The 57,671-nt window shown below is 54.2% G+C and carries 51 protein-coding genes and 1 pseudogene (1 of these 52 cut by a window edge); 21 read left to right on the forward strand and 31 right to left on the reverse strand.

Translation table 11 applies throughout. From position 1 onward, the window contains the following. The 4 genes and pseudogenes from IEX40_RS05775 to IEX40_RS05790 all read right to left on the reverse strand — a co-directional run. Positions 1–381 (reverse strand): annotated as a pseudogene (locus tag IEX40_RS05775) (acetaldehyde dehydrogenase (acetylating)); the annotation flags it as partial. Between the two features lie 16 nt (positions 382–397). Continuing rightward, positions 398–1,183 carry a 2-oxopent-4-enoate hydratase gene (gene dmpE, locus IEX40_RS05780; RefSeq protein WP_188746200.1) on the reverse strand — a complete coding sequence of 262 codons (786 nt, stop codon included), beginning with the start codon at positions 1,181–1,183 and terminating at the stop codon, positions 398–400. Positions 1,184–1,308: 125 nt separating this feature from the next. After that, positions 1,309–2,769, reverse strand: coding sequence for a 2-hydroxymuconic semialdehyde dehydrogenase (locus IEX40_RS05785; RefSeq protein WP_188746202.1), 1,461 nt, complete (start codon positions 2,767–2,769; stop codon positions 1,309–1,311). A gap of 171 nt (positions 2,770–2,940) precedes the next feature. Then, the gene (locus tag IEX40_RS05790; RefSeq protein WP_188746203.1) at positions 2,941–3,825 is read right to left on the reverse strand and encodes a LysR family transcriptional regulator; all 885 of its coding nucleotides are present in this window, start codon (positions 3,823–3,825) and stop codon (positions 2,941–2,943) included. A 153-nt stretch (positions 3,826–3,978) separates the two neighbouring features. Here IEX40_RS05790 and IEX40_RS05795 point away from each other — a divergent pair, with 153 nt between their 5' ends. Continuing rightward, on the forward strand, positions 3,979–4,566 hold the full coding sequence (locus IEX40_RS05795) for an antibiotic biosynthesis monooxygenase (RefSeq protein WP_188746205.1): 588 nt from the start codon (positions 3,979–3,981) through the stop codon (positions 4,564–4,566). Between the two features lie 116 nt (positions 4,567–4,682). Here IEX40_RS05795 and IEX40_RS05800 read toward each other — a convergent pair whose 3' ends face one another. Then, positions 4,683–5,525, reverse strand: a complete 843-nt coding sequence (locus tag IEX40_RS05800) for a catechol 2,3-dioxygenase (protein ID WP_444543215.1) — start codon at positions 5,523–5,525, stop codon at positions 4,683–4,685. 17 nt (positions 5,526–5,542) lie between these two features. Next, on the reverse strand, positions 5,543–5,920 hold the full coding sequence (locus IEX40_RS05805) for a 2Fe-2S iron-sulfur cluster-binding protein (protein ID WP_188746207.1): 378 nt from the start codon (positions 5,918–5,920) through the stop codon (positions 5,543–5,545). Between the two features lie 338 nt (positions 5,921–6,258). On the opposite strand from IEX40_RS05805, the gene IEX40_RS05810 reads away from it, so the two are divergent. Then, positions 6,259–7,968 (forward strand): sigma-54-dependent Fis family transcriptional regulator, encoded by a 1,710-nt coding sequence (locus IEX40_RS05810; protein WP_188746209.1) that lies wholly within the window; start codon positions 6,259–6,261, stop codon positions 7,966–7,968. Positions 7,969–8,139: 171 nt separating this feature from the next. On the opposite strand, the gene IEX40_RS05815 is transcribed toward IEX40_RS05810, so the two are convergent. From IEX40_RS05815 to IEX40_RS05840, 6 genes are read right to left on the reverse strand one after another with little or no spacing between them, the layout of a single operon-like run. Continuing rightward, positions 8,140–9,201, reverse strand: coding sequence for an NADH:ubiquinone reductase (Na(+)-transporting) subunit F (locus IEX40_RS05815; protein WP_188746211.1), 1,062 nt, complete (start codon positions 9,199–9,201; stop codon positions 8,140–8,142). An 11-nt stretch (positions 9,202–9,212) separates the two neighbouring features. Further along, on the reverse strand, positions 9,213–9,575 hold the full coding sequence (locus IEX40_RS05820; protein WP_188746213.1) for a phenol hydroxylase subunit P4: 363 nt from the start codon (positions 9,573–9,575) through the stop codon (positions 9,213–9,215). Between the two features lie 60 nt (positions 9,576–9,635). Further along, positions 9,636–11,138, reverse strand: a complete 1,503-nt coding sequence (locus IEX40_RS05825; RefSeq protein WP_188746215.1) for an aromatic/alkene/methane monooxygenase hydroxylase/oxygenase subunit alpha — start codon at positions 11,136–11,138, stop codon at positions 9,636–9,638. A 29-nt stretch (positions 11,139–11,167) separates the two neighbouring features. Continuing rightward, entirely contained in the window at positions 11,168–11,437 is a 270-nt protein-coding gene (locus tag IEX40_RS05830) for an MmoB/DmpM family protein (RefSeq protein WP_188746217.1), read from the reverse strand. Between the two features lie 11 nt (positions 11,438–11,448). Beyond that, entirely contained in the window at positions 11,449–12,432 is a 984-nt protein-coding gene (locus IEX40_RS05835) for an aromatic/alkene monooxygenase hydroxylase subunit beta (protein WP_188746219.1), read from the reverse strand. A gap of 56 nt (positions 12,433–12,488) precedes the next feature. Beyond that, positions 12,489–12,794, reverse strand: a complete 306-nt coding sequence (locus IEX40_RS05840) for a phenol hydroxylase subunit (RefSeq protein ID WP_188746221.1) — start codon at positions 12,792–12,794, stop codon at positions 12,489–12,491. Positions 12,795–13,165: 371 nt separating this feature from the next. Between IEX40_RS05840 and IEX40_RS05845 the strand changes: the two genes are divergently transcribed. The 4 genes from IEX40_RS05845 (at position 13,166) to IEX40_RS05860 (ending at position 18,572) form a co-directional block, all read left to right on the forward strand. Beyond that, complete coding sequence (locus tag IEX40_RS05845; RefSeq protein ID WP_188746223.1) at positions 13,166–14,881, forward strand: sigma-54-dependent Fis family transcriptional regulator; 1,716 nt, start codon at positions 13,166–13,168, stop codon at positions 14,879–14,881. Between the two features lie 70 nt (positions 14,882–14,951). After that, positions 14,952–15,671 carry a 16S rRNA (uracil(1498)-N(3))-methyltransferase gene (locus tag IEX40_RS05850; RefSeq protein ID WP_188746225.1) on the forward strand — a complete coding sequence of 240 codons (720 nt, stop codon included), beginning with the start codon at positions 14,952–14,954 and terminating at the stop codon, positions 15,669–15,671. A 166-nt stretch (positions 15,672–15,837) separates the two neighbouring features. Next, positions 15,838–16,863 (forward strand): Fe(3+) ABC transporter substrate-binding protein, encoded by a 1,026-nt coding sequence (locus IEX40_RS05855; RefSeq protein ID WP_188746227.1) that lies wholly within the window; start codon positions 15,838–15,840, stop codon positions 16,861–16,863. A 17-nt stretch (positions 16,864–16,880) separates the two neighbouring features. After that, positions 16,881–18,572: an ABC transporter permease gene (locus IEX40_RS05860; RefSeq protein WP_188746229.1), complete on the forward strand. Its 1,692-nt coding sequence runs from the start codon at positions 16,881–16,883 to the stop codon at positions 18,570–18,572. Positions 18,573–18,620: 48 nt separating this feature from the next. Here IEX40_RS05860 and IEX40_RS05865 read toward each other — a convergent pair whose 3' ends face one another. Both IEX40_RS05865 and ampD read right to left on the reverse strand, forming a co-directional pair. Continuing rightward, the gene (locus tag IEX40_RS05865) at positions 18,621–19,673 is read right to left on the reverse strand and encodes an ABC transporter ATP-binding protein (protein ID WP_188746231.1); all 1,053 of its coding nucleotides are present in this window, start codon (positions 19,671–19,673) and stop codon (positions 18,621–18,623) included. Between the two features lie 80 nt (positions 19,674–19,753). Continuing rightward, on the reverse strand, positions 19,754–20,314 hold the full coding sequence (gene ampD, locus IEX40_RS05870; RefSeq protein ID WP_188746232.1) for a 1,6-anhydro-N-acetylmuramyl-L-alanine amidase AmpD: 561 nt from the start codon (positions 20,312–20,314) through the stop codon (positions 19,754–19,756). Between the two features lie 88 nt (positions 20,315–20,402). Here ampD and nadC point away from each other — a divergent pair, with 88 nt between their 5' ends. After that, positions 20,403–21,242, forward strand: a complete 840-nt coding sequence (gene nadC, locus IEX40_RS05875) for a carboxylating nicotinate-nucleotide diphosphorylase (RefSeq protein ID WP_188746234.1) — start codon at positions 20,403–20,405, stop codon at positions 21,240–21,242. Positions 21,243–21,251: 9 nt separating this feature from the next. On the opposite strand, the gene IEX40_RS05880 is transcribed toward nadC, so the two are convergent. From IEX40_RS05880 to IEX40_RS05895, 4 genes are all read right to left on the reverse strand, one after another. Further along, positions 21,252–21,599: a hypothetical protein gene (locus IEX40_RS05880; protein ID WP_188746236.1), complete on the reverse strand. Its 348-nt coding sequence runs from the start codon at positions 21,597–21,599 to the stop codon at positions 21,252–21,254. Positions 21,600–21,777: 178 nt separating this feature from the next. Beyond that, positions 21,778–22,233 carry a pilin gene (locus IEX40_RS22210; protein WP_308421595.1) on the reverse strand — a complete coding sequence of 152 codons (456 nt, stop codon included), beginning with the start codon at positions 22,231–22,233 and terminating at the stop codon, positions 21,778–21,780. 202 nt (positions 22,234–22,435) lie between these two features. After that, entirely contained in the window at positions 22,436–23,809 is a 1,374-nt protein-coding gene (locus tag IEX40_RS05890) for a sigma-54-dependent transcriptional regulator (protein ID WP_188746238.1), read from the reverse strand. Beyond that, on the reverse strand, positions 23,802–25,385 hold the full coding sequence (locus IEX40_RS05895; RefSeq protein ID WP_188746240.1) for a sensor histidine kinase: 1,584 nt from the start codon (positions 25,383–25,385) through the stop codon (positions 23,802–23,804). Before IEX40_RS05895 ends, IEX40_RS05890 begins: the two co-directional genes overlap by 8 nt. Positions 25,386–25,514: 129 nt before the next feature. Between IEX40_RS05895 and pilB the strand changes: the two genes are divergently transcribed. The 8 genes from pilB to IEX40_RS05935 all read left to right on the forward strand — a co-directional run bounded on the left by pilB (position 25,515) and on the right by IEX40_RS05935 (position 37,235). After that, entirely contained in the window at positions 25,515–27,227 is a 1,713-nt protein-coding gene (gene pilB, locus IEX40_RS05900) for a type IV-A pilus assembly ATPase PilB (protein WP_188746242.1), read from the forward strand. 48 nt (positions 27,228–27,275) lie between these two features. Then, entirely contained in the window at positions 27,276–28,505 is a 1,230-nt protein-coding gene (locus IEX40_RS05905; RefSeq protein WP_188746244.1) for a type II secretion system F family protein, read from the forward strand. A gap of 223 nt (positions 28,506–28,728) precedes the next feature. Continuing rightward, positions 28,729–29,970 carry a site-specific integrase gene (locus tag IEX40_RS05910; RefSeq protein ID WP_188746246.1) on the forward strand — a complete coding sequence of 414 codons (1,242 nt, stop codon included), beginning with the start codon at positions 28,729–28,731 and terminating at the stop codon, positions 29,968–29,970. Beyond that, on the forward strand, positions 29,954–31,687 hold the full coding sequence (locus IEX40_RS05915) for a site-specific integrase (RefSeq protein ID WP_188746248.1): 1,734 nt from the start codon (positions 29,954–29,956) through the stop codon (positions 31,685–31,687). The genes IEX40_RS05910 and IEX40_RS05915 overlap by 17 nt, the downstream gene beginning before the upstream one ends. Further along, the gene (locus IEX40_RS05920; protein WP_188746250.1) at positions 31,684–34,407 is read left to right on the forward strand and encodes a hypothetical protein; all 2,724 of its coding nucleotides are present in this window, start codon (positions 31,684–31,686) and stop codon (positions 34,405–34,407) included. Before IEX40_RS05915 ends, IEX40_RS05920 begins: the two co-directional genes overlap by 4 nt. Positions 34,408–34,409: 2 nt before the next feature. After that, on the forward strand, positions 34,410–34,895 hold the full coding sequence (locus IEX40_RS05925) for a hypothetical protein (protein WP_188746252.1): 486 nt from the start codon (positions 34,410–34,412) through the stop codon (positions 34,893–34,895). Between the two features lie 103 nt (positions 34,896–34,998). Next, positions 34,999–35,385: an H-NS histone family protein gene (locus tag IEX40_RS05930; RefSeq protein ID WP_188746254.1), complete on the forward strand. Its 387-nt coding sequence runs from the start codon at positions 34,999–35,001 to the stop codon at positions 35,383–35,385. Between the two features lie 533 nt (positions 35,386–35,918). Beyond that, positions 35,919–37,235: an IS1380 family transposase gene (locus IEX40_RS05935; protein WP_188746255.1), complete on the forward strand. Its 1,317-nt coding sequence runs from the start codon at positions 35,919–35,921 to the stop codon at positions 37,233–37,235. A 659-nt stretch (positions 37,236–37,894) separates the two neighbouring features. On the opposite strand, the gene IEX40_RS05940 is transcribed toward IEX40_RS05935, so the two are convergent. The 8 genes from IEX40_RS05940 to IEX40_RS05975 all read right to left on the reverse strand — a co-directional run bounded on the left by IEX40_RS05940 (position 37,895) and on the right by IEX40_RS05975 (position 46,749). Continuing rightward, positions 37,895–38,896 (reverse strand): porin, encoded by a 1,002-nt coding sequence (locus IEX40_RS05940; protein ID WP_188746258.1) that lies wholly within the window; start codon positions 38,894–38,896, stop codon positions 37,895–37,897. A 381-nt stretch (positions 38,897–39,277) separates the two neighbouring features. Then, the gene (locus IEX40_RS05945) at positions 39,278–40,156 is read right to left on the reverse strand and encodes a PdxA family dehydrogenase (RefSeq protein ID WP_188746260.1); all 879 of its coding nucleotides are present in this window, start codon (positions 40,154–40,156) and stop codon (positions 39,278–39,280) included. A 104-nt stretch (positions 40,157–40,260) separates the two neighbouring features. After that, positions 40,261–40,737, reverse strand: a complete 477-nt coding sequence (locus tag IEX40_RS05950) for an aromatic-ring-hydroxylating dioxygenase subunit beta (protein ID WP_188746262.1) — start codon at positions 40,735–40,737, stop codon at positions 40,261–40,263. A gap of 20 nt (positions 40,738–40,757) precedes the next feature. Continuing rightward, positions 40,758–42,017 (reverse strand): aromatic ring-hydroxylating dioxygenase subunit alpha, encoded by a 1,260-nt coding sequence (locus IEX40_RS05955; protein WP_188746263.1) that lies wholly within the window; start codon positions 42,015–42,017, stop codon positions 40,758–40,760. After that, complete coding sequence (locus tag IEX40_RS05960) at positions 42,010–43,290, reverse strand: NAD(P)/FAD-dependent oxidoreductase (RefSeq protein ID WP_188746265.1); 1,281 nt, start codon at positions 43,288–43,290, stop codon at positions 42,010–42,012. Before IEX40_RS05960 ends, IEX40_RS05955 begins: the two co-directional genes overlap by 8 nt. Continuing rightward, positions 43,280–43,624 carry a non-heme iron oxygenase ferredoxin subunit gene (locus IEX40_RS05965; RefSeq protein WP_188746267.1) on the reverse strand — a complete coding sequence of 115 codons (345 nt, stop codon included), beginning with the start codon at positions 43,622–43,624 and terminating at the stop codon, positions 43,280–43,282. The genes IEX40_RS05960 and IEX40_RS05965 overlap by 11 nt, the downstream gene beginning before the upstream one ends. A gap of 180 nt (positions 43,625–43,804) precedes the next feature. Continuing rightward, entirely contained in the window at positions 43,805–44,830 is a 1,026-nt protein-coding gene (locus tag IEX40_RS05970) for a TAXI family TRAP transporter solute-binding subunit (protein WP_229680615.1), read from the reverse strand. 71 nt (positions 44,831–44,901) lie between these two features. After that, positions 44,902–46,749, reverse strand: coding sequence for a TRAP transporter permease (locus IEX40_RS05975; protein ID WP_188746271.1), 1,848 nt, complete (start codon positions 46,747–46,749; stop codon positions 44,902–44,904). A gap of 404 nt (positions 46,750–47,153) precedes the next feature. Here IEX40_RS05975 and IEX40_RS05980 point away from each other — a divergent pair, with 404 nt between their 5' ends. The 6 genes from IEX40_RS05980 to IEX40_RS06005 all read left to right on the forward strand — a co-directional run bounded on the left by IEX40_RS05980 (position 47,154) and on the right by IEX40_RS06005 (position 52,529). Then, entirely contained in the window at positions 47,154–47,924 is a 771-nt protein-coding gene (locus tag IEX40_RS05980) for an IclR family transcriptional regulator domain-containing protein (RefSeq protein ID WP_188746273.1), read from the forward strand. A 252-nt stretch (positions 47,925–48,176) separates the two neighbouring features. Continuing rightward, a complete protein-coding gene (gene istA / locus IEX40_RS05985; protein WP_373286477.1) occupies positions 48,177–49,679 on the forward strand; it encodes an IS21 family transposase in 1,503 nt (500 codons plus the stop codon). Then, positions 49,666–50,403, forward strand: coding sequence for an IS21-like element helper ATPase IstB (gene istB / locus IEX40_RS05990; protein ID WP_188746277.1), 738 nt, complete (start codon positions 49,666–49,668; stop codon positions 50,401–50,403). The genes istA and istB overlap by 14 nt, the downstream gene beginning before the upstream one ends. A gap of 274 nt (positions 50,404–50,677) precedes the next feature. Continuing rightward, positions 50,678–50,956 (forward strand): helix-turn-helix domain-containing protein, encoded by a 279-nt coding sequence (locus IEX40_RS05995; protein WP_188746279.1) that lies wholly within the window; start codon positions 50,678–50,680, stop codon positions 50,954–50,956. Between the two features lie 151 nt (positions 50,957–51,107). Beyond that, a complete protein-coding gene (locus IEX40_RS22160; protein WP_188746678.1) occupies positions 51,108–51,227 on the forward strand; it encodes a helix-turn-helix domain-containing protein in 120 nt (39 codons plus the stop codon). Between the two features lie 435 nt (positions 51,228–51,662). Continuing rightward, the gene (locus tag IEX40_RS06005; protein ID WP_229680616.1) at positions 51,663–52,529 is read left to right on the forward strand and encodes a prepilin peptidase; all 867 of its coding nucleotides are present in this window, start codon (positions 51,663–51,665) and stop codon (positions 52,527–52,529) included. A gap of 37 nt (positions 52,530–52,566) precedes the next feature. Here IEX40_RS06005 and IEX40_RS06010 read toward each other — a convergent pair whose 3' ends face one another. The 5 genes from IEX40_RS06010 to secA form a co-directional block, all read right to left on the reverse strand. Continuing rightward, positions 52,567–52,779, reverse strand: a complete 213-nt coding sequence (locus IEX40_RS06010; RefSeq protein ID WP_188746281.1) for a DNA gyrase inhibitor YacG — start codon at positions 52,777–52,779, stop codon at positions 52,567–52,569. A gap of 44 nt (positions 52,780–52,823) precedes the next feature. Further along, positions 52,824–53,426: a dephospho-CoA kinase gene (gene coaE, locus IEX40_RS06015; protein WP_188746283.1), complete on the reverse strand. Its 603-nt coding sequence runs from the start codon at positions 53,424–53,426 to the stop codon at positions 52,824–52,826. Beyond that, on the reverse strand, positions 53,423–54,400 hold the full coding sequence (locus IEX40_RS06020; RefSeq protein ID WP_188746285.1) for a Nudix family hydrolase: 978 nt from the start codon (positions 54,398–54,400) through the stop codon (positions 53,423–53,425). Before IEX40_RS06020 ends, coaE begins: the two co-directional genes overlap by 4 nt. 5 nt (positions 54,401–54,405) lie before the next feature. Further along, complete coding sequence (argJ, locus tag IEX40_RS06025) at positions 54,406–55,623, reverse strand: bifunctional glutamate N-acetyltransferase/amino-acid acetyltransferase ArgJ (protein ID WP_188746287.1); 1,218 nt, start codon at positions 55,621–55,623, stop codon at positions 54,406–54,408. Between the two features lie 74 nt (positions 55,624–55,697). Beyond that, a protein-coding gene (gene secA, locus IEX40_RS06030) for a preprotein translocase subunit SecA (protein ID WP_188746289.1) crosses the window boundary here: on the reverse strand, positions 55,698–57,671 show its 3' portion. The gene runs 783 nt beyond the window's last position; only the last 1,974 of its 2,757 coding nucleotides appear in the window; its start codon lies beyond the right edge, outside the window; its stop codon occupies positions 55,698–55,700.

A 57,671-nucleotide genomic window follows, 5' to 3' on the forward strand; every position in this document is an offset into this window, starting at 1 on the left:
GTTGACGTTCATCTCCAGGTTCTGCGCATGGGCGGCCAGGTTGACCGGCGGCACGCAGTAGGGGCCGATGGCGGCCGGGGTCAGGTCGATCATGATCACGCCCAACTCGTTCAGCTTGCGGCTGTTCTCGGCATGGACATAGGCGGAGGTGGCATCGAAGGCGATGCGGATATCATCCTCGACCACATGCTTGAGAATGCCGTCGACGCCCTCGGCGCAGGTCTTGATCCCCATCTCCCGGGCGCGCTTCAGGCCCTCGGACTCCGGGTCGATACCGACCATCCACACCGGCTCGATCCACTCGGAGCGCTTCATCTTCATCAGCAGGTCGGTGCCGATGTTACCGGGCCCGATGATCACAGCTTTCAATTTTTTGCTCATGGTTGTTTCCTCAGATTCAGACGAAGCGTACGGACGCGGTACCCATACCGCCGATGGATACGCTCATGAAATCACCCGCCTTGACCGGCTCCAGCGGCACCAGCGAACCGGACAGGATCACCTCACCCGCCTTCAGCGGAATACCGAACTGCCCCAGGGTGTTGGCCAGCCAGGCCACGCAGTTGACCGGGCTGCCCAGTGCGGCGGCACCGGCACCGGTGGAGAGCAGCGAACCGTTCTTCTCCACCACCATGCCGCAGGTGGACAGGTCCACCTTGCGCGGGTCGACTGCAGAGTCGCCAAGCACGAACAGACCGCAGGAGGCGTTGTCCGCCACGGTGTCCTGGATCTTGATCTGCCAGTTCTCGATGCGGGAATCGACGATCTCGAAACAGGGCATGACGCACTCGGTTGCGGCCAGCACATCGGCGTTGGTGATTCCGGGACCGATCAGGTCCTTTTTCAGGATGAAGGCGATCTCGCCCTCGGCCTTGGGCTGGATCAACAGCTCGCTGATCGGCATCTCCTGGCCCTGGCTGTACGCCATCTTGTCGGTCAGGTAACCAAAGTCCGGCTGGTGCACGTTGAGCATGTTCTGCACCGCCTTGGAGGTGACACCGATCTTCTTGCCGATGATCTTCTCGCCGGCCTGGACACGACGCTCAATCATACGCAGGGAGATGTGGTAGGCATCTTCGATGCTGATGTCGCTGAAGCGCTCGGTGAACGGGCGCAGAGTGGTGCGATGAGTCAGAGCGTCGTAGAGCTCGTCACCGCAGGCTTGTATCAGTTGGGTATCCATAGCGCTCTTCTTCTTTGTCTGAATTGTGTGGGTCTGAAATGATCGTTTGTTAACCAAACCCTGAATGCGGGCAAAGCCTGTCCAAGGCGCATGAAAAACATGCGCCAAATCAGGTAGTTATCGAATTACAACTTGATGCAGATGTTCTTCAGCTCGGTGTAGAACTCGAGGCCGTGAACACCGCCCTCGCGACCGATACCGGACTGCTTGGCGCCGCCGAACGCTGTACGCAGGTCACGCAGGAACCAGGAGTTGACCCACACCAGACCGGCTTCGATCTGCTCAGCGACGCGCACCGCGCGGGCGCTGTTCTCGGTCCAGATCGCCGCGGCCAGGCCGTAGTCGGTATCGTTGGCCAGCTCGATCACCTCCTCTTCGCTATCGAAGGGGCGGATATGGCAGCAGGGGCCGAAGATCTCTTCACGGATGACGCGGGCATCGTCGGACAGGCCGGTCCATATAGTTGGCTCGATCCAGGCACCGCCATTCAGCTCCGCGCCCATATCGGGGATACCGCCGCCGATCTCGACGGTTGCCCCCTCTACCACCGCCAGGTCGTAGTAGTACTTCACCTTCTCGCGGTGTTCGAGGCTGACCAGAGGACCGAAGTTGGCATTCTTATCTTCCGGACGGCCCAGCTTGAGCTTGGCGACCTCCTCCTTCATGCGGGCGAGGAACTGGTCGAAGATCGGCCGCTCGACGTAGACACGCTCGGTACCCAAGCAGACCTGGCCGCAGTTGACGAAGGCGGAGCGCATGGTGCCCTCGACCGCCTTCTCGATATCGCAGTCGGCAAACACGATGCCGGGGTTCTTGCCGCCGCACTCCAGGGAGATGTTGCGCAGACCGACTGCAGCCGCCTTCATGATCGCCTCGCCGGTACGGGTCTCACCGGTGAAGGTGATCGCATCCACCAGCGGGTGGGTGGTGAGGAATTCGCCGGCAGAGTCGGGACCGAAGCCGTGCACCACGTTGAACACACCGGCCGGTACGCCGCACTCGTTCATCACCTCGCCCAGCAAGGTGGTGGTGGCCGGCGTCTCTTCGGAGGGCTTGACCACCACGGTGTTACCGCAGGCCATTGCCGGACCCACTTTCCAGGTCATCAGCAGCAGCGGCAGGTTCCACGGCGAGATCACCGCAATAACGCCCTTGGGCGTACGGTGGCCCACGTTCAACGCCCCCTTGCCGTCCGGCGTATCCAGACGGAAGCCTTCGGTCGGATGGTTGGCCAGGGTTTCGGAGAACGCCTTGAAGTTGGCGGCGCCACGGGGGATATCGATGTGGCTGGCAATAGAGCGTGGCTTACCGGTATCGCGGCACTCGGCCTCGAGAAACTCTTCAAATCGCTCGTTGATCCGGTCAGCCACTTTATTCAGCAGCGCGGTACGTTGCGCCTGAGTCATCTTGCCCCAGGGCCCTTTCAGGGCGGCCTTGGCGGCTTTAACGGCGGCGTCCACCTCTTCGCGGCCCGCCTCATGGACCATGCCGATCAGACTGTTGTCGACCGGGCAGCGGTTCTCGAACGTCTTGCCGCTGATGGAGGCGGAGTATTCGCCGTTAATAAAATGTTTGAACTCTTTCATTATTTTGCCTCTTCACCCGAAAAGTCGTACAGCAACTGTTCTATCGAGTATAACGACGCGCTCTGGCGAAAGAAGGGACAAAAACGAGATCAGATGTTCCCATCCATGGGAGTATCTATGGGAGAAGCGGGATAAAAATGGGATCTATCGGTCAGCCAAACCGCGCACCAATCAATAGCCGCTTTCCCGCACCTTATCGATCACGAAATCGATAAAGGCGCGGGTTTTCACCGGCAGGCTCTCGCGGTGGGGGTACATGATCTGCACAGGCTTGCTCTGCAGCGACCAGTCGTCGAGCAGAGAGCGGATTTCGCCACTCTCCAGCGCATTCTGCACCACATAGCGGGGCAAACAGGCGGCGCCGATGCCACGCTTGACCGCCTCCTTGGCGAACATGATCTCATCGGTGCGCAGGTGCGCCTTGGGGGTATAGGTTACCGCGTGTCCTTCGGCGTCATGGAAACGCCAGAACGCGGTGCGTTTCAGCACGATCAGCGGCAGCCTGGCCAGATCCTCCGGTGACTGGGGTTCGCCAAACTGCTCGATCAGGCTGGGTTTGGCACACATCACCATGGCACTGTCGAACAGCGAGCGCGACACCCAGTCGTTCAGCGTCACCTCGCCAAGGCGGAAGGCGATATCGATACTGTTCTTGACCAGATCCACGTTCTCATTGCTGAGGAACATCTCCACCGAGATCTTCGGATTCTGCTCCATGAACTCGAACACCCACTCCTTGACGTAGTAGTGGCCAAAGCTGACCGGCGCCGTCACCTTGATATCGCCGGACAGCGAGGAGAGCTCGCTGTTCACGTCCTCGACCCGGGTTTCCAGTTCGGTGATCACCCCCGACAGCGAGCTGTAAAACCGCTGCCCCGATTCGGTCAGGCCGAACTTCTTCGCGCTGCGGTGGATCAGTTTATACCCCAGCTCCTGTTCGAACGCCTGCATACGGCGGCTGAGTGTCGAGGTAGGGATATCCAGATATTTGGCCGCCGCGACGAGGCTGCCCTTTTCCACCACCTTGATGAAGTAGTACAGGTCCTGATAGTTCACGCTCACCTCAAAAGGGCACTCAATAATGGAATTACAGCTTTCCGACTGCGCTGTGGATAAAACAGCTGCCGGATCTATTATTGGCCGCACACCTCCCTTTTTACCACAGTGGGCTGCGATCGGCCCCTGAGATCCGGACAGGAACCGAAATCTATGACCAGCGATGCTGCACAGCAGAACACCGATGAGGCGGTCACCGTCGTCATCTCACGCCGCGTGATCAAGGGCAAAGGGGAGGAGTTCGAGCGACTCAGCTCCGAGATGACCGAGCGCGCATCCCTGTTCCCCGGCTATCTGGGTACCAACATGTTCCGCCCGGCCAGCGCCAACGATCCTGAGTACCGCATCATCTACCGCTTTGCCAACCGCCGGGATCTCGACGGTTGGGAGCGTTCGGCCGAGCGTGCCGAGATACTGAGCCAGATCGAAGCGTTGCTGGTGCAACCCACCGAGCGCGAAGTCACCTCGGGGATCGCCACCTGGTTCACCCTGCCGGGGCAGAACCCGGTGCAGCCGCCGCCCAAATACAAGATGACCATCGTCAGTTGGTTGGCACTCTACCCCACCGTGACGCTGATCTTCTTCCTGTTCGGCGAGCAGCTGGCACAGATCCCGTTGCTGCTGCGTACGCTGATCGTCACCGCCGTGGTGATGGTGGCGATGTCCTACCTGTTGATGCCAAGGTTCACCCGCTGGTTTGCGTTCTGGCTGTTCCCGAAACGGGAGCGAGACATCCGCTGATGCTGCGGACCAAATAACAAACCCCGCCGGACCGAAATCCGGCGGGGTTTGTTTTTGCCCGTATGAACCTGCGGAATCAGGTCAGCACAGTAAGGAAGCGCTCGTTCAGCACGCGATCATGGTAGAAGATCGCCTTGCCCAGCTGCTCCGCGTCCCAAGTCACCGGTTCGTGGTCCGGGTAGTGGTAATCGCCACCTGCGAACACCTCGGAAGGTCAGACCGTGACGGGTGGGTCCGATGTCGATGGAGGTATCGGTCATCGAGATCAGGTCAGCCGCGCGCAGCACGTCCTCCCAGGTCTCCAGGTAGAAGGAGGCGTGGTGCAGTTTGCCCGGCTCCGGGTGCTCGATAAACGCTACGTCATGCGCCTTCATACTGACGGTGAGGAAGCCGGCCAGACGGGTACCTTCACCATCCAATACCTGTTCGGCCAGATCGAAGCCGAGCACCTCGCGGAACAGGTCGATGGTGCCGGCGATATTGGGGCCGTACAGCAGGCAGTGGTCGAAGCGGGTTGCTTTCATGCCGGTCAGATTGCGCGGCCAGGCTTCCGGGTTGCGGTTGCCCACCTCCCACTTACCGGTCTGCTCCTTGGTGGCGTAGATCTCGAACATATGGCCGGTGGGCGAATCGAAACGCACACGGCGACCGCAACCGTTGAGCTCGCCCTCGGGGATATCCTCGACCTTGCAGCCGTACTCGATCAGCTCCTGACGCAGCTGCTCGACCGCACCTTCGTTGACACACTTGTAGCCGACGAAGTCCATGCCGGCGGAGTCCGCTTCGCGCAACACGACGGAGAACTTGTCCACCTCGGTCCAGCCTTTCAGGTAGACCCGACCCTGATCGTCGCGATCGACCTCGATGAGGCCGAGCAGGTCGCGGTAGTGGGCTACCGCCTCCTCCATATCGAGCACACGCAGTTGAATGTGGCCGGGACGCATTACACCTTTTTTCATCTCTGCTATTCCTGTCGTTATTTTAATTCTGCCTGTTGAAGGCTTGAGGAACGGCCGGGCTGGTAGCCGTAGGCCATCGGTAGGGGTTCGGAGATAATGGTCAGATCGCTACGCGCGAAGATGCGGCACGCCAGCACTATGCCCTGGGCCTCATCCTCCTCGGTGACCCAGGCGCGGCTCATGCGCTTGGTCTCGTAGTCACCGTCGAGTACGCGGATGCGGCACTTGCCGCAGCCGCCGCCACGACAGCCGATACCGATTACGCTTTCGCGGGCCTGTTCCATCGCCACCAGCAGGTTCACCGCCGATGACGCCTTGAACTGGACCGTCTCATCATGAACGCGAACCTGATGAACGTCGGCAAGCACTGCCGGGTTTCCGATCTGACTGCTCATATCTCCGCCTGTTGTTATTGTCGACTGCACAAGATGATTTGAGGCGCATGCTCAAAGTCTTATGCATCTTCGGCTTTCTACCAAATAGAGAGCAACGCATATGCCAAAGCGAAAACTCAGAAAGGGAGAAGATAAAAAAATAGGCAAGATGCTGTTTTAAATGACTTTTTAAAAAGAAAACGAACTAGTACAGAGGGCAATATTCTGGTTATGGGATCATCAATTCCCGCATTTGATTAACGAAATCATCAACCGGGAAGACCCCATTAACGATATGCTTAATCGGTGGACAAAGGATATGCAGGCTTTTTCACTCACTTATAAAAAGACGAGCCTAGATGAATATTCGCACCCCGCTTCCCATCCCCGATAGCGACGACCTGGAACACCAGATCCAGTTCGATCCCGACTCCGGCAAGATCTGGATGCATGAGAGTCGCATGCTGATGATCCATGCCAACGTACTGGGTGGTTTACGCCGGGAGCTACTCGAAAGCCTGGGCTGGCATCGCGCCAAGGGTATTCTGATGCGCTTCGGCTACGAGTCGGGGCGCCGCGATGCCGAGCTGGCCAAACGGGTACGGCCCGACCTGAACACCAACGACTCCTTTGTCGTCGGTCCCCAGCTGCACAATCTCGAAGGGATGGTGAACTGCAAGCCGATCAAGCTGGAGTTCGATATCGAATCCGGCGCCTACTACGGCGAGTTCGACTGGCACGACTCCTGGGAGGGCGAGCACCATATCGCTGAATACGGCCACAGTGACGAGGGGGTATGCTGGACCCTGCTCGGTTACGCCAGCGGTTACACCAGCTACTACATGGGGCGGCAGATCCTGTTCAAGGAGACCCAGTGTATCGCCACCGGCCACTCCCACTGCGTCAACATCGGCAAGCCCGCCGAGGAGTGGGAGGATCGCGAGGAGCTGGAGCGCTACCTGGTGCCGGATCCGATCATCAACGAGATCGCGGTACTGAAGAGCCAGATCAGCTGCCTGCGCAAACACTACGAGCGCGAAGGCGAGGTTCAGCGCGCCCCCTTCAGCGTCGGCCGATCCCCCGGTTTTCAGCAGATCTGCGCCCTGCTCGACAAGGCCGCGGTGAGCCGGGTGACCATCCTGCTGCAGGGCGAAACCGGCGTCGGCAAAGAGGTCCTGGCGCGGCAGATCCACCGCTACAGCGAACGTGCCAACGAGCCCTTTATCGCCGTCAACTGCGCCTGTATCCCGCCGGACCTGATCGAGGCCGAGCTGTTCGGCGTCGAAAAGGGTGCCTACACCGGCGCCACCCAGAGCCGCGAGGGCAAGTTCGAGCGCGCCGATCGCGGTACCATCTTCCTCGACGAGGTGATCGAACTGTCGCCGCGGGCGCAAGCTTCGCTGCTGCGCGTGCTGCAGGAGGGCGAATTCGAGCGTGTCGGCGACAGTCGTACCCGTACGCTGAACGTGCGCGTCGTCGCCGCCACCAACGAAAATCTGCAGCAGGCGGTGCGCGACGGCCGCTTCCGTGCCGACCTGTTCTTCCGCCTCAACGTGTTTCCGGTGCAGATCCCGCCGCTGCGCGAGCGGCGCGAGGATATTGCGCCGCTGGTCGAGCACTTCCTCGAGCGCTACCAGACCCAGTACAACAAGCGCACCCTCGGCATCACCGACCGGGCACAGCAAGCGCTGATGAGCTACCACTGGCCCGGCAATATCCGTGAGCTGGAGAACATGATCGAGCGCGGCGTGATCCTGACCGACAACAACCGCGCCATCGACGTGGGCTGTTTCTTCCCCTCACTGGAGGATCAGCCGCCGCCGGTGGCCTACCTGAATGACAAAGGCCGTATTACCCGCAGCGGTAGCGAGCCCGCCGCCCGGAATCGGCTGATCGACCAACTGCTGGATGCGGGTATCGGCCTGGAGGAGGTTGAGCAACTGATGATCGACCGTGCTCTGTCGCGCAACGATCAGGTGGTATCGAAAGCGGCACGGGTGCTGGGGTTGAGCCGCCCCGCCTTCGCCTACCGGATGAAGAAGCACGACTGCGCGCAGGAAACGGTTTAGGAAGAAAGGTCAGGGATTTTGAACGTGGGTTAAAATACAGTCTCTGTGCCAAACCGGACGTGGTACAGCCTCACGGGACACGCTGTGAATACCTCCCTGTACGCTCTCCACGGCCATCCATGGCCGTGGAAGGTCCAGCGAAGCTGTACACGTCCAGTCAGCCAGTCTTCGTCAGATCCGCTTGAACAGCGCCGAACGCGGCTGGTCTTCGGCGCCATCGGCGGCGGTGAAGAAGCGCTCCATGTGGATATCACGCTCGAACAGCCGCCCCTGCATCAGCGTGGTGATCGCCGCATCGATCATCGGCGGAGGCCCGCACAGGTAAGCCTTGTGGCCGCTAAAGCGGTTATCGAAGTACGCCTTGACCGCTTCGTGCACGTAGCCGGTGAAGCCTTCCCACTTTTCCTCCGGCAGCGGGGCGTTCAGTGCCGGAATATAGTGGAAGTTGCTGTGCTCCTGCGCCAGCGCTTCGAACAGCTCCCAGTTGTACAGTTCCGCCACGTTGCGAGCGCCCTGGAACAGGTAGATCTGCCGGGGATCGCCGGTTTCCAGCATATCCAGGATCATCGATTGCGGGCTGGATAACCCGGAGCCACCGGCAATAAAGATAGCGTCCTGCTCGTCAGACTTGCGTACGAAGAACTGGCCGTAGGGACCGGACACATCCAGCGTATCGCCGACCTGCAACGCTTCGTGCAGCCAGGTGGTGCCGGCGCCACCCTCCACCTTGCGCACATGCAGCTCCAAGGTATCGCTGTCGCTGGGCTTGTTGGCGATGGAGAAGGCACGGGTGCCTTCGACATGAGGAATATGCAGGTTGATATACTGCCCGGCCTGGAACTCCATACCTCTATCCAGCTTGAACCAGATCCCCTTGATGGTCGGCGACAGGTCGCGGATCTCGGTTACCGTGCCGACGAAATCACGAACCGGGAAGCCTTGGAAATCGGGATCCACATCGATATCGGCCTCTATCACCATGTCCGACTCCGGCATGGCACAACAGGCCAGCACCTTGCCCTCGTCCCGCTCCATATCCATCAGCGCAAAGGGTGAGGCGTTGCCGATATCGGCCTCGCCCTCCACTACCTGCACCTTGCAGGTGGCGCAGGTACCATGGCCGCAGGCGAAGGGCAGCCACACGCCCTGGCGCAATGCCGCATCCAGAATGGTCTGCCCCTCCTCCACCTCGATCACATCGCCGGTGGGTTCGATGGTAACTTCATAGCTCATAACCGCCTCCTTCAGACACCGGCGTCCTGAAAGCCTTTCAGGTCGGGAGTCTGGAAACGTAACAGGGATTTATGGTCGATTCCCTGGTCAATCAATGCCACATCCAGCTGAGGCTCAAACACCTGACCATTGAGCAGCCAGGTGGCACGATCCCAGTCAATCCGTGACCACTCGGGATGGGGCTCGAACCCTTCCACCATCACCTCGTCACGTAGCAGACGGAAGGTCAGCGTCGGCGGCACCGGGAAGGCGAAGGCGGCGCAGAACATCAGGTGATGGTCCCAGCCCAGATAGACGATCTGGTTGCCGTGGAAATTCCCGACGCGGTCACGCACCTCGCCGTTATAGTCAGGGGTATACGCATGTACTGGCATGATTCTTATCCTCATATCGGGGGCGATAGCGCCCCCGTTGGCTATCGGTCGACAGGCTGCTTAAGCCACACCCTTCCACTGTTTCCAGCGTTTCTCGTCCGGCGATCCTTTGATATCCAGGTTGTCGGCGCCCAGGTTCATCTTGTAGTACTCGCCCAGCACCTGCTCGACACCGGGGCCACCGCAGTTGCCTTGGAAGATCTGGTGTACCGGCAGCCAGGACTGCACAAACTTCTCCGGTTCATCGTTGAAGATGTCGCAGCAACCGTCAGAGCAGAAGTGGTAGCGCTCGCCCTTGTAGACCGTATCGCGGTAGGAGATCTGGGTCGGATCATCCATCTCGGTGAACAGCATCGGGATCTGGCAGGTGGTGCACAGCTGAGGCAACGCCTTGGTATAGAAGCGTTTGCCCTCGGCCTCCAGCTTGCGCGCCAGCTCCCAGCGCGGGCGGTAGTACTTATCGAAGGTGTTGGGATACTTCTCGCTGAGCCAGTCCAGCTCTTCGTCGGTCGGAATCCAGGTATGGAAACCGGCGGCATGACCGTGGGTGTAGAAGGTCCACCAGGTCTGGTGGGAGACATGCTCCTTCTCCTTCTCCACCAGCTCGGCGTATTTCGGCATGGTGATGCCGTAGCGGGCCAGATCCTTGAACAGGGCCCCACCGGCCTCTTCGAAGTAGATCTCCCAGGCCTCCTGCCAGCTCATCACCTTGTTCGGCAGCATGTAGTCCATCATCATGCCGACCAGGCTGAGCAGGCGGGTGCCGCGCCAGAACCACTTATCGATCCACTTCTGCACGATCGGCACGTTATCCTCATGCTGCTCGAGCAGGAACTTGATCACCTCCAGCCCCAGGGTCATGTGCCGCGCCTCGTCCGACTGGGCCGAGAAGCCGAAGGTCACCGTGGCCATGTCGCCGTTGTAGGCAGCACCGGACATGAACGGCACAAACAGCAGGTTGGTCAGCACGTACTCGAAGCTGAAGCCGATGGCGACCAGAAACTCGAACGGACCGGCACTGCGAGCGTCGTGGAAGAAGGAGGTCGGCACGGACAGATACCAGACCCGGTCCTGCATGTGCGACCAGTTCTGGAAGCCGTCGAAGAACTTGTTGTAGTGGCTCATCGCGTGCACCTGGGTCTGCACGTGACGCAGCTCGTCCAGCGACTGCATCTGGCAGGCCACGCGGGCACCGACACCACCATACTGGCGACCGATATGGGCGAAGCCCTGGTGCGCCTGGTACTCCTGCGGCGAGATACCGGTCAGGAACAGCTTGATCGCGTTGACGTAGCGCGGATCAGAGACGTTGAGCTGACCGTTGTTCTGGGCGAAGGCGTCGAAGATGGCGTACAGCTTCTTCTCCTTCTCCGCCTGGTACTTCCAGTAAGCGTCCATGGTCAGGCGGAAGGGGTCCTCCCACTTCGACCAGTCGGTGATCTTGATCCCCTCGAACTCTTCGAACGGGAACGCCTCTTTGCGATCCTGGTAGGAGAACTCCCAGTCCAGGTCCCGCGTCAGCAGGCTGTATTTGTCTTTCAGGCTCAGTTTTTTCGCGGCCATTGTTTGTACCTTCTTATTCTTTATGTGGATCAGGAGTTCCAGGACAGGCTCAGCTGGTCGTCGTCTTCATCGACGTTGCCGCCCAGGGTGATCAGGTTCAGGTGCAGCTCCGGCACCTCCCAGTCACGGCCCAGCTTCTCCTCCACCGTTTCGCGCTTGACCACCATATGGCCCTCGGCTTCGATGCGGATCATCGCCGGGTTGTGGATAACGGTGACCTCCGGGTTGTCCTCTTCGATCGCCTCGACGATGTAGCGGGAGACGTCGTTGTCCTGCAGTGCGAGATAAACCTTTGACATGGAGCTGCTCCTTACTGGATTCCGGCTTTCGCCACACGTTTGTCGAGTTCGGCCAGGGCTTCGCTCAGCGCCTCCGCCCCCAACATCTCTTCGGCCAGCGGCGCCAGCGCCTCGGCGGCCTTGCCGCGCCAGCGCTCGATCCAGCCAGTCATCAGCACCCTGTTGGCGTCCGATTCAGCGGCGGCGGTCTTGACCACCGCATCCACCCAGCGTCCGGTATCCTTGCTCCACTCCTGCATGAACTCGGTCAGCATGGCGATATCCTGGCCGCCCTGGGCGCTCAGTTTCCGGTCCAGCTGCTGGTAGAACAGCTCGCCGACCAGGGTGTCGATCACCAGGTCCTGGGCCAGGAACAGCTCGAACCAGTCCTTGGTCACCAGGGACTCTTCGCACAGGGCGCGCATCCCCTGCCAGGCCGGATCCTGCATCCACAGCTGTTTAGCTTCGTTGAGCGCATCGCCACTGTTACCGTCGAGCAGCAGGCCGATGCGCGACAGGTATTGCGCCACGCCGAGACGGTCCATACCGTCGAACAGCAACGCCTGGGTGATCGCGGTGCCGTAACCATAGGCGGTGCCGTACATGTTGTTCAGGTTGGCGGTGTGCTCCACGTGGCGCAGCGGCACCAGATAGCGGATCACCTGCGTTTTCACCTCGTCGTTGAGCGCGTCGACCAGGTTGCGCTTGTCGAAAAAGGCGTAGCTGCTCTCTGCGCTCTCCTGCATCTTCGCGCGCTGCTGCACATAGGTGCCGTAGTAGAACTGGCGCGGATCCTTGAACGCATACCAGTCGGCCATCACCAGCGCGGTGCGGCGGGGGTCGTTCAGTTCATGGTCGGGGTCCCAGTAGGGGCGGTAGTGGAAGTTGGTTTCGGCCTGAACGTCGTAGGTCGCTTCCTGGTAGCGGGTGGCCGGCTTGTCACCGAAGCGCTTCTCGATATGCGCGAAGGTGTTGCGAACCGGTTCCAGCGTGGAGGTTTTGATCTCAATAGTCATTGAACTCTATCCCAGCTGATTTGTTGTTATTGGGGTGATCGTTATTGCAGTTGAAGTCAGGTTCGGGCGTGGTTGCTCGCCATCAGCGTCTCTTCGCCGTAGCGCCACTTCGCCATCTCGCTGTCGACGGCCGCGATCTGTTCTGCGCTCATATGCTCGACGGCGTTGATCTCACAGAACTTGTCGAACGCGGCACGGGGCAGTACCAGCTCGACAAAGAGGCTCGGATCACCGATAGCGAAATCGAATTCGATAAAGCGTGCGCCTGGCTCACTGCGCACCCGGACATACTTGATCCGGGGGTCGAAGGGGCGGTCCTGGGTTGCGGTACCACCGGCTAGACTGAGGGTAGGTTTGCTCATCGCTGTTGTTCTCATTATCGATGTGGCTGTCAGCATCACTATCGCAACAGCCGTGCCAGACAACGAAGCCAACGCCAAAAACGAGCAAAAACAATTTACAAGCTTATGTTTTTATTAACATTAACTGATCAAGACAGGCTCCAGCCCTGGTTCATCCTGAATAACTGGCAGCTCGCTGCCAGGACCTGGGTCTCAGCATTTGATCAACCGCCAGGCGGAAAAAATTGATCATTTGATGAGGTGCGATGAGTTGAGACCGATATTTTGCAGGTAGCCGAAAGCCCTCTTCCATTACGCACAGAAATCGTTCAAGAATAAAAAGTGTTCCGAATAACGCTCCGCCAGGAGCTCAGGCCGGTATAAATACAACAATGGCTATACATAACAATCTCCACCTCCCCGAGCAGGCAGATCTGCTGTCCCAGATCCGCTTCGACAGCGAACACGGCAAGATCTGGTTCAACGAGCAGCGCATGTTGATGATCCATTCCAGCGTCATGGGGTTGCTGCGCAAAGAGCTGGTTGAGTCACTCGGCGTTGAACGCGCCCGCGGCTTCCTGATCCGCTTTGGCTACCACTCCGGCTGGCGGGATGCCGAGCTGGTCCGTAAGGTACGACCCAACGCTCCACCCAACGAAGCCTTCTTCGTCGGCCCCCAACTGCACAACATCAAGGGGATGGTCCGTGTTGAACCGGTTGAACTGGACTTCGACGTGGATAGCGGCAAGTTCCACGGCATTTTTGACTGGTTCGACTCATATGAAGCCGAGGTACACCTGCAGGATTTCGGTGTATCAGACCACCCCATATGCTGGACGCTGATCGGTTACGCCAGTGGGTACACCACCTATTACATGGGCCGCCGAATCATCTTCAAGGAAACCCAGTGCGCCGGCACCGGTGCCGATCACTGCCGTATCGAGGGTCGCCCGCTGGAGGAGTGGGAGAACCATTCCGAGCTGGAGCGCTACCTGCTGCCGGATCCGATCGCGGAGGAGCTGTTTGCACTGCAGAGTGAGCTGAACCAGCTGCGCGACAGCGTAAAGAGCGGTGATCTCGACGAGGATCTGCTGTTCAATTCGGTGGGCCGTTCCGGCGCTTTCCGCAACGTCTGTCAGCTGATCCGTAAGGCCTCCACCAGCAAGGTCACAGTGCTGTTACAAGGGGAAACCGGCGTCGGCAAAGAGGTGGTTGCACGGGGTCTGCATCAGAGCTCGGACCGCGCCGACAAACCTTTTGTTGCCGTCAACTGCGCCTGCATTCCGCCGGACCTGATCGAGGCCGAGCTGTTCGGCGTCGAAAAGGGCGCCTACACCGGCGCCACCCAGTCACGGGAGGGCCGCTTCGAACGCGCCAACGGCGGCACCATCTTCCTCGACGAGGTGGTTGAACTCTCGCCCCGGGCCCAGGCCACGCTGCTGCGCGTGCTGCAGGAGGGGGAGCTGGAGCGCGTGGGCGATACCCGCACCCGAAGGATCGACGTGCGTGTCGTGGCGGCAGCCAACGAAGACCTGGAACAGGCAGTGGAGACCGGCAAGTTCCGCGCCGACCTGTTCTACCGGCTCAATGTCTATCCGGTGCATATCCCGCCGCTACGCGATCGTAGCGAGGATATACCGCTGCTGGTGGAGCACTTTCTCAACAAGTATCACCACTCCTATAACAAACGTACCTTGGGGGTATCCGACCGCGCCATGGATGCGTTGATGCACTATAAATGGCCCGGCAATATCCGCGAGCTGGAAAACATGATCGAGCGCGGGGTAATCCTGGCCGACAACAATCACACCATCGATCTGGACTCCCTGTTTCCTTCACTGCTTGAACCCAGCCATCCACTCAATATCATCAACCGCCAAGGGCGTCTGACCCATAATGAGGGCGGCAGTGAGGAGGCGGAAGGCAGTGGTGACCATGCGGGTCTTTGCGAGCGGCTGCTTACCGACAGCTTCAACCTGGATCAGCTTGAAGAGCAACTGATCCGCACCGCGATGGAGCAGACCGAGGGCAACATCTCCGCTGCCGCACGTAAGCTGGGCTTGACCCGGCCAGCGCTGGCTTACCGGTTGAAAAAACTGGAGGAGTAAACAGCGGCCGGAGATGAGAACGGCCGCGGTATCGGGTACTATCGCCGCCTCTGTTCCCGGAGCGCCCCGCATGAACCTGATTCTGCTGACACAAGCCGACTTTGTTGCCGATGATCGCGTCGTCCTGCGCGACCGGCGACTAACCCATATGCTGGAGGTCCATCAACCAACCGCGGGGGACACTCTGCGGGTCGGTATGCTCAACGGAGAGGTCGGTCAGGGCCAGCTGCTCAGTCTCGATCCGCTCAGTGCAGAACTGGCTGTTCGCTTCAATCAGGCACCGCCCTGCGCATTACCCATGAGCCTGGTCCTGGCCCTGCCGCGGCCGAAGATGCTCAAGCGTACCCTGCAGAGCATCGCCAGCATGGGGGTCAAGGATATCTGGCTGATCAACTCCTACCGCGTCGACAAGAGCTACTGGGGATCCCCTCTGTTGTCCGAGGAGGCGATCCAAGAGCAGCTAATGCTGGGTCTGGAGCAGGCCGGCGATACGGTGTTGCCGCAGGTACACCTGCGCAAGCGCTTCAAACCCTTCGTCGAAGATGAGCTTCCGGCACTGGCCGCCAACAAACGTGCGCTGCTCGCCCACCCCTACAACGCCTCCCCCTGCCCGGCACCGAGCACTGCGCCGACGCTGCTGGCAGTTGGCCCGGAGGGGGGATTCATCCAGTACGAAGTGGATAAGCTGATCGCGGCTGGGCTCTCCCCTATCCACCTGGGTCCGCGCATACTGCGAGTTGAAACAGCGGTACCGGTGCTGTTGGCGAAACTCTTCCCGGTTTTTGCGTAGAACATTGACCTGGATCAACGTTTGAGCGCTGATGGAAAATAAGAATCATACTCAACTGGATTGACACACTTCTGAAAAATGATAACAATTCGCATTAAGTTTTAGTTATTAACGTAAATTCAACTTTGCACCTCGTTGAAGTTGTATTCCATTCAGGAGAGTATGCATGACAATTCGTAAAGCCCTGCTATCAGCCGCCATTCTCAGCTCCACACTTGGCTCAGCCGCTCAAGCCGAAGAGGTCAATGTTTACTCGTTCCGACAGGAGTTCCTGCTTAAGCCCCTGCTTGAAGCCTTCACCGCGGAAACCGGTATCAAGGTCAATGTGGTTTTCGCGTCAAAAGGCCTGCTTGAGCGTATCGAACACGAAGGGCGCAACACCCCCGCCGACCTGCTGCTCACAGCCGACATCGGCCCACTGCACGATGCGGTGGAGCGGGATCTGGTAGCACCGATCAGCAGCGAAGTGATCGATCGCAACGTACCGGCTCACTTTCGTGCCGAAGATGGCAAGTGGATCGGCCTGACCAGCCGTGCCCGTATTATTTATGCCTCCACGGAGCGGGTCAAAGAGGGTGAAATCACCAGCTATGAAGAGCTCGCCGATCCGAAATGGAAAGGCCGCATCTGTACCCGCAGCGGCAAGCACACCTACAACCTCTCTCTGATCGGCTCGATGATCGCGCATCATGGCGAAGCGGAAGCCGAAAAATGGCTGGAGGGGGTAAAAGCCAACCTGGCCCGCAAACCTCAGGGTAATGATCGCGCTCAGGTCAAAGCAATTAAAGAAGGGGTCTGCGATCTGGCGCTGGGCAACAGTTACTACTACGGCAAGATGGCAACCAACGAAAAAGAGCCGGAGCAGAAAGAGTGGGCGGCATCGGCAAACCTGGTGTTCCCGAACCAGGATAGTCGCGGTACCCATATGAATATTTCCGGTGCGGCACTGACCAAATACGCCCCACATCCAGAGGCAGCTGTTAAACTGGTCGAGTTTTTGACCGAGAAGAAGGCTCAGCAGCTTTACGCCGAAGCCAACTTCGAGTTCCCGGTTCGCCCCAATACCCCCTGGTCCGACCTGCTCGAAGAGAAGATGAGCGGTTTCAAGGGCGACGAGATCAACCTCGGCAAGGTAGCCGCCCAGCGCGCCAATGCTGCCAAGTTGGTCGACAAGGTGGGTTTCGATAACTGATCCCGATGGAGTAGCCGATGAATACCGCAGTCGAGCCCGTACTGAGCGCTCCTCGCATCAGACCTCAGCTTAGAGGGTTGATGCCGGGCTGGTACGGTATCGGCTGGGGTACGGCAATCCTGGTGATGCTTCCTGTGCTGGCCATTCTCTGGCTGGCACTCTTCCCCACCGAAAATATCTGGCCCCACCTCGCCTCGACGGTTCTACCTGTCTACATCAAGTCGACACTGATTCTGATGGCGGGTACCGGCGCGCTGTCGGTCGCGATCGGCGTGGGCACGGCCTGGCTGGTCACTCTGTGCCACTTCCCCGGTCGTCGCGTTTTCGAATGGGCGCTGCTGCTGCCCTTTGCCATACCCGCCTACGTTATCGCCTATCTCTATACCGACCTGCTCGAATACGCGGGACCGATACAAGGCTTACTGCGCGAGCTGTTTGGTTGGGAAAGTGCACGGGACTACTGGTTCCCCGAGATCCGCTCCATGGGCGGTGCGATCCTGATGCTGACGCTGGTACTCTATCCCTACGTCTACCTGCTGGCGCGGGCCAGTTTCCTCGAACAATCGATGAGCATCCGCGACGCCAGCCGCATGCTGGGCTGCACTCCCTGGCAAAGCTTTATCCGGGTCTCCCTACCCATTGCCCGGCCCGCTATCGCCGTGGGGTTGTCGCTGGTATCGATGGAGACAATCAACGATTTCGGTACGGTGGACTACTTCGCGGTCAAAAGCATGACCGCGGGGATCTACGACGCCTGGCTCAACATGGGTAATGTGGGCGCAGCGGCACAGATCGCCAGCCTGATGATGATCTTCGTGGTACTGTTGATAACGCTCGAGCGCGTAGCCCGCGCCCGCTCCCGCCAATACACCAGTGCCGACCGCTACCGCACCATAGAGCGTTACCGGCTGACACCGGGCCGAGCCTGGATGTGCACCCTGGCCTGCACCCTGCCGGTTTTGTTCGGTTTCCTGATCCCCTTCGTTCGACTTGCCGACATGTCTCTGGCGCATCTGGACCAGTTCGCCGAGAACAACTTTCTCGATTACGCGCGCAACAGCTTTACCCTATCGGTCAGCTCCGCCCTGCTGGCGCTGACGATCGCCATCGTGCTGGCCTACAGCAAGCGGCTCTATGCCAATCGCCCCTCGCTGCAGATCGCGGCACGCATGAGTAATCTCGGCTACGCTCTGCCCGGCGCAGTGCTGGCCATAGGGGTTATCGTGCCCCTGGCCGCGTTCGATAATGGTGTCGATGCGTTTATGCGCAGCCATTTTGGTATCAGTACCGGGCTGCTGCTCAGCGGCACACCTTTCGCGCTGGTATTCGCGTACTGCGTGCGTTTCCTCGCGGTATCGGGCGGCTCGGTGGATTCCTCTCTGGGTAAGGTCACGCCCAATATGGATATGGCGGCGCGCTCACTCGGTGCCAACTCCCTGCGCACCCTGAGAGAGGTGCACCTGCCGTTGATCAAAGGCGGCCTGCTGACGGCTGTCCTGGTGGTGTTCGTCGACTGCATGAAGGAGCTGCCGGCCACGCTGATCCTGCGGCCGTTCAACTATGACACCCTTGCCACATTCGTTTATCAGTATGCGTCGGATGAACGCATAGAGCAGTGCTCTCCGGCTGCGCTGTTGATCGTACTGGTGGGCATCATTCCAGTCATTCTGCTCAGCCGTACTATCACCGCAACACGGGCCAGCAGCTAAGGCCGGCTAAGCCGGCGATCACGAAAAATAGTAAGATCCGCGCGCGCTTCAACGCTCGACAAAGACGATAGGCCGATGAGGCGCCACATGTACACCCAGGCGCTCGCCGATCGGATAGCGATGCATACCGCTCTCCACCGCCTCCAGCTCCAGCCCTGTTTGGAGCTTTAGCTTATACAGGGTGTGACTGCCCTGAAACTCACAACTGAGCACCTCTGCCGGGGCACCACCGTCCTGGGTCAGCTGAATATCGGCCGGGCGCAGGAAGAGTTTCAGCGGTACGTTGTCGATGCCATCCCGGCCGAAGGGCTCGGCAAACTCCAGCTCACCCAGCTCACAACGCAGCCGGTCGGGGCCCAACGCCACACCGCTGATCAGCGTACCTTTGCCGACAAATGCCGCCACCTCAGGCGTCGCCGGTGTATAGAACAGCTCCTCCGGCGTGCCCCACTGTTGCACTCGTCCTGCCGACAGCACACCAAGCCGGTCGCTGATGGTAAACGCCTCCTGCTGATCATGGGTAACCATGATCGCGGCGATCTTCTGCCGCTTCAGGATTCGGCGCATCTCGGCCGACAGCTGCCGCCGCAGATCAGCGTCGAGGTTGGAAAAGGGTTCATCCATCAACAGCAGTCGCGGCTTGGGCGCCAGCGCCCTGGCCAGGGCCACCCGCTGCTGTTGACCACCGGAGAGTTCATGCGGGTAGCGATTGCCCAGGTCGGGCAGTTCCACCAGTGCCAGCACCTCTGTGACCAGCGCCTGCTTTTCGGCCCGGCTGCGCCCCTTCAGACCAAAGGCGATGTTGTCGGCGATAGTCAGGTGAGGAAACAGTGCATAATCCTGAAACACCATGCCCATCCCACGCCGCTCCGGTGGGACGACAGAGGCTGCGCTGCTGATCACCTCTCCCCCGAGACGTATCTCACCGGCCTGGGGATCGATAAAGCCGGCGATGGCACGCAATACAGTGGTCTTCCCGCATCCGCTGGGGCCCAGCAGACAGGCTATCTCCCCCTCCTCGATCGAAAAACTGACGGAATGCAGTACTTGGTGTCCCTGGTAGGCGCATTTAAGTTGTTCAACCGAAAGCAGCTCGCGCATATGTCCTCTGATAAATCCTATACGGGGCGGGCAATCAAAAACCCTAAAGCTGGAGGGTTAATGATAATTGAAAATCATTCTTAATTACTAGCTATCGCGCCGCGATAACGCTGCCAATCAAATGCAGGCCCCGGGTCCGTTTTCCGCCCAGGTGCAATGTCGCTATGCCCGCAGATGCGCTCCGGCGTGATGCCGGGATAGTGGGTCATCAACGCCCGAGTCACCGCGACCAAAGCGGCATACTGCCGTTCGCTATATGGCACGTCATCGATACCTTCCAGTTCGATACCGATGGAGAAATCGTTACAGGCGTCTCGCCCCCGGAAACAGGAACGCCCTGCATGCCAGGCGCGTTTATCGAACGGCACGAACTGGGTGATGCCCCCCTTTCGATCTATCAACAGGTGGGCGGATACCTCCAGTTGATGGATCTCCCGGTAGTAGGGGTGCTCATCCGGGTCGAGACAGTTGGTGAACAGCTGGCAAATCCCCTGCCCGCCAAACTGCCCCGGCGGCAGGCTGATATTGTGGATAACGAGCAGCGAAATCTCGTCACCGGGGCGCTCGTTGCAGTTTGGAGAGGCGCAGTAATCGGCACCGACTACCAGATGCTCCTCTATGCGGCAGGGAATATCGGACATGGGTTACTCAATACCAGCGGAAAGGATTAGAATATCGGCCCCGAACCCGTGTCGCAACGCACAATACAGATCCATACTGGAGAGCCCGATGCTGAACCTTGCTGATCTCAACGCCATCATCGAAGAGAACGTGCGCACCGCACTGGCGGAAGATATCGGCAGCGGCGATATCACCGCCGATCTGATACCCGCATCGCAGCAGGCAAGCGGCCGCGTGATCAGCCGCGAGTCCGCGACCATCAGCGGTACCGCCTGGGTCGATGAGGTGTTCCGCCAGGTTGATCCGTCGGTTGCGATTGAATGGCAGGTGAAAGACGGCGACAGTGTCGAGCCGAACCAGGTGTTGTTTACCTTTGCAGGTCCAGCCCGCTCACTGCTGACCGGCGAGCGGGCAGCGTTGAACTTCCTGCAGACCCTCTCGGGTACCGCTACTGTCAGCCGCGCCTATGCCGACCGAGTGGCCGGCACCGGTGTCAAACTGCTCGATACCCGCAAAACCCTACCGGGACTGCGCATGGCGCAGAAATACGCCGTCAGTTGCGGCGGCTGCTACAACCACCGCATAGGCCTGTACGATGCGTTCCTGATCAAGGAGAACCATATCCTCGCCTGCGGCGGTATTTCGCAAGCGATCAGTGCCGCACGCAACATGCATCCGGGCAAGCCGGTTGAGGTGGAGGTGGAAACCCGCGCTCAACTGGAGGAGGCGTTGGACGCCGGTGCCGATATCATCATGCTGGACAATTTCAGCACCGAGCAGATGCAAGAGGCGGTGCAGTTCACCGCGGGGCGCGCCAAGCTGGAAGCCTCAGGCGGCATTACCGACGAAACCCTGGTGGAGTTTGCCAAGACCGGCGTAGATTATATCTCCATCGGCGCCCTGACCAAGCACTGCCGGGCGGTGGATCTGTCGATGCGACTGCTCTGACCGCAGTCGCTACTCGCAACGCGCCGCGCCGACCTGCACCCACTCGTCATCGTTTTGAATCTGCAGCACGTCGAAAACCTCAACCTCGGCCGGACTAATGCCATGCTTGAGCATCAGGCTGCACACACGACGCGCATCTGAATCACGGTTGCTACCGTCAGGAATCACGCCGACACCGATGCGGTGGCCTTTGTCCCACCAGACCGGGCGCGCGGGGAAGGTTGAATCCTGGGCTAGCTCGGCTTCAAGTCGACTGCGTAGATCGGCGGAAACCTCTTGCCTACCCGACTCGATATACCAGGTCACCACGACACTTAAGGCTATCAGGATAAGTATCACAAAACGCTTGTTGATCACGCACATCCCCATCTCGCAATTATACCTGGCTGGAGTCTGCCGAGATTGAGCGCCGGATACAAGCCGACCATGGGTTAATTGAGAATCAAACTAAAAGTCCGGGCTTAAAAAACGAAAAGGATCGCCGAAGCGATCCTTTTCCTGTAATCAAGCGCTTTCTAGGACGCTGGCAACAGTATTAACGCACTGGGCAGCGGTTGGCACTGATACCGCTCGGGCAAGTAACAGTCCAGACGATGTTGCCGTTGTTGCTAGAGGTAGCAGTAAAGGAGATGATATCGGCACCGGTAGTCCCCTTATCGACTTCACTAGCATCATCAGCATTGGTCGCAGTGGCGTTAAAGCCCGCCTGGGATACGGTAGCCGCACCACTAACAGCAACAGCCAAGTTGATGTGCGTACCATACAAAGTCGCAGCAAAGCCATCCGCACTATCGGAACCGATAAGCGTACCTTCTTCGTTAAAGAACTGCTCAACCGCCAGTTTATTTTGCCCGAAAATGGACGGAGCTTCAGACAGCTTGGAACGAATGGTGTAGTCCTGATAAGCCGGCAGCGCGATCGCAGCCAGAATACCGATGATCGCTACAACGATCATCAATTCGATAAGGGTAAAGCCCTGTTGTTTTTTCAAATTCATCGTCATCTCTCCAGCGAGTTAAAGTCCTTATTACTAGACGCCCAGTACCAAGCAAGAGCGGTGCCAACACGTACCACATCCTAATCCATGCGGCCTGCGGCGATCCAGTCGGCCAGAGCATAGGGCAAAGTTTGACACTTTGTCACCCCCTGCGTCACATTTTGACAAACTCCCGTTTGAATTTTTGACCCGGATACTACTCCAGGTCGTACTTCTTGATCCGGTAACGTAACTGCCTCAATGTCAGACCCAACTCGCGTGCGGCCGCGGTTCTATTCCAGTGGTGGATCTCCAGCGCCTTGACCAACTGATCCCGCTCATCCGCGCCACTACCATCACTATTACCGCTGAACTCTCGCATACTCAGCTGCTGGCGCGTGCGCGGACGCTCCTCCAGCGCCAGATCCTCGCAACAGATCAGGTTATGCTCACAAAGCGCAGCGGCCCGTTCGAGAATATTCTCCAATTCACGCACATTACCGGGAAAGGTATAGGCGATCAGTGCCGACAGCGCCTGGTCATCGATATGCAGCACCGGCTCACTACCGCCATTGCGCTGTGCTATCCGCTGCAGCAACGCCCGGCTCAATAGCGGGATATCCTGCCGTCGCTCTCGTAACGGCGGCACCTTCAGCTCGATCACATTGATGCGGTAGTAGAGGTCTTCACGAAAGCGGCCGGCCTGAACCTCCTCATGCAAACGCTTGTGACTGGCACTCAGGATCCGCACATCCACCGGCTGCTCCTCTTCCGCCCCCACGGGCCGTACCCGCCGCTCCTGAATGGCACGCAGCAACTTGACCTGCATCGCCAGCGGCATATCGGCGATCTCATCAAGGAAAAGCGTCCCCCCCTCGGCCGCCTGAAAAAAGCCACTGCGGTTGGCATGGGCACCGGTAAAGCTGCCTTTCAGATGGCCGAAGAACTCGGACTCCATCAACTCGTCAGGGATAGCACCGCAGTTAACGGCGATAAAAGGGTGATCCCGGCGATTGCTGCGGGAGTGGATCATGCGGGCAATCACCTCTTTACCCGAACCCGACTCACCGTTGATACAGACCGGCGCCTGCGTTTGGGCAAGCTTGGCAATGCGCTCCTTTAACCGCTGCATAGCGGGCGACTCGCCCACCAGACCATCACTGGTATGCTCTGCCACCGGGTCTACTACTGGACGGATGGCGTGACTGACAAGGGCGCGCAGCTGCGCTATATCCAGAGGCTTACTGACACAATCGAAGGCGCCCGCTCGCATCGCTTCGACCGCGAGCTCCATATTGCCATAAGCGGTGATCACCGCCACCGGTAGGCTTGGCACCTCTCGAGCAACCTGTTCAACAAGCTCCATCCCTCGACCATCGGGCAGGCGCATATCGGTGAGACAGAGATCGAATGTATTCTGGTCAAGCAGATGACGGGCTTCGGCCAGCGAGGCCGCGGTACGCACAGCCAACCCCATGCGCCCCAGGGTGATCTCCAACAGCGTGCGCAGGTCCTCCTCATCATCCACCACAAGAACGGTGGACTGGCGGGCGCTATTGGCATTTGCGTTGAGGTTAGGTCGGTTAGTCATCTATGGCTGAGGTTATCGGTCGTTCCATCGGGAAGGTGATACGAAAGCAGCTACCACCTGTTTGCACAGGACTATACCGCAATTCACAGTAGTTCGCTTCGCACAGCTCTCGCGCCAGATAGAGACCGAGCCCGGATCCGTCATGCCGGGTAGTGAAGAAGGGTTCGTAGATCCTTTGCTCCATCTCACTGTCTATACCTCGGCCATTATCGCTGACCTCTATACAGGGCGTTGCCGACGCTCCCGCTCTGTAAACCCTGATGGCGATACAGGCAACGCCCTGCTCAGGCGTGCCATGCTTGAGTGCATTGTCCAGCAGCAGAGTGAGCAGCTGTCGCAGATGATCGGGATCGACACGCACCTGCAGATTCTCGCCGCCGTTTTCAATCGACAGGCTCAAACGCTCCGCCAGATCAGGCCAACTCAAACGCCACTCGTCGCGCAACTTCGTCATCCATTGACCCAACTGCAGATCCAACCAAAGCGGCGTTTTCCTTCTCGACAGGGTCAAGATCTCTTCGATCAGGCGATTCAACCTTTTCGACTGTGCCAAAATAATAGCGGTCAGCTTCTGCTCCTGCGCCTGCAGATCCGGGGCCTCTGCCAACAGTTGCGCCGAATAGCTTATCGCACCCAAAGGGTTACGTATCTCGTGAGCCAGACTCGCCGTCAACCGTCCCAAAGCCGCCAGTTTTTCCCGCTGGACTCGCGTGTTTTGGCCTTGTATATCCTCCAACAGCAATACGGCCCGTTCATCTCGTCCAGGCCCTGTCGCGGTAATCTGCAACCGCAATGGTGCCAGCAACTCCGAACCCACCGGTTTCCCTTCACGCCAATGCTCAAGAGCGGTCGCCAGCGCCGGTGACAATTCGACTAGCTGTTGATGAAGCTGAGCCGAAGACGATACGCCGAACAGCTGCCCCGCCGCCGGATTGATCATGCGGATCACGTTTTCGGCATCGACGACGACGACCCCCTCCTCCATGCGTTGGACGATAAATGTGTTGAGCTCGGTGAGACTCGCCAGATCCAGCTCCCGCTTGCCGACTAAACGACGCGTATCGGCCATATTTCGACCCACCACCGTACTGACCAGTGCGATAGCGAGCTGGGTTGCCGATAATGCACCCAGCTCCGCCAGAGGATAGGGCTGAGTACCCAATAGCTGATGAACTAGCGTCGACGCCAGCATTCCGAGAATGGCGACAGCAGAAAAAAGCTGCGTTCCTGCACCGGGCTTCCAGAATCCGGCAAAGCAAACCGGCACCAGCATCAGGGTCGCGTAGATGCCGGTGGGATCACCGCTGGAAAAGCCCAGCAGTGACAGGGCTACAAGGTCCAAGATTACCTGCAGACCAAACTGCGTGCCGTTAGACTCCCAGCGACCGACACTGATACCTGAGCCGATCGCAAATACGAAATAGAGCAGCGCTACGATGCCGAACATGTCAGGCTGCCAAATAGTGGGCAACATGCCACTGCGCGGCATGATCAGCAGAGTGACCAGCAGCCCGCTCAAGATGATTCGGTAGAGGCTGAAAACCCGCAGCGCTCTCCAGTCGAGAATTTCACTCATGGCGAATTGATCGCAAACAATAGGCAAACAATAGATAGTTCATGGGATTTGCCAGAGTCCTGAGGCTACTATAGAGTATTGACTCATACCCTATCCTCGGCCTGTTTGCAAAGACTTAAGGTACGGCACTTGTCAAAAGGATTTCAACCACTTAGCGGTCTCGCCAAACGCCTTGTCAACGACGGCGCGTTCTCGGCAGAAGTGGCGATGGACGCGCTGAACCAGGCCCGCGACGCCAATAAAAGTTTCGTCAGTTTCATCATCTCCCAGCGCTTGGTCAGTGCTCATCGAGCCGCTTGTGCGGCATCCGAGGAGTTCGGCCTCCCTCTGTTGGACCTGGATGCGTTCAGTGCCGATGCGATTCCACAGGGACTGATCGCCGAGAACCTGATTACAGCGCACCGTGCGCTGCCGCTGATGCAGCGGGAAAACAGGCTATTTGTTGCGATTGCCGATCCCACCAACCTTCAGGCGTTGGACGAGATTAAGTTCCACACCGGCATCACCACTGAAGCGGTGATCGTCGAAGAGGACAAACTGGCACGGCGCATCGAGACCTTCCTCGACGGCGGTAGCGAGGTTCTGGAGGAGTTAGACGATGCCGATCTCGACAATATAGAGACGGAGGATACCAGCAAGAGGAAAGAGGAGGAGTCGGCGGAGGAAGCTGCCTCTGATGCACCGATCGTGCGCTTTATCAACAAGGTGCTGCTGGACGCGATCAAGAACGGGGCCTCCGATATCCATTTCGAACCTTACGAGAAAGCTTACCGTATACGTTGCCGTATCGACGGCATTCTGCAGGAGGTCAGCAAACCGCCAACCAACCTGGCGTCCCGCTTGTCGGCACGTTTGAAGGTTATGTCCAATATGGATATTGCCGAGCGCCGCGTCCCTCAGGATGGCCGCATCAAGCTCAAGGTGTCGGACAAACGTTCTATCGATTTTCGTGTCAACACCCTGCCGACGCTCTGGGGGGAGAAGATCGTACTGCGTATCCTAGATCCGACCAGCGCCACCATTGGTGTTGATGCGCTGGGCTTCGAGCCGGATCAGCGTGAGATCTACATGAGCACGCTGCAGCGGCCACAGGGGATGGTGCTGGTTACAGGTCCGACCGGTTCGGGTAAAACGGTCACCCTCTATACCGGCCTCAATATCCTCAACACCGAAGAGCGCAATATCTCCACCGCGGAGGATCCGGTCGAGATCAATATGGAGGGGATCAACCAGGTTCATGTAAACCCCAAGGTCGGCCTGACCTTCGCCGAAGCGCTGCGCTCCTTCCTGCGTCAGGACCCTGACGTGGTTATGGTTGGTGAGATACGTGACCTGGAAACCGCCGAGATCGCGATCAAGGCTGCGCAAACCGGCCATATGGTGCTGTCCACCCTGCATACCAACAGTGCGCCGGAAACACTGACCCGACTGCGTAACATGGGCGTTCCATCTTTCAACATCGCAACCTCGGTCAGTCTGATCATTGCGCAACGATTAGCGCGCCGTCTATGTGAATCTTGCAAAAAACCTGTCTCGATACCGGAAGCCTCTCTGATCGAAGAGGGTTTCACGCCTGAACAGATCAAGTCTCTGAACATATTTGAAGCCAATCATGAAGGTTGTAACAAGTGTAACCGCGGATATAAGGGCCGGGTGGGTATCTATGAGATGCTGGTAATGACGACCGAGATCGCCGAATGCATCATGGAAAATGGCAACTCTCTGGATATACTGCGTGTTGCACGAGAGCAGGGCTTCAGGACCCTGCGTCAATCGGGGCTACTGAAGGTCGCGAACGGCCTGACCAGTCTCGAGGAGATGAACCGGGTAATAAAGGTCTAACCCGACAGAATTGCGCAACCAAGCCAAGCACACAAAAAGGCAACCGATATGGCGACAAAAATCAAGGAAGCAAAACGCATCACCTTTGCCTGGCAGGGAAAAGACAAGAGTGGCAATAAAAGCAAGGGCAAGATAGATGCGGAAAGTATCTCTGCCGCCAAAACACTGCTGAGAAAGCAGGGCATAAATCCAAGCAGAGTTGCCAAAGATCGCGGCGGACTATTCAGCGGTGGACGTAACAAACCGATCAAGCCCCTGGATATCGCGTTTTTTACCCGCCAGATGGCAACGATGATGAAGGCGGGCGTACCTCTAATACAAGGGTTAGAAATTGTTGGAAACGGTGCAGAAAAGATAAAACTGAAAGAGCTGATAGGCAAAATTCGAAGCGATGTCAGCGGTGGTACAGACTTCTCAACTGCTCTGTCCAAGCATCCCGAATATTTCGACGACCTGTTTTGCAGTCTTGTCAGCGCCGGCGAGGCCTCGGGCCAATTGGAAACCATGTTGGATCGTGTGGCGACCTATAAAGAGAAAATTGAGTCCCTGAAGGCCAAAATCAAGAAGGCACTGACCTACCCCACCGCAGTTATTATCGTAGCGATCATTGTTACTGCAATTCTGTTGGTAAAGGTTGTTCCGGTTTTTAACGACGTTTTCAGCGGGTTTGGCGCAGAACTTCCCGCTTTTACTCTCTGGGTAATTGGCCTATCAGAGATAGCGCAAGAGTATTGGTTTTTTGTTCTATTAGGGATTATTGGAGCGATAGTTGCTTTTGTTGAAGCTAAGAAACGATCACAGAAGTTTGCTGACGCAGTTGATCGGGCATTACTGAAGATTCCAATTATCGGACCAATTATCAAAGAAGCGATTATCGCCCGTTTCGCACGGACACTGGCCACGACTTTCGCGGCCGGCGTACCGCTGGTTCAAGCGCTGGATTCTACCGCCGGCGCCGCCGGTAACGTGGTCTATCGGAATGCCACCTTGCAGATCCGTAACGGTGTCTCTACCGGCCAGTCACTGACCAATGCCATCAATATGACTGGCGTATTCCCGGTGATGGTAGTCCAGATGGTATCAATCGGTGAGGAAGCCGGTTCACTGGATATGATGCTGGACAAGGTTGCCAGCTTCTATGAGGAGGCGGTCGATAATGCGGTCGACAACCTCTCCAGCCTGCTCGAACCTTTGATCATGGCAATACTGGGTATTTTGGTGGGTGGCTTGGTTATCGCCATGTACCTGCCGATATTCCAGCTGGGTAACGTGGTCTAAGAATAATAAAATTTTACAAACGAAACGTTCCAAAACATCCGGAGCCCAGTAAGTACGGCGCCTTCGGAAAAACAAATGCCCAGAAAGAGTGTTCCATTCTTCTGGGCTTTTTGTTTATATCGTAAATATCATAAAAAGTACCATTTCGGCTTGACCTAGCACCCAACCCCAACTATTTTATAACGTAAAGTGATTTTAGTGTTCCATTTAAGGTTGGGAGTGAATGTCTCGGGTACACGTTAAGCTGACACGGTTTGAAAAGCTGAATGCCGCCCCTGTTGCGCTGATATTCGTTGATAACGACATTGAGCCGCACAGTGCGTCCTATCTTCTCAGCGTGCTAGATAGGGGACACCCTCTTTCACAGATCAAGACTACGGCGTTCACAATCAAACGATTCTTCGACTACTGCATTGAATATCGGATCGACTTCCCAGCCTGTTTCAAGCGCATGGAACCACTTCCAAGCGGTACGATTGAACACCTCGCAGGATTTCTGTCAGCCCGCATCGATACCGGCGAGCCTGTTGATGAAAACACATTCAAGTACCGATGGAGTCATATCAAGGCCTTCTTGAAGCACGTCTGGCGTTTTTACCAAGAGCGAGTCATTGATCCTGAAGCACTCAAAGCGGCGCAAGTAAAACAAGCCATGATGGAAGAGGCACTTAAAGAGTACGGCACATTCGGCTACAAGGCTGACAAGAAAGATCGCATAGGCCTTACACCTGAATTAAAAGCAGAGTTTTTCAATATCATTTTCCCCGGTAAGGAGAATGATCTAAACCCTTGGAAGTCTGAGCGCATCCGCTGGCGTAACTATTGCCTTTTTCTGACGATGATTCTGGGCAGTAACCGCAAGGGGGAGTCCCTTAACCTGACGATCAATGATTTCTCACTCACCGGACCCGCCAGTCAGCCTCGGTACTTTGAATTCCAAAAGCACGATACCGTCATGTCAAACTACGGGACACGCAGTATCAGACCTGCCCAAAAAACGAAAGGCCGAAGGGTTGTTCTAGCGCCTCAATTGGCTGCCGTCTTCGAGCACTACATCACACATATCCGCCCGAAGTTCGAAGGGGCCAAACGCTACCCGCATATGTTTTTGTCACTCAGAGATGGTGAGCCAATAAGCGTTAACACGCCAAACGAATCACTCAAACAGTTGATAGACAAACACCCTCAATTTAAAGGTCTTTTATCGCCCCACATCCTGCGTAATACCTGGGCGGACATGTTGAATGAAGCACTTGATGAGAAGTATCAACATCAGGGGCCTTTGGCTAAACAAGGCCTGAAAGCGGCGGCACTGGAATACGGTGGCGGCTGGACTAAGGGTAGTGCGATGGTCGAACGATACCCGAAAGGATCCACAGAGCGAGCAGTCGCAGAGCTACATCTACAAATTCACGAACGGATTTTCACCGAGTCAAAGGAGGAGTCGAATGGCAAAAAACGTTGAGTCAATTGATACAGGAGAGCTAGTTACGGCTGAAGTGGCTGAACGCCATCTTATCCCCGCACTTCCTGAAAGAGAGCGTGTTATTACGTCACGTTTTGGTTACCGCTTGGAGTGCAAAGATTATTCAGGCTCCTGGTTGCCCGTCATCAAGACCTTCAATGACGATGCTAAACAGACTCCCGTCAAGACTGCCCCGTTTTTCTGTGGTCTTCCAGAAATAGATCGCATTACCTCTTCCCTATTGACCCACTTACTCAAGCATTACGCCGCACGCACGGTAAATAACTATGCCGAAGGCATCTGGCTCGTCACGTCTCGGCTAATGCAAAGGGAAGTGGTTCAGGAGGCCATGCTTAATGCTATCGCGGACATCAAAAAGGACTCTGATCTCACCGCCATTAAGCGACTGGGTCGCTACTTCTTGATGTATGAGTTGGACGGATATGGGTACGATTTTCATCAAGAGATACAGGCGTTGTCGCGTGGCGGTTCTCAGAACGCGTATATGTCTTACAACCTCAGAGATGATGAGGAAGGACCGTTCATGCGCGAAGAGATGCTTATTCTCAATCGAGCACTGGATGACCCGTTTATCCACCTGGAAGACCGTGTGGTCATGGGGCTGATGATTGAATGGGGTCTGCGCCCCATCCAAGTCGTACTGCTAAAACAGAGCGACTTTGAGGTTCGAGAAATCGCCGGTGAAGCGCTCTACCACATTAACGTACCACGCGTTAAACAAGGGGCCAAACAGCGCCGTCAGCAGTTCACGAAGCGCCCGATCTCTCGCAAGTTAGGCGAGATGATCGATGAACTGATCGAAATCCACCGAGCCGTTTATGCCGATCTTGATATTCAAGATCCGCCACTAGTGATGCGTCGTTACAAGTTGTTTGCGGGACCGAACCCCTATCAGCACAAAGCGCCCATAAAGATACTCAAAGATCAAAATGTGGCTGGCGGCACTTGGGATGTAAATATTGCGAGACCAACAAACGCTTACCAAGATATTTATGACGCGCACGATAAATCCGATATGGGTCACCACGTTGAGCGCGACAATATCCAATATCGCCTGGATGCGATAGTGGATCACCTCCCCCGCTCTCCACGTACAGGACTACCATTTAACCTCTACACATACCGTTTCCGCTACACCAAAGGCACTGCGATGGTTCAGGAGCGCTACACTCCCGCTGAGGTCGCAGATGCGCTCGATCACAGCGATACCACTTCCGTTCGCCACTATTTCCGTGAGACCGCCGAAATTAATGAGCTTATTGAGGAGGCAACCAACCGCCGTGTAGAACAGGGTATGTGGGTTGCGGCTTGGCAGCGAAACGACAATGTAGAGAACAACATTTACGGAGAAGATGTCGTTGAGCTGACCGCCTTCACCACAGTAGGTAAATGCAAAAAGGGATCACCCTGTTGGCTAGAGCCGGCCGTGGCTTGTTACGGCTGTGACAAGTTTAAACCCAACACTGATGTGCAGGGACACAAGAACGCGCTTAACCGCATAGAGGCACAGATAGCAGACCTCGCGAAGACAACATTCGGTGCTGCAAGCCATCAGCTCGACGAAGCACGTGCTGGCTGTATGGCGGCTATTGCCTATGCCGAAGGCGAGCAAGTGGTGTTTATAGAAGACGGCGCCCTCGCGACCAAGGATGAGGTTATCGGAAACGGGATGCAGATGATCGAGGAACTCGCATGACCATGAACCTAAGCACAAATGTAATCGCGTTTGGGGATAAGCGCCTCAGATCCATTCAGGAGAACTACGAACGCCTGATTCAACGCGCTCGTGAACAGTTCCCACTGGTTCAGAAATCAAACCCATATCTGATCGCCGACTACGAAGACACATCCTGGCGTTACCGTGGCGAAACCGTCTGGTTCAACACATTGCCGAAAGGCCGCCGAGCTAATCAGTACCGAATCGACTGGCCTGCCGAGATTTCTGAACTCGTAAAGGCTTTTATTATCGATAAGTTGTTCAGATCCAGAACGCGTAAAGAGCCGTTGTCCGCAACTAGGTTACTAGCCCTCCGTAATTTTGCCCCTACCATGATTGAATCAGGAGTTACGGGGCTTGATCAGATCAATGCTGAATCGTATGACATGGCATTTAATGCGGCCTTGGAAACCTCAAAAGACCCTACGAGTCTTATCCAAGACCTCAACCTGTTCATCGAATTCCTGTGCGACGCTCATGTCTTAAGGTCAGTTATAGACCTTCGGAGTCCAATTAAAGATCAGCGAGTTAAAGAGAAGGTCGGACCGAAAGCAAAAACGTCCAAAATGCCCCTGCCCGAGCTCATTCGAGCCATTATTGCGCTTCGCTGGAAAGTGGAAGAGTCCTTCGACGGCAGTGATCGAATGATCTCAGACATGCTCTGTGTCTACACCCAGGTGTTTGCTTACGCACTAGGACTTCGAGCCGGTGAAATACTTCGAATTCCCGAAGAATGTTTGTTTTGGGACGGCCCTGATCTGCGCTGTCGTGTGTACACCGAAAAGGGGCAGCAGGCGCGTGCGCCCTATGTGCCCACCATTTGGCGCGAGCTGGTTATCGAGATCGTCGATCGCATCAAAAATCTGACAAAAGCCTATCGAGAGCGCGCGCGTGAACTGGAGAAACACCACCGTTTGTCTGAGGTTGAAGAGCGAATAAACAAATGGCGCCAGGCGCGTGAATCTGATGCTCAGGCGCTGCTACAGGAGCTCGACGACTTCCTCTTAGAAAAACGCACGGAAGCAACCAACGCCTGGGCGTTAAGGCGCGCTATTAACCCCGAGACGGAATACTCCCTTGATGAAGTTCAAGGCATTCTTCCAATTTCATCTGATGCTAAGGCGACACCAAGTAAGGTTCAAAACTATAGGAATTGGGAACTTAACCTAACAGTTGTCCCAATCGACCCAAAAAGAAATTCGTACACTATTTCTGGTCAATCCATATGTATTTTTATCAATGAGCAGATCGAGCGCAGGGCCTCTCACATTATTGAGAATGAGTTCTTAAGTATTCTTCACGCTAGAGATGTTCATCGTGAAATTTCAGGTGATAAGACAATATCATCGCTAACAAAAACAGCCGATGGAAGCAGCGCGACCTGTTACACCTTCAACCCAACTAAATTTGCTGGTAAAGGACGCGCGCCCGCAGTGATGAGCCGGGATGATGCTGCTGCAAAACTCAGAGATTACGCGCTGGGCGGATTCGATCCCTATACGAATATTGACCTTTACTCATTTAACGAGTTGTTTCCGGAAATCCCCTTGCTTTTCTCAAGTACAAAATCTGGAAGTCTTAAATCGTTTCAGGATCGAAACCCTCTGTTTAAAATCAACAATAAGCAGAAAATCTATGCCAAGGTAAAGACGGAAGACTCCCATATTCGATACAGCGTGAACGAAGGCTTCACCATTGATATCGAGTCGATTCACAGCATGTTGATTGAGACATTCACCTCTACAAACCTGGCACTCGAAAAAGAGATCTGGGAGCAGGATAAAAAGGATCAGGAAGAGGAAGCCAAGTTTACAGGTACAGCAGTGACGATTTCATCGAAGGCGTTCAGCGTAGAGCAGAATGTCTCTGATTTCCTTTTCCTACGGTGCAGAATCGTCTCCGGTAACGCTAACAGTCTTGTACCAGAGATTCTGAGCTACCAAGCCTTGCGCTACGCGATGCAAGGTAACGATCGCATGGAGTCGATGTTTGAGCGGTACGATGTCAATGTGTCAGAGAAGATCCGCAAATCATGGAGTAGCCACCAGGGTCGGCACTGGAAAACGACATCAATGCTCCGTGCAGGGTTGGAGGCGGAAGTTGTTAACCGCTACATGGGCCGTGAAGCTTCCCAGTTAGATCATTACGATCATAACACCGGGATTGAACGCGCCAAGATTTTGGGCGAGGCAATGCAGGAAAACCAAACGCGTTTCCTCGGTGCTATCCCTCAAACAGTCCGCCGAATGCAACATGAAAATATTCCTGTTAAAGAGATCGACGAGTACTTAGATGAGACGCTACAGACAGCCCAATTTACGCCTTGCGGGATGTGTGTCGGATCGCTCAACCTCAATCCGTGCGAATTCAACATGGGATGTTTGGTTGGCAATGACGGTAACGGCTGTAGTCGCTACATCTTCGATACTCAGGACGCTATTATGCGAGCGACCTTAGCGAACGAAAGGGATAAGTCAGAAAGGGAAATCTCAAGACTTCTGGATGTGCTTGATGCAGGCAACTCCGCCGCCGAGAAGCACATCCTGAGACATGCCACACTGGTCGAAAATATCAGCAAGGTCTTCGACCTTTCGGACAGATTACTGGCCAACAACTCGCAAAAATCCACTGAAATTGCACCGTTCGAAGAAGATGGCTCTCTACCAGAAGACTGTCCTTTCGGTTGTGGAGACGACTGATTATGGCGACCAGCAAAGAACAGTGGAACCTCGCCTACGATCTGCTTAGCCAGTTTGAGCGAGAGCTGATAGATCCAGCACTTTTCAAGTGGGACTACTTCATTGAGAACGTCGGTGCCAGTAAACAGACGTTCATGCGCAACAAGGAGTTCAACGACGAGTTTAAGCGTGTTCGAAACCTTGTTAGGCAGTATAAGAACTCAAATGCTTCGTACTCATTGGAACGCTCTCTGAAAAGCAAGAAAGACCAAGAGATCGATCAATTGAAAGAGCAAATCACTCATCTCGAAAAAGAACTAGACCGGGCTCGTGAGCAGCTCGCCTACGCGTGCTTGATAGCTCGCCGCAACAACATTGATCCAGACCTCTTCATGGAGAGATCGCCACTACTACGTTCCAACATAAAACCTAAAGAAGACTCGAAGCTGGAAGCCAATCAGGTGGTGTCACGTTTAAGAGCCGTGAAGAAAAGGCCGGTTAGCAAATAGCACAGACAAATGCGTTCAAAGTTGAGCAGCGGATTACAGAACGGGAATCCGCCGGCGATCAAGTAGATTACAATCATCAATTTAATATAGGTTATGAGCCTTGATGGACTTTATTAACACACTGACACGCAAAAACTCACTTCGCAAAGCTGTTAAAGATATCGACAGCGTTCAACTAGAAAAAGTAGTGTCTGACCTATCTGAAATTTTAGAGGAGGTCAAAGCCACAGAGGCTGCCAAAGCACACGACGAGCAAGCACGTATAGCGGCCGTACAAGACATCCGAAGAAAAATGCTCGAAGCAGGACTCGCCCTTGAGGACTTAGCAGAAGTAACCGGTATGAGTTCTCGTCCCAAGGTCAAACCGAAATACCGGCTGATTGGATCCGATGGCAAGCCTAACGAGTGGTCTGGCCGTGGACGAAAGCCTGTTGTCTTCCGTGAATATGAAGAGCGTGGGGGAAATATTGAAGATCTCAGGATCATATAAGTCACAAAAGGCCTTTTAAGCCGATTTACTACTCATATATAGAATTCTATATACACAGTTTTTTTAACCAGAGACATAAAATGACAAAAAGTACAGAGTATTTTATTACAGACGAAGAGTTCGAACTTACGATAAAAACTGAGCAATTCGAATATAGGTCGGAGTTGCTCGAATTAACCGGCGCGCTTAACGACCCACACCTAGCGATTCATATAGACCACTATTCCTTTGTTCCAAATGATCAGGTGCGGATTAAAATTTAAGGTGAAAACTTCGATCAGCTTTCTAAGCACTTTAAAGCTTGGGATCAATGCTAGAGAAAAAGCGAGATTAAACGTCTTACAGCGAGGCCCACACTTATTTGTGTGCTCATACTATAGTCAGGAGTTGTTGGATATCCCCTTTTCAGATTTGATACAACTCTTGCAACAGCCCTAGCCCGTATTTTTCATGAAGGTCTAAACAAAAACGGCTGAAAGCCTTATGGTTACTGGTCTCTAAGCAATCCCCACAGGCCCTCAGCCGTTTACAAAATGGTACCACAGACGTTTCAGTTTTCACCCCTTGCCAGGCGCGTTGTTGAGGCTCAGTTCTCCGGCGGGCATATCTCCAGCGATGCCGGGCTGTTGCTGTTGCGCGAGATCGATCGCACCATCGGTCTGTCGAGCAGCCTGACCAAACACCTTATCGACAAGCGACAGTCTGGCAAGGTGCAGCACAGCCTTCACCACCTGCTGCAACAGCGCCTCTACGCAATTGCGGCCGGGTATGAGGATCTCAACGATCACGAGCAGTTGCGCGCCGACTTCGCACTGCAAACCGCCTTGGGGCGTGACGAACGGTTGGCCAGTACCTCGACCCTACACCGCTTCGAAGCCGGCATGGACCGGCGGGCCATCATCGAGAGTCATCGCGTTCTGTGGCATCAGTTCATCGCGAGTCATCGTCAACCACCCGAGCGGATCGTGCTGGACTTCGATGCCACGGATATCCCGTTGCACGGGGATCAACCGGAGAAGTTCTTCCACGGCTACTACGATCATTACTGCTACCTGCCGTTATATGTCTTCTGTGGCCGCTTCCCGCTGGTCGCGTACCTGCGCCCGAGTAAGCTCGACGGCGCTCGGCACGCCGGCGCGATACTCAAGCTGCTGGTCGGCTTTATCCGGCAGCATTGGCCCGATGTACAGATCATCTTCCGCGGCGATGGCGGTTTCTGTCGCCGCCGCATCCTGAGCTGGTGTGAACGTAACCATGTCGACTACCTGGTTGGCATTGCCCGTAATGCGCGGTTGGAAGCGCTCATCGAGCCCCTCTGGCCACGGGTGGAGCGACACCATGCCACGCGACGCAGGCAAGGTCATACCGACTCAACGCGATGGTTCTGGCGTTATCGGTATTGGGCCGGTAGTTGGCACTGTGCCCGTGACGTCATTGCCAAGGCGGAGGTGACCGACAAGGGACGCAATCCGCGTTTCATAGTCACGACGCTGCCGGGATACGATGCCCAGCGCTACACCGAGGAGTACTGTGCGCGAGGCGAGATGGAGAACCGGATCAAGGATCAGCAACTGGATCTGTTCGCCAAGCGAACCTCTAGCAAGCACTGGTGGAGCAATCAATGGCGGCTGATGCTGTCGATGTTGGCGTTCGTTCTGTTCGAAAAGCTGCGGGAGGCCCTCAGCAATCCGGGTTATCGCAAGCTCGGCGTCCAGAACCTGCGGTTGAAGTTCATCAAGGTGGCGGCAGTGGTGACACGCAATACTCGCCGTATCCGCTTCATGTTGAACGAGAACCACCCGGATCGGAACGAGTTCATTCGCTTGGCGCGAACGTTGGCACCAGGATAACGGGTCGGAGCGCCCCCGGCTCGCACGAATGGGGGAAAGGGGGAGTTGCGTCCGGAGTGCGGTCAGAGGCTTGCACAGAAGTCGATTAGCCCCGACCAGGGGGAATCGAGGCCCCTTGGCAGCGGCCTGGGCCGATCCTCATGGCTTCATGAAAAATGCGGGCTAGAAGCACATCAACGCTATACATTACATGAGACGTATATATAGCTAAAAACGACCATTTATGAATACGAAATCACGACCGCCCTCGATATTTTATAAAACAGGCGTCTAGGAATATCGAGGACATGACAAGAACGACATTTTAGTACCGCTTAAAATTGAAAAATACAGCTTTTTTGTGTTCGGTTTTTACTGTAAATAGTGTGTTATAGAGCACAGTCAACAGGTTCCATTCAGTCCAATTTGGAATGAGATCGCACTTTTTACAGAGAACTACCCAAGATTCGATACACTGCTGTGCATAATTGATGTGGAGATACTACAAGAAATAAATTCACAACGCAGAAAATAGCAAATCCATACTATTAAAAAGCAGGTATAGAACCGGCTATAAAAATTACCGACTCTATACCCGAAAGGCGAAACTACTATCGAACACTAAATCAACTTAAAAACAGCACACTGAAGGGGATAGTGTGATATTTCTAATACACGTATCAAAACTTCAAACTAACACCAATCGCAATATTATCCGGTGCTCCTGAATATTGCCCAGTTTCAGCAAACAACATCACAGAATCTCCAAAATGACGTTTAACACCAAGTACTGCTCCATCTTTATCTAGGGTGTCGTTTGTATCGTGATCTTTTTCAACATAGGCAGCATTCAATGTCCAATCTTCATTTGGTTTGAATTGCAGGTTAATTCCGTATACATCGAAGTCACCAGATGGATGATCTCTATCCATTTCATATACTGAGGCAAACTTGAACATACCAGCATCGTAACTAACTGCAAAGGCACTACGCTTATAGTCACGATTAGTAGGAAGCGCCTCCGCTTGCATAATTGTATGGCTAGCGGCTAAATACAAACCACCATTTCGATATGTCAAACGATTAGTCCATACATCTCCGTCGACCCCATTATTTTCATTCGTAGCTACTATAGAAGTACCAAATTGAAATCCGCCAAACTTCGGTGTCGAGTAAGCAAACAGGTCCTCTGTTTGCTCTGCTTGGTTGAAGAATGAAATATTTCCTGATTGGGAGTGAAATCGGTTGTACTCGAAAGTATCTAAGTCTCCATAAACCTGCATCCATTGACCTGATACAGTTCTGGGCGCGACTACTAAAGAACCGTAATCAGTTATCATAATAATTTTTGCATTGCGGATATAAACATTCTCATCCGTAACATCTGATGGACTTCCTAATGCCCATGTAGATCCGTCAGTCTCGTTATCATTTGCAGCTCTTGTGGCATTCACACCCAGCTGATATTTAATTTTTAGTTCATCGTTCAGAATAAAAAGACCATCAACGTTTGATTCAATATCAAACGCCCAAGGCGCGATGTCACGATCAGAGACCTTCAGCGCACCTATATTGATCTCAGAAGAGACATTTATACCTTTATGTACCACTTCAGAAAATACTAGTGCACTAGGAGAATAGCATGCAACGAAAATTGCGGACGATATCATTTTCTTATTCATTATTAGTCCCATATTTTAGAATAATAGAACCCAATAACAATGCCGAAAGCTGACATTATTCATAGGTTACAGGTTGGGTTTTATATATTACTAGCTACGTTTGGTTAGTGACTGTTTATGATTAACGTATATCCTCAACATTCATATCTAATTTAGATAAAAGAGTTATTTCCAAATGATATTTTTAAATAAAAAACCTTGCGTATTCCATAAGAATACGATCAGCACTTTTAAAAGGAAGTTTTATTGATATTTATCTGTAGTTAACATTACTACGCTTTAAATATTAAATTAGTATTCACCACCTCCTTATCATTTTTAGTGTAACCGACAATCAAAATAGTTATTTTCAACTTTTCAAAAACTTATATTGGCATATAACTATTTTTGTGAATACATAACTAAATTTTTAAGCGCTTGTATTAACGCTGTTTCTGATGCTTTTCCTTGTCCCGAAATATCTAGACCACTACCGTGTGCAACAGATCCAAAAAGTACCGGAGTACCTATTGTGATCGCTGAAGCTAGTCTTGGAGAAGCTACTTTCACAGGTATATGTCCCTGGTCGTGATAAAGCGCCAAATACGCGTCATACATACGGTCAGCAAATAATGCATCAGAAGGAAATGGACCTTCGGCGTTAATCCCAATTCTCTGAGCTCCTTCTACTGCTTCGGTAATAAACTCAATCTCCTCCATTCCCATTAGTCCTCCCTCACCCGCATGAGGGTTTAAGCCACATACTCCAATTCGGCTATTGTTAAGACCCAATATTTTCAATGCTTCATCAGTAGCATCCAAGGCATTTAAAATCAGCTCTTTATTTAGAACATTAATTGCCTCCCTTAAAGAAAGATGCAGAGTAGTGTTAACTACTCGATAGACTGGTGACATCAACATAAGGAAAGTCCTTTCACGTGGTGTACCAGTCTTTTCTGCAACCAGGCCGGGATACCCACGAAACACCAATCCAGCCTTGTTGACTGATGCCTCTGTATGCGGCGCAGCTACCACCGCACTTACCCTGCCTTCTAGCGCCAGCTTGATCCCAGTACAAGCGTACTCATAACAAGCCATCCCTGTAGCTGCGCTTATTTCACCGAACTGCCAATGATGAGTGTTCAGCACTGGTACGTTAACGAGAGGTACAGGAAGCATACCGGGCACAACGATTTCCTGTTCGTTTACCTGTATGTCGAAACCACACGCATTAACATGGCGACGCAAAACGCTCGCCTCGCCAATGACATAAAGCTCCATATGATTCCGTACCGATGTGTCCCTAAGGGCCCGGAGCACGATTTCTGGGCCGATACCCGCGGGATCTCCAATCGGAACGGCAACTACAGGCCGACGACTCTTACTCATAGGGGAATGGCCAGCAGAGTGTCGATCTTTTGGCTATCACATACTACGATCCGCTCTGCAAATAACGCTGAATCATCCTGGAACTTTATTCGATCTATATACATGCCACTTGCAAATAATTGAGTGTCACCCGTATGCATGGTGCGCACTACTATGAAGTTAGACGATACGGTAATTGTGCCATTCTGTTCATCTTCAGTTATCAAACGAGCAGCATCACTAACGTGCCTATATCTTTGCTCCTCGTAAACATTGGCCTCTCGTAGTGCACTAATGCGATCGCGGAGCATCCCTCGTGAGTTAGCCCATATCGCTCCGTGCTGGTAGCCTTGGTTATAATCCTCACTATTTGTTACACGGTACCGACCATCTTCTGTGAACAATTCTGGCCAGCGCTCCAAGTCTTTACTGTCAATTGCGGCTGAATAGTCAGCCATCAGGTTTTCAATGAGGTGTCTTTTATTTTCGTTCATGTTTAATCTCCGAAATTTTCTTATGCGTTTGGAACTATACCTTCCATTAGTGAACGATATTTTTTCCAAAAGCCTCGAACAGAGGTTTCTGTCGCACGGAATGGTTGGCTCTCTGCACTTTCCCCTCCCATCATCACTACGGATACATCTTCATCTGTACCAGCAATACCACGCTGTACGAAGTTACCCACAGCACCATCTTCCATGGAAATAAAACCTGCTGGTCCAACTAAATTTGCTTGCTTTAAACGACGCTCGATCATCGCATCATCATCATCTTCAAAACCAATATAGGTCCACACTAATTCAGTTGTATCTACGCTGGTTGGTACAATTTGGCGAACAGCTATAGCGTTATGAATCTGCTGAAGTACCAAGCCTGGAAAAACTGTGAGTATTTGGAGTGTAACACCGTCACCATATTCGTCGATTGACTCCAATAGGCTCCAGTCAGCAAGCCGGTATTCATCTTTCGCAGATCGAATATTTTGATTTCCATATACCTCATTAGATAGGCTAGGGTCGATCATTGAATAGGAGACGTGATGACCGCCACTAGAATCAACAATAATACCTCCTTGTTGGTTAAGGCGGTTTATTTCAAAAGTCGTGAAGAATGTATGGAGAATGCTTGCGTGATAACTATCCTTAGCATTTTCAAAGTAAAGCTTCCAGTTATTATTCAATATTTGCGTATTATGCCCGATAATTCGTAACGGCTTTTTAAGGACACGACGAATCCGACTAGAAATCTCAGAACCTAAGTACTCCTCTATTTCAGGCGCATCATCCGAAAATGACCCGAATACTAAGCCTGAGAACTCGGTAACGCGAAGTTTACGCAGGTTATGATCACCCTTACAGAAATGTTCTGGCATGCCCCCTTGGCGCTTTACTCCTCGTTGGAATGCCACCCCATCCAGGTCACCTTTTAGGTTAAAACTCCAAGCATGATAAACGCAAGTCAGGTTCTCGGCTTTACCGCTCTTTTTTAGGCACAATAGCGATCCGCGGTGAGAACAGCGGTTAACAAATGCATTTAGCTCACCATCTAAGTCACGTGTTACAATTATGGGCGTTTCACCGATTTGCGATACGAAATAACTTCCAGGATCTGGAAGTTCTGCTGCAAGGCAAAGGTAATTCCAAGTAGCACCCTTAAATATCTTTTCATGCTCAAGGTGATATTGAGCTTCATCCGTATAAACGCTGTAAGGTATCGTTGTTACCTTGTCGGATGGCCAGTGAACACCGCTAGATTTAGCTATGATTTCAGTCATGTCGACTATCCTCTTGTTTCATAGATTTCAAGATTGACTTAACTATTGGCCCGAGTGGTTGAGATTTATCCGCTAACATCAGGGCCGGATCGTTAATCGGGCAACCAACTAAACGGCCTGCCGCATTAACATCTTTGCTACAGTCGAACCCGACAACCGCTAGTAATTTCTGATCGGTTCCGATGCAAAAACTTATATGTGTACCGTTATCGTAAGACCTAACGAAAACATCGTGTGGCGTGTCAGGAATTGCACCTACGCCTTGAATACGATGGTCGAATTGATCCGACCAAAACGATGAGGGCTTTTCATACACTCTCATCTCATGGCTAACAGCGTTGGCACCAACCACGTCACCATGGTCCTGAGCATGACGCCAAGATTCCAACCTGAACGGTAATGGACTGTCGCTTGCTTTAAAGCTAGCCACTTCACCAGCTGCAAAGATGTCTTGACAAGACGTCTGGCCGTAAGCGTCGACACTTATTCCGTTATTTACCTCGAGACCAGCAGACTCGGCGAGGGTGGTATTTGGTAATACTCCGATGCCCACCACAACATCATCTGCTAATAACACGGAGCCATCCGTTAACGAGACTTCCAACTCCCCGCTATCCATTTTCCGGATCTTATCTACCGAAATTCCAAGTCGAAAATTTACACCGCGGTCTCGATGAACACTCTCCAGCCGCTCTGCCGTTAGTACATCGCAACTCCGCATTAGTATGCGAGACCCCGTTCCTATCACCGTCACATCAATTCCTCTTTCCCGGGCAGCAGCAGCAACCTCTAGCCCGATAAGACCTGAACCGATGACAACAATCTTTTTGGCGCTGGCAAAAGCAGAACGTAGCCGAGCGGCATCTTCAGCTACTCGTATGCAATGCAAATCGTCGTGATTAATCGGACCCCAAGTGGAAGGAATGGGACGTACGATTGAGCCTGTCGCCAAAATGAGCTTGTCGTAGCGAAGCTCTTCTTTATTTTCCAGTATTAACCTGTGCGTATCATGTTCGATCGCAGTTACACGAACTCCCGTGCGCAACTCTATGCCTTTTTGTTTAAATGTAACTCCCGGTATTAATAATGCGCTATCCCAATCCGCATCCGACGCTAATTGCTGTTTGGAAAGATGCGTACGGTCATAAGGTAAATGGGGCTCTTCTCCGATCAGAGTGATCTCAACCTCTGAATCACTTGCACGTGCGCTCAAGGCCGCGGAGCAACCCGCTACACCTGTACCTACTATTACCAAATGACGCTTATTCGACATTTTCGAACTCCAATTCCTCTGGAGCAGTCAACACAACCTGGTCATCCACAACAGCCACGCTGTATGTAACCATGGCGTGAGTTACTGGGGCTGCACAAGGTTCGCCAGACACCACGTTGAAACAGCCACCATGCAGAGGGCATTCGATAACATCACCATCGAGAAAACCGTCAGACAACCTCGCGTTTCCATGATTACAAAGGTCTCTGGAGGCATAAAATGTCCCATCAACGTTATAAAGTGCGAGGTCATGGCCAGCGACATGTACAGCGATCACATCATCGAGGGGAACATCTTTTACACTGGCTAAAACTAGTCGATTTGGAGTCGTCATAACATAACCTTTCGGAATAAAATCAAGACAATATATCCCTATGGCCCAGAACATAGGTCATTGATTTACATATATTTAAATTATAATTTTGGATTAAATTCGCATATTAATTTGAGTATTGGGCGCTCTATATGTCTGTGGCCCACGATCAAGCTATAAAACGCCCAGTTTCATGGATTTTTATTTTTGTTTATCCTTAAGCAGACGTTGCTGATGGGCTTCCAGCTCGTCAGACCAAACTCCCTTCTCTTTGTAGAATTCCACCGCTACCGGATGAAAAGGAATTACTGCATCAGTGTTCGCATATCCTGCGGGTTTCCACGACGAGAGGGTGCGAGTAATCAGTGGCAGCTCATCAGAATGCTCCCACAGAGCATCCATGACTCGCTTAATGGCTTCATCGTTCATATCAGGGCGGGCGTATAGCGTGGTTTGATAACTAAGCACATACATATCACTATCTTCAATGCCCACGGGACCTGCACTGGCATGGTAGGCAACAAAAGCAGGGCCAACTTTTTGTGAACGGATCATTGCATCAGGCGAAGGATCAATTGGGAGGAGTCGAGCACCAGATTGAGCATCTAGCTCCTGAAGGATACCACTACCAACTGAGCCGACAGCAGCGTCTGCACGGCCTTCCATCACCGCACGAACTCCCTCCGGGTAACTCGATACACGAACCACCTCAATGTCATCCGTGGAAAGACCTGCGTTGGCTAGTGCCGCAAGCGCAGTTTTCGTCGATCCAGCAAAAGCGCCGTAATCAGCCACCACTCGACGACCTTTTAAGTCACCAATCGAGTTAATATTGTCAGTTTTTCGTGTAACAAAGGACAGGCGGATGGTAGATCCCAGCATTAGAGTGCGCATGTCATAACCCTTGCCTCCGTTCGCCCCACTAAAAGGGCCCTCTGCGTCGTATGCTAGCTTGGCCTCTACAGGGCTCGCGATTCCCAAATCAGCTTCCTGTGTCATGAACATTGGGAAAAATACAGACCCGGACTGCGGGAGCACATCTACTCTATCGCCACTATATTTTCCGATAGTTGATGCCAACGCCTGAGCTTGGGTATAAAACAAACTACCAGCTGGATTTCCACCCATCACAATTATTTCGGCTGAAGCGAACGAAGCTGTCACGCTTAATAAGGTACCAGCCATCACTTTCAGAAGATAACCTCGAATTTGCATTGCGCTCATCATTATTTCCTCTTGTTATTTTATTCTCTGCTTTATTACATCAGAAACGGAATCCGATATTTAATTCACTCAAGTCAAATATGTACTAATTTTCCATTCCTCATTTTTTGCAGATAGTTCAATCCAATCAAAACTGACAGCGTTAAAAGGCATACTAACCAGGATGTAGACCCTACCCAAAATGCCAAGATGCCAACAGCAAACGCGACCAAACGAAGAAGTGAACTTACTACGCCAGACCAATATCCAACCAAGCTAATAGAGAGAAGAAACACACCAACAGAACCTGCGAGTACTGCTTGCACTATCTCCAAAGTTCCTCCCTGCATAAGGAAGGCGTCATTAAAAACAAAAACAAATGGGATCAGATACGCAATCACAGCAAACCGGAGTGCATAGAATGCAGTCGACCAGGGTCCTGAACCCGCAATGGATACAGCCACAAAAACCGCGAGACACACTGGTGGAGTAAGGAACGACAGCGTACCGAAGTAGAAAACAAACATATGAGCAGCAAGTTCATTCACCCCAACCTGAGTGAGTGCTGGTCCCACAAGAATCACCAGAATGATGTAAGTAGCAGTCACGGGGACACCCATTCCGAGCACTATGCAACCTACAGCGGCAAACATAAGTAGCAGCCAAACATTGCCTCCGGCCAAAGTGACCAAGTTTTGGGATAGGCTCGACCCCAACCCAGTCAAGCCCAGGCAACCCACCACCAAGCCAGCAACCGCACACATCACAGCAATGAATACAACCGCCTCACCAGCGACCGAGAGCACTTTCAAATATTGGGTGAAGGCTCTACGCATTCTCGGCACCAGCAGACTAATTGCAGCTGTTGCCGCCGTTGCAGCAAAAGCAGAACTTTCTGGACTCTGCATGAGGCCGAACAGCACATATAGCAACACAGCAAAAGAAAACGCGACGGGAGCCACCTGCAATAGAGCGCTTTTCAACGGAAGCACTTCGCTACCGTGCATTGCTGAAATTCCGCTTTTCCCAGCCTCTAAGTCGACCTGTAAATATACACATAGGTAGAACAAAAGTGCCGGGATAGCTGCGGCTATAGCGATCGCGCTATATGGGACACCTAAAAACTCCGCCATCAAAAAGCCGGTCGCAGCCATAACCGGAGGTAGAACAAGCCCTCCTGTAGAAGCAACTGCTTCTATAGCGCCGGCCTTAGCACCGGTATAACCAACTTTCTTCATCATAGGAATGGTGATCATTCCTGTCGTTGCAACGTTAGCTGAAGCACTGCCTGACAACGAACCAAAAAGGGCACTAGATAGAACCGCGACTTTAGCCGGTCCTCCTCGCCGCTTACCCATAAGCGCGAATGAAAAATTCGAAATAGCATCGCCCCCGCCAACCATGAACAACACCTGCCCAAAAAGAACAAAAGCAGTAACGATGGTTGCAGCAACATAAAGCGGAGTACCGAGAACCGCATCAGTGCCTAAAAAGTTGTATATCAGAAGTCGCTCGAATGGTATCGAACGCGTCTCAAACATACCGGATAAATAATGCCCAAAGAATGCATAGGCCAATGCAACCAAGGCAACAATTACCATTGTCAATCCAGCTAATCGACGCGCAGCCTCCAATAAAACAAACAAACCGATGGCACTCAAAATAGTTTTATCAATGGTAATCAAACCCATCATTTCAATCATTTCGTGGTACCAAATCGCGGTATAACCGCCTACCCCCAATGTAGCTAGAATTAAAATCACGTCGTACCAAGGTACTTTAGATTTATCCGCATTTTGGGTTGCCGGCTTGATCATGAAGGTCAGCATCAGACATAGAGTGAGAAAAAACGCTAAGAACTGTTCTTTGTATATGATCAGCCCAAACTCAGGCAGCAAGCGCAAAGCGTAAACTACTGCTGACAAGGGGACCATTGCTGCCATAACTACCAGCAGACTGGCGGATGGCCCAGAAAGTGTTCGCCTATCAGAGTTCATGCCCCACTCCCAACTTCACGCCCGACAGCCTAAAGAATGACCAGAAATACCGCGGCTTCACCCTAGAAGCATAGACTTCTACAGAATACATAACGCCCCTTGTTTTCATTTTAGTAATTTTTATTACGATATTGAAATTATCATCGCGAAATTTGATTGTCAAGCAGAGTCCGGCCTCGGCTTCTATGAGATGAATCAAAGTCACGAATGTTAGGCAGGGGCAACTACAGGAATCTACTAACAAATTAGGTCACATCGAAAAACGCTATGCGTTCAACCTAGAAGGATATCTATGAGCTGTGTCATCATTACCCTAGCGATGAAACAGAAAGGTTCAATAAGGACAGGACATGAACGCCCCAAGCGTCGACAAAAATTCAGATAGAGCCCAATCACTTCACAAAGGATTGTTGGTACTACAAAGCTTTTCTGATGGCCGAGCTGAAATGACGCTGAGTGAAGTCGCAGAAAACGTAGGACTGAATTTAGCTACAACTAGACGTTTTCTATTGACGTTGGTTGACCTCGGTTACTTATCGGTAGCAGGCAAACGCTATAGCCTTACGCCCAAAGTACTGACGCTTGGGTACAATTACCTATCTAATCTACCTTGGTGGCAATTAGCCAATCCTGTTGCTGAGGATATTTCACGAAGGCTTAACGAATCGTGCTCGATCGGGGTACTTTCAAAAGACCAACTGATAATCGTCGCTCGAGCTCAGGGCCCGAGAGAATTGAACATTAACCTAAGTCCTGGACGAGTAGTCCCTGTACACACAGTAAGTATTGGCCGAGTATTGCTTGCAGAGCTTAGTGATGAAGAAATCAGTACCTTTTTTTTGCGCAATCCTCCGGTCGCTCTTACTCCTTACACCATCACTGATGTGGACCAAATCCGAGAAGCATTGACCCAAGTGAAACAGCAAGGCTATGCGGTAGTGGATCAAGAATTGGATATTGGTTTACTAGCAATAGCAGTACCAATTCGTGACAGTCGAGGTATCGCTGTTGCAGCCATTGGAGTCAGTACACAAACCGAACGCCAATCCCGTGAAGAATTGCTCAGAGTGGTGTTACCTATATTACAAGATGGAGCGAAGAGGATTGGGTACGCGGTTTGAGGCTTAGACGTGTCCCCGTTTCGGGGCAAGTCCAAGCCGCAGTATAAAGTGACATGACAATCTGTGTAAATTTTGTCAGCGAGAACAAGCTCACCTGTGCGAAATTGGTGGGTATATCTGCCAAAGCACCGCCAGGTGTTGATCAGCGCGCAAAAATGATCAGGTTTCCGGGGTTTTCAGCGTCGAAAATTGACCACCCCGGAGTGTGTGCAACCATCCAGCCCTTTGGCTGGAGAACCTGGGGTGTTAATCATGGAAAGCGTGCTGAAAATACGGCGCATGCATCAGGTCGACGGTCTCTCGGTCAGTGCCATCGCCCGGCAGCTCAACCTGTCTCGCAATACCGTGCGCAAATACCTGCGCCAAACCCTCTCTAAACCGCCAGCCTACCGTCGGGAACAGCCGGCCAAGCCCAAGCTCGGTGAATTTGAAGCGATCCTCGGTGACTGGCTGGAAGCCGACAGCAAGCTACCCAAGCGCCTTCGTCGCAGCGCCACACGACTGCATGAGGATCTTCAACGCCAGGGCTACGCAGGTGCTTATGACAGCGTTCAGCGCTTCGTTAAACGCTGGAAGGCACTGCCTGCCTTAAAGGGTGCCTACGTTCCGCTGGCGTTCAATCCCGCTGAGGCTTACCAGTTCGACTGGAGCGAGGAGGAGGTCGAACTCGATGGCAGTGTGCAGCGTCTCAAGGTCGCCCACTTTCGCCTGGTGTACAGTCGGATGCCCTTCGTCATCGCCTTTCCCCGCGAAACCCAGGAGATGGTCTTTGCCGCTCACGATGCGGCCTTTGCCTACTGGGGAGGCGTGACCCATCGGGGTATCTACGACAACCTGAAGACCTGTGTCGATGCGGTGCTGTCCGGTAAGGAACGGCGCTTCAATGCTCGCTTCCTGATGTTGATGAGCCACTACCTGATCGAGCCGGAGGCTTGCACGCCCGCTGCGGGCTGGGAGAAGGGACAGGTCGAGAAGCAGGTGCAGGATGTCCGTCGTCGGTGCTTTACGCCTCGACGCAAAGCCAAAGACCTGTGCGCGCTCAATCAGCAATTACAGGCCGAGGTGGAGCAGCATGCTCGACAACATCCGCATCCCCAACAGCCGGAACTGACGGTCTGGCAAACGTTTGAAGCCGAGTGTCAGCAACTTCGTCCGTTGGCGGCACCGTTCAATGGTTATGTTGAGCGTGAGGTCCGTGCCGATAGCACCTGCCTGGTACGCTTCGATCGCAACGCGTATAGCGTCGACAGCCGTTATGCCAACCGGCACGTCACCCTGCGTGTGTTCGCGGACCGGCTGGTCGTGATGGCCGAAGGCCAACAGATAGCGGATCATCCCCGACTATTTGGTCGCAACAAAACCCAATACAACCCGTGGCATTACTTGGCGCTGTTGGAGCGCAAGCCCGGTGCGCTGAGGAACGGTGCTCCGTTCCAGACTTGGGCGTTGCCGGAATCGGTTGTACGGGTTCAACGGCTGTTGTTGAACCGCAAAGGAGGTGACCGGGATATGGTCAGCTTGCTGCTGGCTGCGCAGCAGGACGGCCTGGATGCGCTGGAGGCAGCTTGTCGCAAGGCACTTGAGAACCCCAGCGTGACCGCGGCGCTGGTGCTCAACCAGTTGCAGCGACTGCGTCAACCAGAGGTCGCCACTCGCGCCATCGACACCCAGGTTATCCCCTTATCGGTGGTCCCGGTGGCCAACTGCGCGCGCTACGACCAGCTGCGTAAAGGAGGGCGTCATGCAGATCACTGAGATCCACGCACGCCTGAAGGCGCTGAAACTGTTTGGCATGGCCTCTCGCTGTGACGAACTGCTGCACAAACCGGAGCGTCATACGCCGCCACCGGAGGTCTGGCTTCGACACCTGATCGAAGCCGAAGAAACCGACCGGAAAGCCCGTTCGATCCGCTATCAGATGGGTATTGCCAAGTTCCCGCTGGCACGGGACCTGGATGGTTTTAACTTCGACGAAGCTCTGGTTGAACAAGGACAGATCGAAGCCCTGTACCAGGGGCAGTTCATGGCGCAGGCCCATAACCTGCTGCTCGTGGGTGGCACCGGAACGGGCAAAACCCACCTGGCTATCGCCATCGGGCGTCATGCCGTTCGTCAGGGAAAGCGGGTTCGGTTCTTCAGTGTGGTGGATCTGGTCAACCAACTGGAACTGGAGAAAGCGGCGGGGCGATCAGGTCAGATCGCCAATCGGTTGCTGAACGTGGACGCGGTGATCCTGGATGAACTGGGCTATCTGCCCTTTGCCGCCTCCGGCGGAGCCTTACTGTTCCACCTGATCAGCAAACTCTACGAACGGACCAGCTTGATCCTAACGACCAACCTCGACTTCGGAGAATGGGTACAGGTGTTTGGCGATGAGAAGATGACCACTGCCATGCTGGATCGCATCACCCATCACTGCGAAATCATCGAGACCGGCAACGAGTCATATCGGTTCCGGAAACGACTACAAAAGGGCTAACTGACCTGGTCAAAATTGGCCGATGAAACCTGGTCAATTTTCAACGCTGATTGACAGATACGGAGAAGTGGTCGAAATCTTGGCGTATGAGTAACTGGTAGAGATGTGTATCGAACTTCATGTGCTGCTAGCTGGCCCTGTGACTGGGAGGTCAATCAAGTTGATTACTGATATCCGTATCCTGTCCGAACAGAAATTTTCAATAGAGTTTGAAATCACATAATAAGATGTCCCTAATATGGGGACATTGTAGCGCGTCCCTAAGATAGGGACAATGGATAAGTCGACAAAGAATTCTCGTTACGCCCAGCTCATTGAATGGCTGCGGCAAGAACGCATCAATCGAGGCCTGACGGTAAGGGATGTCGGAAAGCTGATTGATGAGCCGTTTCAGTTTGTAAGCAAAGTGGAGAACATTGAACGCAAGCTCAATGTGTATGAGTTCGTTCAATATTGTGAGGCCTTGGGAATGGACCCCAAAGAAGGCATTAAGTTAATCGAATCAACAAAAGCCGGTCCAGTTGCCAATGAGGATCAACTATCTGAGAACTGACAGCGGACGAAGTAGTCTTCCTGTTGATTCTTAGATAAACAGCCAGTCGCTATGGATGACATTCCCAATACAGCCGCTCGCTGAGTCTGCCCTGCATTAGTACTTATCATCTGTGTTGAATATTTGGATGCAATGAGCGAGACACAAGGAAATCGGCTTATCCAAAGACAACCTGACCCTGAATGCGGGTATCGATAGAAGCCATATCGGACATATCGAGAGAGGTGAGGTTGACCTCACCTTTGAGAATCTTTACAAGCTCGCAGCCTGACTAGACTAGCCTCCTCGGGATTCGTTGCCCTGAAGCGTTCCTTCTAAGGCACCGCCACCCCGAAGCTAAACCTCAGCCGCTCACTTAATTCAATGTGACTATCCCAGCTACTCGGTAATCAGGAACCAAGTAGAGACCGCTTTGTGTCTTAAGGAGTGGCCCAAGCCCTGTTCGACAGGTAAGCAAGATAGAAAAGTTATCTTTTATTTCGTTCCATTCTTATTGTACGCTGCACGATGATTGGATCGTTCCAAAATCTTTTTTTTAAGAGAAAAAGCCCCGAATATGATATATTCTGGAACTACTCAGTCAAATACGATGTCGAATTACTGAAAATAAGGCTACTTAAATGATTGATTACCAGAAGTTTTTGCCAGCCACGTCGTGCGCCATGGAACGAATTTTTCTGTATTATATGTAAGGAAACACACAGGCTTGTCTTCAGTAATCGATCTATTGGCTCAACCGGGGCTCACTACAGCCGTAGTGGCCCTTATTCTCTCTTTGATGGTCGGCAGCTTTCTGAACGTGGTGATCTACCGACTCCCGGTGATGATGGAGCGTGAATGGCAAGCCCAGCTTGCCGAGGATGATCAGACCGAGCAGGCGGGAGAGCCATTCAACCTCGCAGTCCCCGCCTCTCGCTGCGGCAACTGTGGTCACTTGATCCGCTGGTATGAAAATATCCCGCTGCTCAGCTATCTCGCGCTCAGAGGCAGGTGCAGCGGATGCGGCACCTCTATATCCCTGCGCTACCCGGCCGTAGAGCTACTGACCGGTATACTGGGTGGCTTTATCGGCTGGCAGCTCGGGCTGGACTTGGCAGGTGCCGGGCTGCTCACGCTAACCTGGGTTCTAATCGCCCTGACTTTCATCGATATCGACCACCAACTTTTGCCCGACCGACTGACACTCCCCCTGCTGTGGCTTGGATTATTGTTTAACACCCAAGGTACCTTCACCTCCATTGAGCACGCGGTTTACGGCGCTGCCGCGGGATATCTGGTGCTCTGGAGCGTGTACTGGATCTTCAAGCTACTAACCGGCAAGGAGGGGATGGGCTATGGTGATTTTAAGCTGTTGGCGGCAATCGGCGCCTGGGGTGGGTTTGAGGTTCTGCCACTGACGATTCTGTTATCATCCGTGGTCGGTGTCGCACTAGCCCTCACCTTGATGGCAGCCAAGCGGCATCAGGCAGCCAACCCTTTGCCCTTCGGCCCCTATCTCGCCATCGCAGGATGGATAGCGCTGATCTGGGGCACTCGTATTAATGAGTGGTACCTGGGTATGCTACTCGTCTGATCTTGCCTTACCTGACTTGCTTCTAGCAGACTCGGATTTAATGGAGCTTAGGCGTGAATACCTGCTCTTCCGCCTCTAAACCGGTGCTGTAGTCATCCAGGCTCGGCTCTACCGGAATCTGATACCCTTCGCTCGCCCACTCCCCCAGATCAATCAAACGGCAGCGTTTGCTGCAGAAGGGTCGATAGCTGTTTTCCGGGCTGTAAAGGGTCGGTTTGCCGCACTGAGGACAGTTGATAGTTTTGGTCATAACTCGTTCTTTAACGCTCACTGCTTGTTATTTAACACGTACTCTCAACCTGCTTGCTTCAGCAAAGCATGATGAACACGCTCGACCTGCGCACGCAGTGCCGCCAAGTCTCCGCTGTTGTCTATAAGATAGTCGGCACGAGCGCACCTGGCCTGTCGACTCATTTGCGCGGCCAGGATTCGCTCAACCTGCTCCCGATCAACAGCGTCCCGGGCAAGGGTTCGCTCCACTTGGGTCTGCTCATCCACATCGACGACAATGACTTGCTCAACCAACTGCGCCTGTCCGCTCTCGATCAACAGTGGCGACACCAGTATCAGATAAACCGCGCCTGACTGAGACATACGCTCGATAATACGATCCCGTATCAATGGATGAAGCAGTCCCTCAAGCCAGGCTTTTTCACTGCTGTCGTTGAAGATAATCTCGCGCAGGCAAGCACGATTCAGACCGCCATCGGACATCAGGATATCGGTACCGAAGTGCTCGGCGATGCAGTTCAGCGCTGGCTCCCCCGGCTGCACAACCTCTCGGGCAATGAGATCGGCATCGATGATCGGTACGCCCAGTTCGGCAAACAGAGCCGTCGCAGCGCTTTTGCCGCTGCCGATCCCACCGGTCAAACCCACTTTCAGCGGTGCACTCATACTCCAGTACCCCACCATGAGGTGATCGATGCAATGCCCTGCGCACCATGCTGCCATGCGGTATCCAGATCCGCGTCGGATAATCCGCCCAAAGCATACGCGGGTAATGCACCGCGTTCGGTCAACTCGCGGAATATTTCCCATCCAAGCACCGATGCCCCGGGATGCGAGGCGGTCGACGTGACGGGCGACAGGGTGACAAAATCCAATCCCAACGATTCCGCGTGCATCAACTCGTCGAGATTATGACAGGACGCGCTTAGCCAGCGCCCGGCAAATTGACTGCGTGATTTCAACTCCATCAGGCGTGTGGCATTCAGATGCAGACGCTCAGCACCAATGGTGTTGGCAAGCGCCACCGACCCATTCAGGACCACCCCCATGCGGGCGGCATCGCACACCGGTTTAACCGTCTCGTAGCAACGCGCCAGCTCGGCTTCGCTTAGCGTCGGCGACCTCAGCATCAAAAGACGTTCTTGCCCGGTTAGCAATGACTGTACACGTCGCAACAACTCCGCTTCACGAACGTCGGGCGAACCGCCCAACGCAGCGATATCGCCGGTAATTGCCAGGCTACTGGGTAACTGAGCCGCGGTGACGATCGGTCTATTCGCCGCCGGGAACGCGTAGTCGACCAGGGCATCAGGCTCAACCCAAAGTACCGGCTGCCCCTCTCTTCCATGTGCTTCGCCGCTGAACTCCTCAACCCGCCAGACATCCAGCAGTACCGATTTATCCGAATAGTGATGGGTAATACGGATCTGTGGGCGGGCATGCTCGACCTGAATGCCGAGTTCCTCATCGAGTTCCCGTCTGAGCGCGAGCTTGACCGGCTCGCCTGGCTCGACCTTACCGCCGGGAAATTCCCAGAGTCCGCCCTGGTGTTGCGAAGCGTCGCGCTTGGCGATCAGTATCAGCCCTTGCGGGTTGACGATGATCGCGGCGGCAACGTGAATCAACTTCGTGTTCGACATCAGGCTCAGCTGCGGTAGTCCGCGTTGATATGGACGTATTCGGTGGACAGATCGGTGGTCCAGACCGACTCCCTTACAGCGCCACGCTTGAGCACGACATGGATCAGGATCTCTTCGCCATCCATGACCGCCTGGCCCTGCTCCTCGGTGTAACTGGCAGCACGGCCGCCCTTCTCAACGATGCAGACGTCGTTGAGGTAGATCTCCAGCGCGTTCAGATCCAGATTCTCGAGCCCGGCACGACCAACGCAGGCGAGAATTCGGCCCCAGTTGGGATCGGACGCGTAGAGCGCGGTTTTGACCAGTGGTGAGTGGGCGATGGTGTAGGCTACCTGCAACGCCTCTTCGACACTCGCCGCCTGCTCGACACGCACCTCGACAAACTTGGTGGCACCCTCGCCGTCGCGCACGATAGCCTGGGCCAAATTAAGCATGATCCGGTTCAACGCCGCCAAAAACAGATCCGCCAACTCGGTATTTTCAGCTTCGACACTGACACCGCTGCGACCGGTCGCAACCAGAATACAGGAGTCGTTGGTCGAGGTATCGCCATCGATGGTGATGCGGTTGAATGATCTGTCCGCCGCCTGGGACAGCCACTGCTGAAGCAGCGGCTGCGCCACCCTCGCATCGGTGGCGACATACCCCAGCATAGTCGCCATGTTCGGCATAATCATACCGGCACCCTTGGAGATACCGGTCAGCGTAACGGTCTGGCCCTGGTACACGAACTGCTCGCAGGCCGCCTTGGCTCGGGTATCGGTGGTCATAATACCGTGGGCAGCGTTGAGCCAGTTGCTCTCGTTCAAATCTGTCTTGGCATCATCGAGCACGGCAACGATCTTATCCACAGGCAGGGGTTCGCCGATAACGCCGGTCGAAAACGGCAAAACCGCTTCGCGCTCTACACCGACAAGCTGAGCAACGGCGTCGCAGCAGCGGATGGCATCTGCCATCCCCTGCTCACCGGTACCGGCATTGGCATTGCCGGTATTGACCAGCAGGTAGCGAGTTGCGCTCGATGCCAGGTACTGTTTCGATAGCGTAACCGGCGCCGCGCAGAACGCATTCTTAGTGAATACACCGGCGACCGTCGCGCCGTCACACACCTCCATCAGCACTACATCGCGGCGCCCCGGTTTTTTGATGCCGGCACTGGCAATACCTATGCGGAAGCCATCGACGGGTTTCAACTCGGGCAGAGTATCGGGACCTACAGCCATTCGTCATACCTCTCAGGGTAAAAAAGCAGCCGGAGCTGCTTTAGATATTATAAGGAGTGAGCAGTGCCCGGCGGTCAGAGACGGCCGTGGCACTGTTTGTATTTCTTGCCGGAGCCACAGGGGCAGGGATCGTTGCGTCCCACCTTGGGCTGATCGCGCACGACAGTGGCGACACCACCCTCTTCAGCTGCGGCGGCAGCCTGAGCCTGCTGGGCCTGAGCCTGCTCCTCGGCAACCGCCGAACTCTGTGCATGCTGGAAGTCCATCTGCTGGCGCGCGGCCTGCTCACGACGCTCACGCTCCATCGCCTCCACATCCTCGGGCTGGCGCACCTGGACATGGCTGAGGATACGGATCACATCGCGCTTGATGTTCTCAAGCAGGTTCTGGAACAGATTGAACGCTTCGCGCTTGTACTCCTGCTTCGGGTTCTTCTGCGCATAACCGCGCAGATGGATACCCTGGCGCAGCAGGTCCATGGTCTGCAGATGCTCCTTCCATAGCGTATCGAGTACCTGCAGCATTACCTGCTTCTCGAACATACGCATGGTTTCGGCACCGACCAGTGCCTCTTTGGCTCGGTAGGCACCCACAATCGCTTCATGGATCCGCTCACGCAGCGGTTCCTCATGCAGGCTGTCATCCTCGTCGAGCCACTGCTTCAGCGGCAGCTTGACGGCGAAATCGCTCTCCAGTGCTTTCTCAAGCCCCGCTACATCCCAGGTCTCTTCCAGGCTCTGCGGCTGGATATACTCATCGATCAGATTGTCGATCACCTCGGTGCGCACCGCATCCACGGTATCCGAGATATCGTCCGCCGCCATCAGCTGGTTACGCTGATCGTAGATCACCGAACGCTGATCGTTGGAAACATCATCGTACTCGAGCAGCGTCTTACGAATATCGAAGTTGCGCCCCTCTACCTTGCGTTGGGCTTTCTCGATCGCGTTGCTGACCATCTTGTGCTCGATCGCTTCACCCTTCTCCATCCCCAACGCCTGCATGAACTGGCGCACGCGGTCAGAGGCGAAAATGCGCATCAGGTCATCCTCGAGCGACAGGAAGAAGCGTGAGGAACCCGGGTCACCCTGGCGACCGGCACGGCCACGCAGCTGGTTATCGATACGGCGGGATTCGTGGCGTTCGGTACCAATAATGTGCAGACCGCCGGCTTCGATCACGATATCGTGACGCTTGCGCCACTCCTGTGTCGCTTCATCAACCTGGGCTTGAGTGCCCTCTTCGAGCGCTTCAAGTTCCGCTTCCAGCTTGCCGCCGAGCTTGATATCGGTACCACGACCGGCCATATTGGTGGCGATGGTCACGGCGCCGGGGCGGCCCGCTTCGGCAATGATCTCAGCTTCGCGGCCGTGATTTTTGGCGTTAAGCACATTGTGCTGGATACCCTCACGCTTGAGCAGCGCGGAGATCAGCTCGGAGGACTCGACCGATGCAGTACCGACCAGCACCGGCTGTTTGTTCTCCTGGCAGTGACGGATCTCCTTGACGATCGCCTGGTATTTCTCCTCCATGGTCAGGTAGACCAGGTCGTTGGAATCGATACGCGCGATCGGACGGTTGGTCGGGATCACAACCACATCCAGGCCATAGATCTGACGCAGCTCGAACGCCTCGGTATCGGCGGTACCGGTCATGCCGGAGAGCTTGTCATACAGACGGAAGTAGTTCTGGAAGGTGGTGGATGCAAGAGTTTGGCTCTCCTGCTGGATCGTCACGCCCTCCTTTGCTTCCACCGCCTGGTGTAGACCTTCGGACCAGCGACGTCCCGGCATGATGCGTCCGGTATGCTCGTCGACGATCACCACCTGACCGTTCTGAACGATGTAGTCCTTGTCACGCTGAAACAGGTAGTGGGCGCGCAGACCGGCCAGTACATGGTGCAGCAGGTTCAGGTTCTGCGGCGCGTAGAGGCTCTCGCCCTCCTGCAGCAAACCGGCCTCGATCAATAGATCTTCGACCAGCTGGTGACCGGCCTCGGTCAGCTCGACACTGCGGTTCTTCTCGTCGACGCTGAAATGCTCCTCGAT

The sequence above is a fragment of the Marinobacterium zhoushanense genome (genome assembly GCF_014641945.1).
GTDB lineage: Bacteria > Pseudomonadota > Gammaproteobacteria > Pseudomonadales > Balneatricaceae > Marinobacterium_D > Marinobacterium_D zhoushanense.

Bases quoted from the DNA above. Each gene is read 5' to 3' on its own strand.
- dmpE (WP_188746200.1), bottom strand. From the start codon at position 1,183: ATGGATACCCAACTGATACAAGCCTGCGGTGACGAGCTCTACGACGCT.
- IEX40_RS05785 (WP_188746202.1), bottom strand. From the start codon at position 2,769: ATGAAAGAGTTCAAACATTTTATTAACGGCGAATACTCCGCCTCCATC.
- IEX40_RS05795 (WP_188746205.1), top strand. From the start codon at position 3,979: ATGACCAGCGATGCTGCACAGCAGAACACCGATGAGGCGGTCACCGTC.
- IEX40_RS05800 (WP_444543215.1), bottom strand. From the start codon at position 5,525: ATGAAAAAAGGTGTAATGCGTCCCGGCCACATTCAACTGCGTGTGCTC.
- IEX40_RS05805 (WP_188746207.1), bottom strand. From the start codon at position 5,920: ATGAGCAGTCAGATCGGAAACCCGGCAGTGCTTGCCGACGTTCATCAG.
- IEX40_RS05810 (WP_188746209.1), top strand. From the start codon at position 6,259: ATGAATATTCGCACCCCGCTTCCCATCCCCGATAGCGACGACCTGGAA.
- IEX40_RS05815 (WP_188746211.1), bottom strand. From the start codon at position 9,201: ATGAGCTATGAAGTTACCATCGAACCCACCGGCGATGTGATCGAGGTG.
- IEX40_RS05820 (WP_188746213.1), bottom strand. From the start codon at position 9,575: ATGCCAGTACATGCGTATACCCCTGACTATAACGGCGAGGTGCGTGAC.
- IEX40_RS05825 (WP_188746215.1), bottom strand. From the start codon at position 11,138: ATGGCCGCGAAAAAACTGAGCCTGAAAGACAAATACAGCCTGCTGACG.
- IEX40_RS05830 (WP_188746217.1), bottom strand. From the start codon at position 11,437: ATGTCAAAGGTTTATCTCGCACTGCAGGACAACGACGTCTCCCGCTAC.
- IEX40_RS05835 (WP_188746219.1), bottom strand. From the start codon at position 12,432: ATGACTATTGAGATCAAAACCTCCACGCTGGAACCGGTTCGCAACACC.
- IEX40_RS05840 (WP_188746221.1), bottom strand. From the start codon at position 12,794: ATGAGCAAACCTACCCTCAGTCTAGCCGGTGGTACCGCAACCCAGGAC.
- IEX40_RS05845 (WP_188746223.1), top strand. From the start codon at position 13,166: ATGGCTATACATAACAATCTCCACCTCCCCGAGCAGGCAGATCTGCTG.
- IEX40_RS05850 (WP_188746225.1), top strand. From the start codon at position 14,952: ATGAACCTGATTCTGCTGACACAAGCCGACTTTGTTGCCGATGATCGC.
- IEX40_RS05855 (WP_188746227.1), top strand. From the start codon at position 15,838: ATGACAATTCGTAAAGCCCTGCTATCAGCCGCCATTCTCAGCTCCACA.
- IEX40_RS05860 (WP_188746229.1), top strand. From the start codon at position 16,881: ATGAATACCGCAGTCGAGCCCGTACTGAGCGCTCCTCGCATCAGACCT.
- IEX40_RS05865 (WP_188746231.1), bottom strand. From the start codon at position 19,673: ATGCGCGAGCTGCTTTCGGTTGAACAACTTAAATGCGCCTACCAGGGA.
- ampD (WP_188746232.1), bottom strand. From the start codon at position 20,314: ATGTCCGATATTCCCTGCCGCATAGAGGAGCATCTGGTAGTCGGTGCC.
- nadC (WP_188746234.1), top strand. From the start codon at position 20,403: ATGCTGAACCTTGCTGATCTCAACGCCATCATCGAAGAGAACGTGCGC.
- IEX40_RS05890 (WP_188746238.1), bottom strand. From the start codon at position 23,809: ATGACTAACCGACCTAACCTCAACGCAAATGCCAATAGCGCCCGCCAG.
- IEX40_RS05895 (WP_188746240.1), bottom strand. From the start codon at position 25,385: ATGAGTGAAATTCTCGACTGGAGAGCGCTGCGGGTTTTCAGCCTCTAC.
- IEX40_RS05905 (WP_188746244.1), top strand. From the start codon at position 27,276: ATGGCGACAAAAATCAAGGAAGCAAAACGCATCACCTTTGCCTGGCAG.
- IEX40_RS05910 (WP_188746246.1), top strand. From the start codon at position 28,729: ATGTCTCGGGTACACGTTAAGCTGACACGGTTTGAAAAGCTGAATGCC.
- IEX40_RS05915 (WP_188746248.1), top strand. From the start codon at position 29,954: ATGGCAAAAAACGTTGAGTCAATTGATACAGGAGAGCTAGTTACGGCT.
- IEX40_RS05920 (WP_188746250.1), top strand. From the start codon at position 31,684: ATGACCATGAACCTAAGCACAAATGTAATCGCGTTTGGGGATAAGCGC.
- IEX40_RS05925 (WP_188746252.1), top strand. From the start codon at position 34,410: ATGGCGACCAGCAAAGAACAGTGGAACCTCGCCTACGATCTGCTTAGC.
- IEX40_RS05930 (WP_188746254.1), top strand. From the start codon at position 34,999: ATGGACTTTATTAACACACTGACACGCAAAAACTCACTTCGCAAAGCT.
- IEX40_RS05935 (WP_188746255.1), top strand. From the start codon at position 35,919: ATGGTACCACAGACGTTTCAGTTTTCACCCCTTGCCAGGCGCGTTGTT.
- IEX40_RS05940 (WP_188746258.1), bottom strand. From the start codon at position 38,896: ATGAATAAGAAAATGATATCGTCCGCAATTTTCGTTGCATGCTATTCT.
- IEX40_RS05945 (WP_188746260.1), bottom strand. From the start codon at position 40,156: ATGGAGCTTTATGTCATTGGCGAGGCGAGCGTTTTGCGTCGCCATGTT.
- IEX40_RS05950 (WP_188746262.1), bottom strand. From the start codon at position 40,737: ATGAACGAAAATAAAAGACACCTCATTGAAAACCTGATGGCTGACTAT.
- IEX40_RS05955 (WP_188746263.1), bottom strand. From the start codon at position 42,017: ATGACTGAAATCATAGCTAAATCTAGCGGTGTTCACTGGCCATCCGAC.
- IEX40_RS05960 (WP_188746265.1), bottom strand. From the start codon at position 43,290: ATGTCGAATAAGCGTCATTTGGTAATAGTAGGTACAGGTGTAGCGGGT.
- IEX40_RS05965 (WP_188746267.1), bottom strand. From the start codon at position 43,624: ATGACGACTCCAAATCGACTAGTTTTAGCCAGTGTAAAAGATGTTCCC.
- IEX40_RS05970 (WP_229680615.1), bottom strand. From the start codon at position 44,830: ATGATGAGCGCAATGCAAATTCGAGGTTATCTTCTGAAAGTGATGGCT.
- IEX40_RS05975 (WP_188746271.1), bottom strand. From the start codon at position 46,749: ATGGCAGCAATGGTCCCCTTGTCAGCAGTAGTTTACGCTTTGCGCTTG.
- IEX40_RS05980 (WP_188746273.1), top strand. From the start codon at position 47,154: ATGAACGCCCCAAGCGTCGACAAAAATTCAGATAGAGCCCAATCACTT.
- istA (WP_373286477.1), top strand. From the start codon at position 48,177: ATGGAAAGCGTGCTGAAAATACGGCGCATGCATCAGGTCGACGGTCTC.
- istB (WP_188746277.1), top strand. From the start codon at position 49,666: ATGCAGATCACTGAGATCCACGCACGCCTGAAGGCGCTGAAACTGTTT.
- IEX40_RS05995 (WP_188746279.1), top strand. From the start codon at position 50,678: ATGGATAAGTCGACAAAGAATTCTCGTTACGCCCAGCTCATTGAATGG.
- IEX40_RS06010 (WP_188746281.1), bottom strand. From the start codon at position 52,779: ATGACCAAAACTATCAACTGTCCTCAGTGCGGCAAACCGACCCTTTAC.
- coaE (WP_188746283.1), bottom strand. From the start codon at position 53,426: ATGAGTGCACCGCTGAAAGTGGGTTTGACCGGTGGGATCGGCAGCGGC.
- IEX40_RS06020 (WP_188746285.1), bottom strand. From the start codon at position 54,400: ATGTCGAACACGAAGTTGATTCACGTTGCCGCCGCGATCATCGTCAAC.
- argJ (WP_188746287.1), bottom strand. From the start codon at position 55,623: ATGGCTGTAGGTCCCGATACTCTGCCCGAGTTGAAACCCGTCGATGGC.